Source organism: Bacillus sp. MRMR6, assembly GCF_001940785.1.
GTDB lineage: Bacteria > Bacillota > Bacilli > Bacillales > Cytobacillaceae > Neobacillus.
Genome location: NZ_MSLS01000015.1, coordinates 57,672 through 114,398, shown reverse-complemented (window position 1 = coordinate 114,398; position 56,727 = coordinate 57,672). Strand labels below are relative to the sequence as shown.

At 40.7% G+C, this 56,727-nt stretch carries 55 protein-coding genes, 1 tRNA gene and 1 pseudogene (1 of these 57 cut by a window edge); 10 read left to right on the top strand and 47 right to left on the bottom strand.

Annotated features, from left to right (window positions below; all coding sequences use genetic code 11):
• Positions 1–166, top strand: a pseudogene (locus BTR25_RS27160) (IS5/IS1182 family transposase); the annotation flags it as partial.
• A gap of 712 nt (positions 167–878) precedes the next feature.
• On the opposite strand, the gene BTR25_RS15435 reads toward BTR25_RS27160, so the two are convergent.
• Positions 879–950: transfer RNA gene (locus BTR25_RS15435), tRNA-Arg, on the bottom strand.
• Between the two features lie 197 nt (positions 951–1,147).
• Here BTR25_RS15435 and clpP point away from each other — a divergent pair.
• Positions 1,148–1,753: an ATP-dependent Clp endopeptidase proteolytic subunit ClpP gene (gene clpP, locus BTR25_RS15430; RefSeq protein WP_075688944.1), complete on the top strand. Its 606-nt coding sequence runs from the start codon at positions 1,148–1,150 to the stop codon at positions 1,751–1,753.
• A 236-nt stretch (positions 1,754–1,989) separates the two neighbouring features.
• On the opposite strand, the gene BTR25_RS15425 is transcribed toward clpP, so the two are convergent.
• The 7 genes from BTR25_RS15425 to BTR25_RS15395 all read right to left on the bottom strand — a co-directional run bounded on the left by BTR25_RS15425 (position 1,990) and on the right by BTR25_RS15395 (position 8,512).
• Positions 1,990–2,247, bottom strand: a complete 258-nt coding sequence (locus tag BTR25_RS15425; RefSeq protein ID WP_075688943.1) for an HPr family phosphocarrier protein — start codon at positions 2,245–2,247, stop codon at positions 1,990–1,992.
• 31 nt (positions 2,248–2,278) lie between these two features.
• Positions 2,279–3,229, bottom strand: a complete 951-nt coding sequence (whiA, locus tag BTR25_RS15420; RefSeq protein ID WP_075688942.1) for a DNA-binding protein WhiA — start codon at positions 3,227–3,229, stop codon at positions 2,279–2,281.
• A gap of 146 nt (positions 3,230–3,375) precedes the next feature.
• A complete protein-coding gene (locus BTR25_RS15415) occupies positions 3,376–4,362 on the bottom strand; it encodes a gluconeogenesis factor YvcK family protein (protein WP_075688941.1) in 987 nt (328 codons plus the stop codon).
• Positions 4,359–5,252 carry an RNase adapter RapZ gene (rapZ, locus tag BTR25_RS15410; protein ID WP_075688940.1) on the bottom strand — a complete coding sequence of 298 codons (894 nt, stop codon included), beginning with the start codon at positions 5,250–5,252 and terminating at the stop codon, positions 4,359–4,361. The genes BTR25_RS15415 and rapZ overlap by 4 nt, the downstream gene beginning before the upstream one ends.
• Positions 5,253–5,266: 14 nt before the next feature.
• Positions 5,267–5,725, bottom strand: a complete 459-nt coding sequence (locus BTR25_RS15405; RefSeq protein WP_075688939.1) for an NUDIX hydrolase — start codon at positions 5,723–5,725, stop codon at positions 5,267–5,269.
• A 256-nt stretch (positions 5,726–5,981) separates the two neighbouring features.
• Positions 5,982–6,932, bottom strand: a complete 951-nt coding sequence (gene trxB, locus BTR25_RS15400) for a thioredoxin-disulfide reductase (protein WP_075688938.1) — start codon at positions 6,930–6,932, stop codon at positions 5,982–5,984.
• Positions 6,933–7,012: 80 nt separating this feature from the next.
• Positions 7,013–8,512, bottom strand: a complete 1,500-nt coding sequence (locus tag BTR25_RS15395; RefSeq protein WP_075688937.1) for a tetratricopeptide repeat protein — start codon at positions 8,510–8,512, stop codon at positions 7,013–7,015.
• Between the two features lie 280 nt (positions 8,513–8,792).
• Between BTR25_RS15395 and BTR25_RS15390 the strand changes: the two genes are divergently transcribed.
• Positions 8,793–9,707 (top strand): nuclease-related domain-containing protein, encoded by a 915-nt coding sequence (locus tag BTR25_RS15390; RefSeq protein WP_075688936.1) that lies wholly within the window; start codon positions 8,793–8,795, stop codon positions 9,705–9,707.
• A 1,075-nt stretch (positions 9,708–10,782) separates the two neighbouring features.
• On the opposite strand, the gene hisIE is transcribed toward BTR25_RS15390, so the two are convergent.
• The 13 genes from hisIE to hprK all read right to left on the bottom strand — a co-directional run bounded on the left by hisIE (position 10,783) and on the right by hprK (position 21,470).
• The gene (gene hisIE / locus BTR25_RS15385) at positions 10,783–11,403 is read right to left on the bottom strand and encodes a bifunctional phosphoribosyl-AMP cyclohydrolase/phosphoribosyl-ATP diphosphatase HisIE (RefSeq protein ID WP_075688935.1); all 621 of its coding nucleotides are present in this window, start codon (positions 11,401–11,403) and stop codon (positions 10,783–10,785) included.
• Entirely contained in the window at positions 11,400–12,161 is a 762-nt protein-coding gene (gene hisF, locus BTR25_RS15380) for an imidazole glycerol phosphate synthase subunit HisF (protein WP_075688934.1), read from the bottom strand. Before hisF ends, hisIE begins: the two co-directional genes overlap by 4 nt.
• Positions 12,158–12,883 carry a 1-(5-phosphoribosyl)-5-[(5-phosphoribosylamino)methylideneamino]imidazole-4-carboxamide isomerase gene (gene hisA / locus BTR25_RS15375; protein ID WP_075688933.1) on the bottom strand — a complete coding sequence of 242 codons (726 nt, stop codon included), beginning with the start codon at positions 12,881–12,883 and terminating at the stop codon, positions 12,158–12,160. The genes hisF and hisA overlap by 4 nt, the downstream gene beginning before the upstream one ends.
• On the bottom strand, positions 12,880–13,506 hold the full coding sequence (gene hisH / locus BTR25_RS15370) for an imidazole glycerol phosphate synthase subunit HisH (protein ID WP_075688947.1): 627 nt from the start codon (positions 13,504–13,506) through the stop codon (positions 12,880–12,882). The genes hisA and hisH overlap by 4 nt, the downstream gene beginning before the upstream one ends.
• Before the next feature lie 51 nt (positions 13,507–13,557).
• Positions 13,558–14,148 carry an imidazoleglycerol-phosphate dehydratase HisB gene (gene hisB / locus BTR25_RS15365; RefSeq protein WP_075688932.1) on the bottom strand — a complete coding sequence of 197 codons (591 nt, stop codon included), beginning with the start codon at positions 14,146–14,148 and terminating at the stop codon, positions 13,558–13,560.
• A gap of 14 nt (positions 14,149–14,162) precedes the next feature.
• Complete coding sequence (gene hisD, locus BTR25_RS15360; RefSeq protein ID WP_075688931.1) at positions 14,163–15,434, bottom strand: histidinol dehydrogenase; 1,272 nt, start codon at positions 15,432–15,434, stop codon at positions 14,163–14,165.
• A 3-nt stretch (positions 15,435–15,437) separates the two neighbouring features.
• The gene (gene hisG, locus BTR25_RS15355; RefSeq protein WP_075688946.1) at positions 15,438–16,073 is read right to left on the bottom strand and encodes an ATP phosphoribosyltransferase; all 636 of its coding nucleotides are present in this window, start codon (positions 16,071–16,073) and stop codon (positions 15,438–15,440) included.
• The gene (locus tag BTR25_RS15350) at positions 16,073–17,239 is read right to left on the bottom strand and encodes an ATP phosphoribosyltransferase regulatory subunit (RefSeq protein ID WP_075688930.1); all 1,167 of its coding nucleotides are present in this window, start codon (positions 17,237–17,239) and stop codon (positions 16,073–16,075) included. The genes hisG and BTR25_RS15350 overlap by 1 nt, the downstream gene beginning before the upstream one ends.
• A 301-nt stretch (positions 17,240–17,540) precedes the next feature.
• Positions 17,541–18,080, bottom strand: a complete 540-nt coding sequence (locus BTR25_RS15345) for an acyltransferase (protein ID WP_075688929.1) — start codon at positions 18,078–18,080, stop codon at positions 17,541–17,543.
• A gap of 2 nt (positions 18,081–18,082) precedes the next feature.
• Positions 18,083–18,730 (bottom strand): pyrophosphatase PpaX, encoded by a 648-nt coding sequence (gene ppaX, locus BTR25_RS15340; protein ID WP_075688928.1) that lies wholly within the window; start codon positions 18,728–18,730, stop codon positions 18,083–18,085.
• Positions 18,720–19,667, bottom strand: coding sequence for a nucleoside recognition domain-containing protein (locus BTR25_RS15335; protein ID WP_075688927.1), 948 nt, complete (start codon positions 19,665–19,667; stop codon positions 18,720–18,722). The genes ppaX and BTR25_RS15335 overlap by 11 nt, the downstream gene beginning before the upstream one ends.
• 18 nt (positions 19,668–19,685) lie before the next feature.
• The gene (lgt, locus tag BTR25_RS15330) at positions 19,686–20,516 is read right to left on the bottom strand and encodes a prolipoprotein diacylglyceryl transferase (RefSeq protein WP_075688926.1); all 831 of its coding nucleotides are present in this window, start codon (positions 20,514–20,516) and stop codon (positions 19,686–19,688) included.
• Between the two features lie 18 nt (positions 20,517–20,534).
• Entirely contained in the window at positions 20,535–21,470 is a 936-nt protein-coding gene (hprK, locus tag BTR25_RS15325) for an HPr(Ser) kinase/phosphatase (protein ID WP_075688925.1), read from the bottom strand.
• Positions 21,471–21,750: 280 nt separating this feature from the next.
• On the opposite strand from hprK, the gene nagA reads away from it, so the two are divergent.
• From nagA to BTR25_RS15310, 3 genes are read left to right on the top strand one after another with little or no spacing between them, the layout of a single operon-like run.
• Positions 21,751–22,932, top strand: a complete 1,182-nt coding sequence (gene nagA, locus BTR25_RS15320) for an N-acetylglucosamine-6-phosphate deacetylase (RefSeq protein ID WP_075688924.1) — start codon at positions 21,751–21,753, stop codon at positions 22,930–22,932.
• Position 22,933: 1 nt separating this feature from the next.
• Positions 22,934–23,659: a glucosamine-6-phosphate deaminase gene (nagB, locus tag BTR25_RS15315; protein WP_075688923.1), complete on the top strand. Its 726-nt coding sequence runs from the start codon at positions 22,934–22,936 to the stop codon at positions 23,657–23,659.
• A 23-nt stretch (positions 23,660–23,682) separates the two neighbouring features.
• On the top strand, positions 23,683–24,405 hold the full coding sequence (locus BTR25_RS15310) for a GntR family transcriptional regulator (RefSeq protein WP_075688922.1): 723 nt from the start codon (positions 23,683–23,685) through the stop codon (positions 24,403–24,405).
• A gap of 32 nt (positions 24,406–24,437) precedes the next feature.
• Here the strand turns inward: BTR25_RS15310 and BTR25_RS15305 are convergent, their stop codons facing one another.
• From BTR25_RS15305 to BTR25_RS15270, 8 genes are all read right to left on the bottom strand, one after another.
• On the bottom strand, positions 24,438–24,803 hold the full coding sequence (locus BTR25_RS15305) for a phage holin family protein (RefSeq protein WP_075688921.1): 366 nt from the start codon (positions 24,801–24,803) through the stop codon (positions 24,438–24,440).
• 14 nt (positions 24,804–24,817) lie between these two features.
• On the bottom strand, positions 24,818–25,939 hold the full coding sequence (locus BTR25_RS15300; protein WP_075688920.1) for a DUF4097 family beta strand repeat-containing protein: 1,122 nt from the start codon (positions 25,937–25,939) through the stop codon (positions 24,818–24,820).
• Between the two features lie 34 nt (positions 25,940–25,973).
• Positions 25,974–26,288 carry a magnetosome magnetite crystal formation protein family gene (locus BTR25_RS15295; protein ID WP_075688919.1) on the bottom strand — a complete coding sequence of 105 codons (315 nt, stop codon included), beginning with the start codon at positions 26,286–26,288 and terminating at the stop codon, positions 25,974–25,976.
• Positions 26,289–26,558: 270 nt separating this feature from the next.
• Complete coding sequence (gene uvrA / locus BTR25_RS15290) at positions 26,559–29,435, bottom strand: excinuclease ABC subunit UvrA (protein ID WP_075688918.1); 2,877 nt, start codon at positions 29,433–29,435, stop codon at positions 26,559–26,561.
• A gap of 6 nt (positions 29,436–29,441) precedes the next feature.
• Positions 29,442–31,421, bottom strand: a complete 1,980-nt coding sequence (uvrB, locus tag BTR25_RS15285) for an excinuclease ABC subunit UvrB (protein WP_075688917.1) — start codon at positions 31,419–31,421, stop codon at positions 29,442–29,444.
• A 227-nt stretch (positions 31,422–31,648) separates the two neighbouring features.
• Positions 31,649–31,882 carry a DUF2198 family protein gene (locus BTR25_RS15280; RefSeq protein WP_075688916.1) on the bottom strand — a complete coding sequence of 78 codons (234 nt, stop codon included), beginning with the start codon at positions 31,880–31,882 and terminating at the stop codon, positions 31,649–31,651.
• A 222-nt stretch (positions 31,883–32,104) separates the two neighbouring features.
• Positions 32,105–32,254, bottom strand: a complete 150-nt coding sequence (rpmG, locus tag BTR25_RS15275; protein WP_048011555.1) for a 50S ribosomal protein L33 — start codon at positions 32,252–32,254, stop codon at positions 32,105–32,107.
• A gap of 42 nt (positions 32,255–32,296) precedes the next feature.
• Positions 32,297–33,484 (bottom strand): GTP-binding protein, encoded by a 1,188-nt coding sequence (locus BTR25_RS15270; protein WP_075688915.1) that lies wholly within the window; start codon positions 33,482–33,484, stop codon positions 32,297–32,299.
• A 353-nt stretch (positions 33,485–33,837) separates the two neighbouring features.
• Between BTR25_RS15270 and BTR25_RS15265 the strand changes: the two genes are divergently transcribed.
• The 3 genes from BTR25_RS15265 to BTR25_RS15255 all read left to right on the top strand — a co-directional run bounded on the left by BTR25_RS15265 (position 33,838) and on the right by BTR25_RS15255 (position 36,975).
• Positions 33,838–34,917: a metal ABC transporter solute-binding protein, Zn/Mn family gene (locus BTR25_RS15265; RefSeq protein WP_075688914.1), complete on the top strand. Its 1,080-nt coding sequence runs from the start codon at positions 33,838–33,840 to the stop codon at positions 34,915–34,917.
• 127 nt (positions 34,918–35,044) lie between these two features.
• Positions 35,045–36,043, top strand: coding sequence for a permease (locus BTR25_RS15260; RefSeq protein ID WP_075688913.1), 999 nt, complete (start codon positions 35,045–35,047; stop codon positions 36,041–36,043).
• Between the two features lie 11 nt (positions 36,044–36,054).
• Positions 36,055–36,975, top strand: coding sequence for a TIGR03943 family putative permease subunit (locus BTR25_RS15255; protein ID WP_075688912.1), 921 nt, complete (start codon positions 36,055–36,057; stop codon positions 36,973–36,975).
• Between the two features lie 30 nt (positions 36,976–37,005).
• Here the strand turns inward: BTR25_RS15255 and BTR25_RS15250 are convergent, their stop codons facing one another.
• The 13 genes from BTR25_RS15250 to BTR25_RS15190 all read right to left on the bottom strand — a co-directional run bounded on the left by BTR25_RS15250 (position 37,006) and on the right by BTR25_RS15190 (position 49,687).
• Complete coding sequence (locus tag BTR25_RS15250; protein WP_075688911.1) at positions 37,006–38,346, bottom strand: MATE family efflux transporter; 1,341 nt, start codon at positions 38,344–38,346, stop codon at positions 37,006–37,008.
• A gap of 12 nt (positions 38,347–38,358) precedes the next feature.
• Positions 38,359–39,138 carry an ABC transporter ATP-binding protein gene (locus BTR25_RS15245; protein ID WP_075688910.1) on the bottom strand — a complete coding sequence of 260 codons (780 nt, stop codon included), beginning with the start codon at positions 39,136–39,138 and terminating at the stop codon, positions 38,359–38,361.
• Between the two features lie 22 nt (positions 39,139–39,160).
• Positions 39,161–39,958: an ABC transporter ATP-binding protein gene (locus tag BTR25_RS15240; RefSeq protein ID WP_075688909.1), complete on the bottom strand. Its 798-nt coding sequence runs from the start codon at positions 39,956–39,958 to the stop codon at positions 39,161–39,163.
• Positions 39,958–40,779, bottom strand: coding sequence for a nickel transporter permease (gene nikC / locus BTR25_RS15235; RefSeq protein WP_075688908.1), 822 nt, complete (start codon positions 40,777–40,779; stop codon positions 39,958–39,960). Before nikC ends, BTR25_RS15240 begins: the two co-directional genes overlap by 1 nt.
• On the bottom strand, positions 40,776–41,717 hold the full coding sequence (nikB, locus tag BTR25_RS15230) for a nickel ABC transporter permease (RefSeq protein ID WP_075688907.1): 942 nt from the start codon (positions 41,715–41,717) through the stop codon (positions 40,776–40,778). The genes nikC and nikB overlap by 4 nt, the downstream gene beginning before the upstream one ends.
• Positions 41,714–43,237: a nickel ABC transporter substrate-binding protein gene (gene nikA / locus BTR25_RS15225; protein ID WP_075688906.1), complete on the bottom strand. Its 1,524-nt coding sequence runs from the start codon at positions 43,235–43,237 to the stop codon at positions 41,714–41,716. Before nikA ends, nikB begins: the two co-directional genes overlap by 4 nt.
• Positions 43,238–43,505: 268 nt before the next feature.
• Positions 43,506–44,444, bottom strand: coding sequence for a cation diffusion facilitator family transporter (locus BTR25_RS15220; RefSeq protein WP_075688905.1), 939 nt, complete (start codon positions 44,442–44,444; stop codon positions 43,506–43,508).
• A 31-nt stretch (positions 44,445–44,475) separates the two neighbouring features.
• A complete protein-coding gene (locus BTR25_RS15215; RefSeq protein WP_075688904.1) occupies positions 44,476–45,084 on the bottom strand; it encodes a class I SAM-dependent methyltransferase in 609 nt (202 codons plus the stop codon).
• The gene (locus BTR25_RS15210; protein ID WP_083652407.1) at positions 45,074–47,158 is read right to left on the bottom strand and encodes a heavy metal translocating P-type ATPase; all 2,085 of its coding nucleotides are present in this window, start codon (positions 47,156–47,158) and stop codon (positions 45,074–45,076) included. The genes BTR25_RS15215 and BTR25_RS15210 overlap by 11 nt, the downstream gene beginning before the upstream one ends.
• Entirely contained in the window at positions 47,151–47,519 is a 369-nt protein-coding gene (locus BTR25_RS15205; protein ID WP_075688903.1) for an ArsR/SmtB family transcription factor, read from the bottom strand. Before BTR25_RS15205 ends, BTR25_RS15210 begins: the two co-directional genes overlap by 8 nt.
• Before the next feature lie 126 nt (positions 47,520–47,645).
• On the bottom strand, positions 47,646–48,968 hold the full coding sequence (locus BTR25_RS15200; protein WP_254842725.1) for an MFS transporter: 1,323 nt from the start codon (positions 48,966–48,968) through the stop codon (positions 47,646–47,648).
• 437 nt (positions 48,969–49,405) lie between these two features.
• A complete protein-coding gene (locus BTR25_RS28645; RefSeq protein ID WP_075688901.1) occupies positions 49,406–49,546 on the bottom strand; it encodes a YjcZ family sporulation protein in 141 nt (46 codons plus the stop codon).
• 33 nt (positions 49,547–49,579) lie between these two features.
• Complete coding sequence (locus BTR25_RS15190) at positions 49,580–49,687, bottom strand: YjcZ family sporulation protein (protein WP_075688900.1); 108 nt, start codon at positions 49,685–49,687, stop codon at positions 49,580–49,582.
• A gap of 302 nt (positions 49,688–49,989) precedes the next feature.
• Here BTR25_RS15190 and BTR25_RS15185 point away from each other — a divergent pair, with 302 nt between their 5' ends.
• Entirely contained in the window at positions 49,990–50,559 is a 570-nt protein-coding gene (locus BTR25_RS15185) for a TVP38/TMEM64 family protein (RefSeq protein WP_075688899.1), read from the top strand.
• A gap of 111 nt (positions 50,560–50,670) precedes the next feature.
• Here BTR25_RS15185 and BTR25_RS15180 read toward each other — a convergent pair whose 3' ends face one another.
• From BTR25_RS15180 to ftsX, 5 genes are all read right to left on the bottom strand, one after another.
• On the bottom strand, positions 50,671–51,237 hold the full coding sequence (locus BTR25_RS15180; protein ID WP_075688898.1) for a putative ABC transporter permease: 567 nt from the start codon (positions 51,235–51,237) through the stop codon (positions 50,671–50,673).
• A 107-nt stretch (positions 51,238–51,344) separates the two neighbouring features.
• Positions 51,345–52,538, bottom strand: a complete 1,194-nt coding sequence (locus BTR25_RS15175; protein ID WP_075688897.1) for a PDZ domain-containing protein — start codon at positions 52,536–52,538, stop codon at positions 51,345–51,347.
• 334 nt (positions 52,539–52,872) lie between these two features.
• Positions 52,873–54,324, bottom strand: a complete 1,452-nt coding sequence (locus BTR25_RS15170; RefSeq protein ID WP_075688896.1) for a S41 family peptidase — start codon at positions 54,322–54,324, stop codon at positions 52,873–52,875.
• A 172-nt stretch (positions 54,325–54,496) separates the two neighbouring features.
• On the bottom strand, positions 54,497–55,765 hold the full coding sequence (locus tag BTR25_RS15165) for a murein hydrolase activator EnvC family protein (RefSeq protein WP_075688895.1): 1,269 nt from the start codon (positions 55,763–55,765) through the stop codon (positions 54,497–54,499).
• 97 nt (positions 55,766–55,862) lie between these two features.
• Positions 55,863–56,727, bottom strand: partial view of a permease-like cell division protein FtsX gene (gene ftsX, locus BTR25_RS15160; RefSeq protein WP_075688894.1) — the 3' portion only. 29 nt of this gene lie beyond the right edge of the window; 865 of the gene's 894 nt are visible here — the last part of the coding sequence; its start codon lies off the right edge, out of view; its stop codon occupies positions 55,863–55,865.

The following is a 56,727-nucleotide window of genomic DNA, read 5'->3' as shown; positions in this document are numbered from 1 at the left end:
AAAAAACCGCTATAAAATTGAAGCAAAAAATAGTGAACTCAAGCATGGGCACGGTTTTGAAACAGCCAAATCCTCGGGTTTATTTGGTATGGAAATTCAAGGAGCCACAACCATATTCGCTGTCAATCTCAAACGGATAATAAAACTTCTTAATGAAAAAGAATAGGAAATAGGCAGAGGTATAAGCAACTTCCCTTCGAATTTCGGTAGGAAGTTGCTTTTTTTTGTCTTTTTTCATCCATAATGCCTTTTCCTTATTTATAAAATATAAAAAACGGAAGTTCTTCAGTGCCCTCCGCTTTAGTGCCGAGGAGTCCCCCCGGGCCTCCTGCGGAAAGCGAAGCACCTGGATCCCCGCTCACGGGCAAAACCTCTCGTCGGTTTTTACCTTAGTCCCCTTGAATCTCCGCTCACGGGCAAAACCACTCGTCAGTTTTTACCTTACTCCCCTTGAATCCCCGCTCACGGGCAAAACCACTCGCCAGTTTTTACCTTACTCCCCCTGAATCTCCGCTCACGGGCAAAACCTCTCGTCGGTTTTTACCTTACTCCCCCTGAATCTCCGCTCACGGGCAAAACCACTCGTCAGTTTTTACCTTACTCCCCCTGAATCTCCGCTCACGGGCAAAACCACTCGTCAGTTTTTACCTTACTCCCCTTGAATCCCCGCTCACGGGCAAAACCACTCGCCAGTTTTTACCTTACTCCCCTTGAATCTCCGCTCACGGGCAAAACCTCTCGTCGGTTTTTACCTTACTCCCCCTGAATCTCCGCTCACGGGCAAAACCACTCGTCGGTTTTTACCTTACTCCCCCTGAAACAACACGGCCAGCAAAAATAAAAACCCCCTGTTAACAAGTAACAGGAGGCTTTGATGACGCGCTCGGAGGGAATCGAACCCCCATTTTAAGAACCGGAATCTTACGTGCTATCCGTTGCACCACGAGCGCATAGATAAATAACGACTTTCATATTATATGATATGATTTAAAACATTGCAAGGTTAAATTATGTCAGGAATGGTTATGATGTAAGAGGGAAAGTTGTCGAACAAATTACAGAGCGAATTGTTTGACCTTAATTGACCATCAGTGTATGATTACTATACATATTATAAAAACCTTTCATACCCAAAGGAGGAAGAATAATGAATTTGATTCCTACAGTTATCGAACAAACAAACCGCGGAGAGCGCGCCTATGACATCTACTCACGCCTATTAAAAGATCGCATTATTATGCTGGGCAGTGGTATTGATGATAATGTTGCCAACTCAATTGTAGCACAATTGTTATTCCTTGAAGCCGAAAACCCAGAAAAGGATATATCCATTTATATTAACAGCCCAGGCGGAAGCATCACAGCTGGTATGGCAATCTTTGACACTATGCAATTTATCAAGCCAGATGTACAAACCATCTGTATTGGTATGGCCGCATCAATGGGAGCCTTCTTACTTGCTGCAGGTACGAAGGGTAAACGTTACGCATTGCCAAACGCTGAAGTTATGATCCATCAGCCATTAGGTGGAGCACAAGGGCAGGCAACAGAGATTGAAATTGCCGCTAAGCGTATTTTATTCCTTCGCGAAAAATTAAATGGCATTCTAGCTGAACGTACAGGTCAGCCAATGGAGGTTATTAGCAAAGACACCGACCGTGATAACTTCATGACAGCCGAAAGAGCGAAAGAATATGGATTGGTTGATCACATCATCACCCGTAATTTCTTGGAAGAAAAGAAAAAGAAATAGAAAAGAAAAGAAAAGCGCAATCGCCCCGTTTAGCGGCGTATAACCTGGAGTCTTCTCCTGAGATAAAGGAAACACGAAGAGTGCTTTTTGCGATTCGTTGTTGACTTATCGTAGGGAGAAGAGCGAAGGACACTAGCCGCTGGGCGCTGGAGCTGGACAATTCTCAAAGTAGAAAATGTTATATTTCTTTAATTTTATAAAAAAGGGTTTGGCTGCTTAGCCAAACCCTTTTTATGTTATTGTTCCTTTTGAACAAACTCTTCTAGAGCCACGAGTGCATTTTCCTCATCATCGCCGTCAGCAATAATATTTACCACTACTCCTGAACCTACCGCAAGGCTCATAAGGCCCATAATACTTTTCGCGTTTACTTTTTTTCCGTCTTTTTCTAAAAATACATCCGCAGAAAACCGGTTAGCTTCCTGAACAAACAATGCAGCCGGGCGGGCTTGAAGACCTGTTTTCAATTTTACTTCCACCTGTTTCTCCACCATTGTATAAATCCTCCTCAAGGTTGTTTTTACTCTATTTTTTTGTTGCAATTTCACCCATTCTTAATTTCTCTGCAAACTCGTCTATTTTTCGTAATCGATGATTAATTCCTGATTTACTGATCGTTCCGCCAGACACCATTTCTCCAAGCTCTTTTAATGTTACATCTGTGTATGCTAAGCGCAGTTCGGCAATTTCCCGTAATTTATCAGGTAATAGGTGCAAGCCAACTGTATCATTAATGTAGCGGATATTTTCAACTTGTCTAATAGAGGCTCCAATTGTTTTATTCAAATTGGCCGTTTCACAGTTAACAAGGCGATTTACAGAGTTTCTCATGTCGCGGACAATACGGACGTCCTCAAACCGCAACAGGGCATTAACAGCCCCAACAATATTGAGAAACTCAGTGATTTTCTCTGCTTCTTTAAGGTACGTTATATAACCTTTTTTACGTTCAAGCGTTTTACTATTTAATCCAAAGGTATTCATTAATTCGCATAAAGACTCATTGTGTTCCTTATACAGCGAAGCAATTTCCAAATGATAAGATGACGTTTCTGGATTATTGACTGAACCTCCAGCTAGAAAAGCACCACGCAGATAAGAACGCTTACAACATTTCCTTTTTACCAACTGACTTGAAATATCATGGATAATGGTAAATCCTTCACCGAGGATTTTCATATCTTCCAAAATTTCTTTTGTCCTCTGGGATAAACGCACAATGTAAACATTGTTTTTCTTCAGTCGCATCTTTTTCCTAACCAATAGCTCAACGGGGACATCATAGCTCTTCTTTATGAGTGTGTAAATCCTTCTGGCAATCGCCGCATTCTCGGTTTGAATATCGACGATTAATTTTCGATTGGAAAAGGACAGAGATCCATTCATCCGGACTAGAGCGGAAAGTTCGGCTTGAACACAGCACGTTTTCACTTCCAAGTTTGTTAATTCTTTTTTTGTTTCCGAAGCGAAAGACACTCCGCCACCCCCTTCCCTGTCTAGCTCCAGCGCCTGCCCCTCGAGGTCAAATGCTCATCGGCAATAAAAGTCAAACAGTGGACTTTTTTTCCGATGAGCAGGTCGGGGCTGAACAAGGCGCTTTCGCTTTTCGTACCGGGTATTATTCAATACGCTTCATAGCGCTTTTTGGTTTCAATAATTAGCAAATTATATAATATTTCTGCCACTTTTTTCGGATCGTGTCTGAGTGCGCCCTTTTCCTGGATGGCAATATCCGCATGAACCACTTCAAGACCAAGCTCAAATAACAGCGGAAGATCATACTGGACAGGGTCTGCAAGTTCCTCATTATAGCGAAGCTGGATGTCTGCAGGAACCTCCTCGTTATTTACAAGAATGGTATCAATAAACCCACAAGACATATGATCATAAATTGCTTTTATATGGTCACTCGCCTTATATCCATGCGTTTCTCCAGCCTGGGTCATTAAATTACAGATATATACTTTCTTTGCATGCGAACGGCAAACTTCTTCTCCTAGTTTAGGAACTAGGAGATTAGGCAATATACTCGTATATAAACTACCCGGTCCAATGATAATCAAGTCTGCCTGCCTAATAGCTTGAATCGTTTCAGGCAGCGGCCGGATAACTTTTGGTGTTAAAAACACTTTTTTAATTTTTTTACCCGAGTAAGGGATTTTTGACTCTCCTGAAACAACCGTCCCATCTTCCATTTCTGCATGTAACACGACACTTTGATTTGCAGCAGGAAGAACCTTTCCGCGAACGTTTAAAACTTTACTCATTTCTTGTATTGCATGAACAAAATTACCTGTAATAGAAGTCATCGCTGCTAGGATCAAATTCCCTAGTGAGTGACCTGATAATTCATTTGATGTTTTAAAACGATGCTGGAACATTTCTTCAACCAGCGGTTCAACATCAGATAGGGCCGCTAGTACATTTCGTATATCGCCTGGCGGTGGAATGTGCAAGTCATCCCGCAATCTTCCAGAGCTACCGCCATCATCCGCAACGGTCACAATGGCAGTTATGTCAACAGGATATTGTTTTAATCCTCTTAACAAAACCGGTAACCCAGTTCCACCGCCAATAATGACGATTCTTGGCTGTGCTAACTCTATCATGTTGTTTTTTCCTTTCTCCTCTCAATGTCACGGTGTGATACACAGGTCTTGTAGTCACTCTCAAAGAATTTCCCAATGTATTCTGCCAGCGCCACAGAACGATGCTGTCCACCTGTACATCCAATCGCAATCACAAGCTGTGCTTTTCCTTCCCGTTTATAATGTGGAAGCATAAACCCGAGTAAGTCCGTTACCTTTTCCAGGAACTTTTGTGTTTCATTCCACTTTAGAACATAGGAGGAGACCTCTAGCTCTAATCCGGTTTTAGGACGCATATGTTCGATATAATGAGGGTTAGGCAGGAAACGCACATCAAAAACTAAATCAGCATCGATTGGAATTCCATGTTTAAATCCAAATGACATGACATTGACGGTAAAGATAGATTTTTTATTCAAGGTAAACTCAGATAATATTTTTTCACGTAATTCACGAGGCTTCATTTCAGACGTATTATAAATAAGTTGGGCTCTTCCCTTCATCTCTTCTAGAAGTTCCCTCTCAAGTTTAATCCCTTCTAGTGGTGAACTAGCCTGGGCCAGTGGGTGTGAACGTCTCGTTTCTTTATATCTTCTTACTAAAGTAGCGTCATCTGCATCTAAGAAAAGAATTTTTGGTGTCACCCATGATGTTTCAGCAAGGTCGTCAAGGGCTTTAAATAAGTGGTCAAAAAACTCCCTTCCTCTTAGATCCATAACTAATGCTACTTTATTCATTTTATTCCCGGATTCTTTCATAAGTTCAAGAAATTTAGGTAATAGCGTAGGAGGCAGATTATCTACACAGAAAAAACCCAAATCCTCCAGACTTTGAATAGCTACTGTTTTTCCCGCTCCTGACATCCCCGTTATAATGACCATTTGTGTCTCATTCACTGTACCGGTACTCATAATCGTTCCCCCTCTTAACTTGGATCTAATCGATAACTGATTAGTTGAAAATCATGTGTGTAAGTAAATGTGCCATAAATAATCCCATTCCCATGAACCATGTAATCAATAATATGATAATCACCAGCTGCCATTGGCAGGTCTTTCAGCTGGTCCAATTTATGCCATCCCAGTTTTCCTTCATCTGATTCTTCAAAACGAATTCCATCAGATTCGGTAGCGACAAACGTAAACATCATCCATTCAGAAGTAACTTGATCATTTTCCTTCATTACAATGGTAAAAATGCCCTTTAATTGGGGGTTCTTTAAATAAATACCTGTTTCTTCACGGAATTCACGGATACAGGAATCTCTAACAGATTCCCCTTGCTCCATTTTGCCTCCAGGTGCTACCCACCAGCCTCGTCGTGGTTTTTTTAATAATAGTATTTGGTCATCTCTTATTAATACACAATTGGTGACTCGCTGCACAACATTCACCCTCTATATAAAGTTAACGCAAATTAATCAATCGTAATAGGTATTCTTTTTATTATACTATTTTTGAGATAGGGTCACAATGAAATCAGATTCCTATGTAAAAATTTCAAAAAAATAGCACAGGCTTTTAAAGCCTGTGCACCAAAATATATTGTTAAAGGGGGTCAATTCCTAAATTCATTGTACCTTATTATTATTTCATCACTGTTACAGTTGAATTACTTTTTGGTAAATCTTGCACAGAGATTTAATTTTTAGCTTTCAGTTCCTCTTGCAGTTCCTCCACATAGTGCTGAGCACTTTGAGCAGCAATACTGCCGTCCCCTGTTGCTGTTACAATTTGACGAAGTGTTTTCTCACGGATATCACCTGCAGCAAAAATTCCTTTTACCTTTGTTTCCATCCGTTCGTTCGTTTCGATATATCCCGCCTCATTGGTGATACCTAAGCTTTCAAAAGGCTTTGATAATGGTACCATACCAACATAAATGAACACTCCATCTGCCGGAAGCTCACGTTCCTCACCATTTTCAGTTGAAACAATTGTGACGCTCCCAACCTTGCCGTCTTTTCCATTGATGGATTTCACTGTATGACTCCAGATAAAGTCTACCTTCTCGTTAGCAAACGCTCTATCCTGTAAAATCTTCTGCGCACGGAGCTGGTCCCTGCGGTGAACAATGGTCACCTTAGTCGCAAAGCGTGTTAAATATACACCCTCTTCAACAGCAGAGTCTCCACCGCCAATTACATATAATTCCTTACCTTTAAAGAAAGCCCCGTCGCAAACTGCACAATAGGAAACACCACGGCCACCAAGTTCTTTTTCACCAGGAACGCCAAGTTTTTTATATTCAGCACCTGTAGAAATGATAATGGAGTATGCCTTGTATTTTTTTGATCCTGCGACAACTTCTTTATAATCACCATGATCAATGATTTCCTTTATGTCACCATATGCATATTCAGCACCGAATTTTTTAGCGTGCTCGAACATTTTTGTAGATAAATCAGGCCCTAGGATCGTTTCAAATCCAGGATAGTTTTCAACATCTTCCGTGTTAGCCATTTGACCGCCAGGCATACCGCGCTCAAGCATTAAGGTAGAAAGGTTTGCACGAGAAGTATAAACAGCTGCTGTCATCCCAGCAGGACCAGCACCAGCAATAATGACATCATAAATTTTTTCTTCAGACATTATCTTTTCACTCCTAAAAAAATACGATTAAGTGTAGTATTCCCTACCTAATCGTATAAAACAATCGTAATATAGTCCATTTATCTGCTTAAATGCAGGTAGTTGTTCACGATTTTTACATATTTGCCGATTGTGGCTGAAGATAATCCGTAGCGATTGGCAACTTCTTGTTGTGACACCTTTTCATTACTCGTTTTGTACCATACGTATTCCATCGCACCGGCCCAAGCCTGTTTATTATTTAAGCGAATACTCGACTTTGACATTTCAACAAAGACTGCAAACCACATTAAATATAAACCAGACTCTATAGTACCAATCGGGTGGTGCTTCTGATAAAGCATTTCAGCAATTTCCTGAGCATCCTTAAGTGAAGATGGCATTCCTGATTTTAATAAAGAAACATACTCCTTCTCCATCTTTGTCAACTTCTGATTCTGATAAAAGCGCTTCGAAGTGGAAATTTCATCAATTTTCCCTGAAACAGATGCTAGGAAGATGGCGAATAAACGCTCTTCAATATAGTCACTTTCCAACTTTTGAAAAATTGATCCTGAATGGTCTTCAAAACCGTTAGCCTGCGGCTGGTCTACATTCCAAGGTTCATAACCTTCCTTGTCAGGACTGATCTCCAATACCGTTTTCCAAATCGTTTTAGCAAAATTCTCATACCCGGTATAATACGCTGAATGAGAAAGCCAATAATAAAAAGGACCGTCGCCTTCAAAACCATTTTTATACAGCTTCTTTAACCAGAAATAAGCAAGCTCATACTCTCCAACTAATGCAAAGGTCGCACCAAGCTTAAATTGATGGTCAGTGATAATTGGCTGGATTTTTTTCAACGTCTCTTTCATACTTTTTATGTTCCGACTTTTCCCTTGATAATGGGCAAAAACCAATTTGTTACAGAGAGCATGAAGATTCCCTGGATTACGTTCAAGAACATCATTTAAAATGCCGTCTGCCTTTTTAGCTTTTCCAAGGTAAAAATAAGCCAAAGCTAAGTTATTGTAGGCTGACCAATATTCAGGGTATTCCTCCACCACATCATTTAACAATTCAATGGCTTTTGGAAAATAGCCTGATTCTAATAAATCACGCGCCTGCTCTTGTTTAACAATCAAATCATCCTGTCCGTAAAGTTCTTCCTCAATATCCGACTCGAATGTTAAAAGATCAAGCAGATCCATGGTATCCTCAAAGAAATCACCATTCGGATCTATCTCTATATAAATTTTTGCATGATGATACGCATCTTTAAAAAACCCCATATGGGCATAGTTGTTTGCTAAAAAGTAGTGACATTCAACCATTTCTTCATCAAGATCTTCAAGGATTAAATGCAAGAGCCGATTGGAGTAGTCAAACTCGCCAAGTTCAGTTAACACGATTGCCAGCTGACAAGTAATCATTGGTTCACCTGGTTCCAGCTGCATCGCCCGCTCAATATATTTTTTAGCTTTTTTAAAATCACGGCGATGGTATGCCTTTATACCCTTCGTGAAATAATATTCCCCCGTAGGAATAAACGACAGTATTTTTCCCGTATTAAGTCTTGCTTTCGCGTCTTTAACCATGAAGTCCTCCATCTTTCTTAAAGTGAAACTTCGATTAGTGAAAGTTTTATTAAATCCACTAATTTTAGTTGATTACTCAACCAACTTATGTAGTATACCATATTCTTGGGCTGTACGAGAAGGGAAGGACATGGCAATTGCAATTTATTGTTCGACTATTGCGGGTTGGCGGTATTTCATGGCGGATAGCTGAATGTTCAATAAATAATCATTTGTATATCTTGTTTACTTTTCATAAAATTAAGATGTGCTTTTGAAATAATTGAATAGGATGTGGGATATGCTTATTAGACCTCGGCCAGAACCTTTAGTATTAGTTCTCTTAAAATTTTTAAATGCTCGAATGGTAATACCGATAGACCATGTTAAAAAGTTAAAGACACTCCAAAAAGGTTATGAGGGTGAGCAGCGGAGTGATACTTGGTTAAAAGATAATCTTACCGACAATTGGCTGGTTATTCATGACTTATTACTGGAATATCAAAACTCCAAGTTTCAAATTGATACATTAATCATTGCTTATGAGAAAATTTATCTTTTAGATATTAAAAACTTCGAAGGTGACTATCATATGGATGGTGATAAATGGCACACCGATACAAATCCAAATATAAATAATCCTTTGCATCAGTTGAGTAGATGTGAGACTCTCCTTCTCAAATTACTTCACGAACTGAGGTACGAACACCCTGTTGAACCTCACCTTATTTTTAACAACCCCGAATTCCATTTATACACAACTTCCAAACACCTTGCTATCGTTTTCCCAACACAATTAAACCGGTTTATGAGAAAATTAAATGCAAGACCCGTTAAACTGAATAATAGGTACTTTCAATTAGTCGAAGAATTAATATCCCGGCATATCGTAGAATCACCTTATCCTAATTTACCTTCTTACACATATGATCAGCTGAAGAAAGGGATAGTGTGTCCTGATTGCTATTCTTTTTTAACCTATTTTAATAAGGAAACCCTCTGCTGTGAGAAGTGCGGCTGCAAGGAGGGGGTAGATGCATCCGTTTTAAGGAGTGTTAAGGAACTCAAGTTGCTCTTTCCGGACAAGATCATAACAACTGAGATTGTATTTGATTGGTGTAGTATTATTAAATCAAGGAAGACTATCAGGCGAGTACTTTCTAGGCATTTTAAAAAAATGGGGACTACCTGTGCATCCCATTACGAAGTCTATTAGTAATAAACATAGAGGCGTAAAGTACCGGGACATAACTCCTTAGACTTTGTTCCCGGTAATGCCCTGTTTTCCGGTAGTTTCTATTCGGTTTTTACCTTACTCCCCTTGAATCTCCGCTCACGGGCAAAACCTCTCGTCGGTTTTTACCTTACTCCCCTTGAATCTCCGCTCACGGGCAAAACCACTCGTCGGTTTTTACCTTGCTCCCCCTGAATCTCCACTCACGGGCAAAACCACTCGTCAGTTTTTACCTTACTCCCCCTGGATCCCCGCTCACGGGCAAAACCTCTCGCCGTTTTTTACCTTACTCCCCTTGAATCTCCGCTCACGGGCAAAACCTCTCGTCGGTTTTTACCTTACTCCCCTTGAATCTCCGCTTACGGGCAAAACCACTCGTCAGTTTTTACCTTACTCCCCTTGAATCTCCGCTCACGGGCAAAACCACTCGTCAGTTTTTACCTTGCTTCCCTTAGATCCCCGCTCACGGGCAAAACCTCTCGTCGGTTTTTACCTTACTCCCCTTGAATCTCCGCTCACGGGCAAAACCTCTCGCCAGGTTTTACCTTACTCCCCCTGAATCTCCGCTCACGGGCAAAACCTCTCGTCGGTTTTTACCTTACTCCCCCTGAATCTCCGCTCACGGGCAAAACCTCTCGTCGGTTTTTACCTTACTCCCCCTGGATCCCCGCTCACGGGCAAAACCTCTCGTCGGTTTTTACCTTACTCCCTCTGAATCTCCGCTCACGGGCAAAACCTCTCGTCGGTTTTTACCTTACTCCCCCTGAATCTCCGCTCACGGGCAAAACCTCTCGCCGGTTTTTACCTTACTCCCCTTGAATCTCCGCTCACGGGCAAAACCTCTCGTCGGTTTTTACCTTACTCCCCTTGAATCTCCGCTCACGGGCAAAACCACTCGTCAGTTTTTACCTTACTCCCCCTGAATCTCCGCTCACGGGCAAAACCACTCGTCGGTTTTTACCTTACTCCCCTTGAATCTCCGCTCACGGGCAAAACTTCCTTTAATCTTTACGTATTCTCTACTTTACACCTTCAAAACCACAAAAAAGACCAGCATCTACTGCTGGCCCTGATGTCTTTCTTCCAACGTTTTAAGAATAACGCTAAATGGCAGGCCTTGTTCGACCAGCAAGACTTGAAGGTGATAAAGAAGGTCGGCCGCTTCCCATCTTAACTCTTCTGTATCGCGATTTTTAGCCGCAATGATCACTTCTGCTGCTTCTTCTCCGACCTTTTTCAAGATTTTGTCGACGCCTTTTTCAAACAAGTACGTCGTATAAGCACCCTCAGGACGCTCGACCTCACGTTGCAAAATCACTTGTTCTAACGTTTGCAAAATCTGATAATCTGCGAGTGTCCCCGCCCGGCGTTCCACCACTTCTTGCGAAAAACAGCTGACAGCACCGGTATGGCAAGCTGGGCCCTTTGGCTCAACAAGAACAAGGATGGCATCTTGATCACAGTCATATTTCATACTAACAACAGACTGAGTATTACCACTAGTTGCTCCTTTATGCCATAACTCCTGGCGAGAACGGCTATAAAACCAGGTCTCGCCTGTTTCAAGCGTTTTTTCTAACGATTCTTCGTTCATATAGGCTAGGGTTAAAACTTCCTTTGTTTCGGCATCCTGAATGATTGCAGGTACAAGCCCTTTTTCATCGAATCGGACATTCATCGGACCGTCACTCCTTTTTCTTGCAGATAGCTTTTTACTTCATTTACAGACGTTTCTTTATAATGGAAAATCGATGCAGCAAGGGCGGCATCTGCCTTTCCCTGAAGAAATGCATCTTCAAAATGCTCAGCATTTCCAGCACCACCGGAGGCAATGACAGGAATTGTAACTGCTTCACTAACCGCTCGGGTCAGATCCAGATCAAATCCACTTTTCTCGCCGTCACTATCCATACTCGTTAATAAAATCTCTCCAGCACCTAACTGAGCAGCTTTCTTCGCCCACTCGATTACCTTCCACTCTGTCGAAGTCCGGCCCCCGTGGGTATAAACGCGCCAAGTCCCAATGGTATCATCGTATTTGGCATCAATGGCTACAACAATACATTGGGAACCAAAATAACTCGCTCCCTCTGCAATTAAGTCTGGATTCAAAACGGCAGCAGTGTTTAAAGACACTTTATCAGCACCCGCACGAAGAATTCTCTTCATATCCTCAAGCGCATTAATTCCTCCACCCACGGTAAATGGAATCGCAAGCTCTGAAGCAACGGCTTTAACCACCTCAACCATTGTCTTCCGTCCTTCTATAGAGGCCGAGATATCAAGAAATACCAACTCATCTGCGCCCTGCTCGTCATAAAATCGTGCCAATTCGACCGGATCGCCTGCATCACGAAGCTGGACGAACTGGATCCCTTTAACCACTCGGCCATCCTTAACGTCTAGACAAGGTATAATTCTTTTCGTTAATGTCATTTTCTCACCTCATCCAGCGCTTCCTTCAAAGTGAAACGATTTTCATAAAGGGCTTTACCGACAATTGCACCCTCTACACTAGTTCTATTCAACGCCGCTAAATCAATAAGACTACTAACACCACCAGAAGCAATGACACTTTTTCCGGTTATTTCAGCTAGTTCAATCGTCGCTGCAATATTTGGACCTGCGAGTGTACCATCTGTGGCAATGTCCGTAAAAATAAAGGTTTCAGCTCCTGCATCAGCAAATTGCTTACCCAGATCAACCGCCTTAACCTCTGAGGTATCCAGCCACCCATGTGTCGCAACATAGCCATTTTTCGCGTCAATCCCTACCGCAATCTGACCGCCATACTTCCGAATCATAGAAATCGCAAACTCCGGGTTGGAGACCGCAATACTTCCAATAATTACACGACTAATCCCATTTTCTAAATAATGAACGATATCCTCCTCAGAACGGATTCCACCGCCAATTTGAATCCGAACATCTTCTAGCTCTCTAGCAGCTTCAATGACAAAACGGTCATTCACCCGCTTGCCGTCCTTTGCTCCATCAAGATCGACCATGTGAATCCATGCTGCTCCATCCGCTGCAAAGCGTCTTGCCATATCAAAAGGGGAATCCCCGTAAATGGTTTCCTGATTATAATCACCTTGTAAGAGACGGACGCAATTACCGCCGCGCATATCAATCGCTGGATAAATTGTAATACTCATCGTACCAAGTTCCTTTCGTCCACCATTTGTAAAAAGTTCTTTAGCAGAGCCATTCCAAGCTTACTGCTTTTTTCAGGATGAAATTGCATGCCATAGATATTTCCCAGTCCAACAACTGCTGAAACATTCTCGTGATAGTCAGCTTGTGCCAACAGAACATCAGAGTTTTCTGCGTTTACAAAGTAAGAATGCACAAAGTATACATAATCTTCTTCTAAACCCTTCAAAAGTGGAGAGGATTGGACAAATTCAAGTCGATTCCAGCCCATATGCGGAACCTTGTATAGCTCGCCTTCTGCCGTCTCTCCAGAAAAGCGTCTAACACTTCCTGGTAGCAAGCCTAACCCTTTTGTATAGCCATTTTCATTACTGTCTTCAAACAATAACTGCATTCCCAGGCAAATACCAAGAAGCGGTTTACCTGAAGCAGCAAATTCTTTTATCGTGTCTACCTGCAGACGCTCCATTGCATCACGGAAGGAACCGACTCCCGGAAGAATTAAGGCATCTGCTTGAAGAAGCTCTTCCTTTTCGCCTGATAAAAAATAGTCGGCACCTAATCGCTCAAGAGCCTTGCTCACGCTAAACAGATTGCCCATTCCATAGTCTACAATCCCGATCATAGAAACAGTCCTTTCCTTGATGATGTCCATTTATATCTCGTGCAAATGTTCCTAGAGCATCCCCTTGGTTGAAGGAAGCACACCTTTCATACGTGGATCAATGGTGGTTGCTTCATCAAGTGCACGTGCTAATGCTTTAAAAATCGCCTCAATCATATGGTGTGTATTTTTTCCATAGTGAACAATTACATGCAGGTTCATTCGTGCCTCAAGCGCTAGCTTCCATAAAAACTCATGAACGAGCTCGGTATCAAAGTTACCCACCTTTTGGCTTGGAAAATCAGCTCTAATTTCTAGATGCGGACGATTACTTAAATCAATCACTACCTGAGCTAATGTTTCATCCATTGGGACAAACGCATTGCCGTAGCGCTTAATCCCTCTTTTGTCTCCAAGCGCTTCTCGAAGTGCCTGGCCTAAGCAGATCCCAATATCCTCTGTTGTATGATGGTCGTCTATTTCAATATCACCTTTAGCATCGATAGTGAGGTTAAATTGTCCATGCTTTGCAAATAAATCAAGCATATGATTTAGAAAAGGCACCCCTGTTTCAAGCTCAGCTCGCCCTTGACCATCAACATCTAATGATAGCTTAATTTGTGTTTCATTTGTATTTCGTTCTATTCTTGCAAATCTCTCCATAACCTAAGGGCCTCCTATTGATTCTTCAGTCTGTATTCAACTGCCCTTGCATGTGCTTCAAGTCCTTCCATGCGGGCAAACTTAGCAATTTTTTCACCATTGTCCTTTAACGCTTTTTCACTATAGATAATCACACTAGATTTCTTCTGAAAGTCATCTACATTTAATGGACTAGAAAATCTCGCTGTCCCATTTGTCGGCAGCACATGGTTGGGACCGGCAAAGTAATCTCCTACAGGCTCCGTGCTATAACGGCCGATGAAAATGGCACCAGCATGACGAATTTTTCCGAGGAGCTCAATTGCATTTTCTGTAATAATTTCTAAATGCTCAGGTGCTAAATGGTTAACGGTCTCCACCGCTTCCTCAATTGAAGCTGTTACGTAGATGACTCCGTAATCCTCTATTGAACGAGCAGCAATTTCTTTCCGCGGCAATTGCTCTAGCTGTTTTTCCACTTCGGCCGAAACAGCTTCTGCTAGTACCATGGATGGTGTAACTAAGACGCTGCAGGCACGCGGGTCGTGCTCAGCTTGGGACAACAAGTCTGCTGCCACTTCATCTGCTCTCGCTGAATCGTCAGCAATGATAGCAATCTCGCTCGGACCAGCAATCATATCAATATCGACATCACCGAAGACCTCGCGTTTGGCTAATGCCACATAGATATTTCCTGGACCTGTAATCTTATCAACAGAAGCAATTGTTTCTGTTCCATAGGCTAAGGCAGCAATCGCTTGTGCCCCGCCGATTTTATAAATTTCTTTCACTCCCGCTTCCTTTGCTGCAACCAAGACAGCATCAGGAAGGCTGCCAGATTGATCTGGCGGGGATACCATCACGATTCTTTCTACACCAGCCACTTTCGCAGGAATGACATTCATAAGAACTGATGACGGATAGGCCGCCGTTCCACCTGGAACATATACTCCAACCGAATCAAGTGGAGTCATCTTTTGTCCTAAGATCGTCCCGTTCTCTTCCGTTGTCATCCATGATGGACGGAGTTGTTTTTCATGAAAGCTCCGGATATTTTCTGCTGCTTCTCGAACGATTCCAACAAATTCTGGGTCCATCCGGTCGTATGCACGGTCAATTTCCTCTTCCGTTACCTTAAAGGATTCCAAGCTAACTCGATCAAATTTCTCTGTATACTCTCTTAATGCTAAATCACCGCGCGAGCGAAGATCAGCAATGATTGCTTTGACAGTGGCAGTCTGTTCTGAAGTCCCAGATTCGACTGAGCGTTTAATTGATCGTTGGTCACTCACATGTAAAATTTTCATCTATTAACCCTCCAACTGTACCACTTCACTCAATCTTTTGACGAGTTCATTGATACGGGAATCTTTTATCCGATAGCTAACAGGGTTCACAATCAATCGTGATGTCACATCTGTTATTCTTTCAAACTCAACGAGACCATTTTCCACTAATGTTCTTCCCGTGGAAACGATATCGACAATACGGTCGGATAAGCCAATCAATGGGGCAAGTTCAATTGACCCATTTAGCTTAATGATTTCTACCTGCTCTCCTTGCTGTCGGAAATAGGCTGCAGCCACATTGGGGTATTTCGTCGCTACCTTAGGTGCAACATCGTTCATTTTTGTGCCTGGCAAACCAGCAACCGCTAAGTAGCATTCGCTGATTTTTAAATCAAGAAGTTCATATACATTGCGTTCTTCCTCGAGTAAAACATCTTTTCCCGCGATTCCGACATCTGCAACACCGTGCTCAACATATGTAGCAACATCCATTGGTTTTGCCAGAATAAAACGAAGATTCTCTGCTTCAACATCGATGATTAATTTACGGTTTTCATCAAATTCTGGAGGCAGTTTGTACTCTGCTTTTCGTAACAATTCTGCTGCTTCTTCAAATATTCTTCCCTTCGGCATCGCAATGGTTAACTTGTCATTCATCATTGTGCCCCTCCGATCAGAAAGGTCGTATTGGCAAACTTTTTCGTATAAGTGTCAAGGTTTTTCACACCGTTAATATCTTGTAAGATTGTTTTCTTCCCGTCATTTTTCATTTTTTCAGCTAATTGAAAGGCTTCCTTTCGTCTTTCTTGGCTGAAAAAAATACACTCGACTTCATCTTTTGTACCAATATCCCCTAGTGCTTCTAATAATTTGTCAAGCCTAACGGCAAACCCAGTGGCGCTTGCTTGTTTACCGAACTTTTCCATTAACCCATAGCGGCCGCCATTCCCAATTGGAAAGCCGACATTTCCTGCATAGACCTCGAATAAAATACCTGAATAATAGCTCATGTGACTAACAATCGTAAAATCAAATTTGACAAAATCCTTCACTCCGTAGTCGTTAATGACCTCAGATAATTCTTTTAGCTGTAGGAGTGCCTGCCTGCCTTTTCCATCCTCGATGATATCAAGTGCCTTTCCAATCACTTCTTCACCGCCTCTAAGTTCAAGCAACTGAAGAAGTCTTTGTTTATCAATCGACGAAAGGGAATATGAATTTACCTGTTCACGATAACCCACAAAATTCTTTTCATATAAAAAACGTCTTAACGCATTCGCACGTCCATTTGTACCTAGAATTTGCATAAACAATTCCTGTGCAAAGCCTATATGACCTACTGATATTTGAAATTTACTTAGTCCCGCTTTTTTTAAAGAAGAGACTAACAGAGCGATTGCCTCACCATCACTCGTGACCGTGTCATCATTCATATACTCCACACCAATTTGCTCAAACTCTGCCGGTCTCCCACCTTCACGCTGCTGGGCTCGGTACACGTTTCCAGAATAGGCGAGACGAAGAGGTGAATCCTCTTCAAGTAGTTTGGAGGCTGCAACTCTGGCAATCGGCGCTGTCATATCCGGTCTAAGCACAAGTGTGTGTCCATCTTTATCAAGTAGTTTAAATAGCTCCTGATCAAGAATCGCTGATGCTGCTCCAACGGTATCATAATATTCTAAAGTCGGTGTCTCGATAAATTGATAACCCCAAGCTTTAATCGCATCTTCCATTAATGAACGAACACGATGCTTTTTTTCATATAACTCTGGAAGTGTATCTCGCATGCCTAATGGCTTTTCAAACATAAACAAACGGCTCATTCAAACCACCCTTATTTTCAGAATCATTTAAAATCCTTTAGTTCGCTAATATGCTAATAAATTAAAGTTTACTAGTTTGGGAAAATTTCGTCAACCGTATCTGTTTGTTTAGTGTTGATTTTTTCGAAATCTGCTCCCTTTCCGCGGGCTCACTGATGAGCCTCCTCGGTCGTTCCGACCTGTGGGGTCTCATCTGGCTCGTTGTTCCCGCTGGAGTCTCGCAGATTTCGAAAAAATCAATTCAAAGATTAAACTTTCCTTTAACATATAGGCAAAAAGCCTGGTTCGAGGCCAGGCTTTTTTATTTACTATTTGTTTTTCCGTATATCGGGTCGTTTGCCCAGCGTTGTTCCATTTCTTCTTTTGTATAGATCACTCTCATTGGATTACCTCCAACAAAGGAACCCGCCGGAACATCTTTATGAACAAGGGTGCCGGCAGACACAATGGCTCCGTCGCCAATCGTTACGCCTGGGAGTACGGTAGAATTAGCACCTATCATCACTTCACTGCCAATTTCAATCGGTCCTAGCCGATATTCTTTAATCAAATATTCGTGAGCTAGCAGTGTAGTGTTATAGCCAATTACCGTATTACGACCGACGCTGATTTTCTCTGGAAACATCACATCAAGCATCACCATTAAAGCAAAGCTCGTATGTTCGCCCACCTTTACACCCAAGAATGTCCGGTAAAGCCAGTTCTTGATTCCGAGAAACGGTGTGTAACGTGCTAACTGTATGACAATAAAGTTTTTTACTACCTTCCAAAATGGTACGGTTTTATAGACATGCCATAAGGAGTTTGCCCCTTCAACAGGAAAGCGGGTCGTGTTTCTCATTTTTATTCCTCTCCAAGAACCTTTAAAAGGTCAGGCATTGTCTCAAGGATGTAGTCAGGTTCATATTTTGCAATATATTCTCTTCCCTTAATACTCCAAGCCACTCCCACTGTTTTCGTTCCTGCATTTTTTCCTGCCAGAATATCATGAAAGTTATCCCCAACCATCATCGCTTCTTCAGGTTTAGCGTTTAGCTGTTCAAGTGCCAGCATAATCGGCTCTGGATCTGGCTTTACTTTTTTCACATGGTCATAGGCAACGACCACATCAAAAAATGGATCAAGCTTCATCAGACGCATGCCTTTTAATGCAACATCCTCGCGCTTTGTGGTGACAATCGCCAGTTTATAGCCTTTCTTTTTCAAAATCTCAACCGTTTCGATTACACCTGCAAACTCTTTCACAAGTGCATCATGATTTGCCAGATTGAAGGTGCGGTATTCAACCACCATTTCCTCCACTTTTTCAGGATCCATGTTTCCAAAAACCTCATGAAGCGTTGGTCCTAAGAAAGGCAGAACATCTTCCCTGCCATATTGCCCTGGGAAGTACTTGTCAAGAGTATGCAAATAGGTGGAGATAATTAATTCATTCGTATCAATTAAAGTTCCGTCTAGATCAAATAATATAGTATTGATGTTATTGTTCATAGGTCGTTTCCTTTCTGCTAATAAACCCAGACCGTTTCCAGATGAATCCAACAATCATCGTCAACACAATGGCTACACCGACTCGAATGAGTAATAGCGGCCAGACTGGAATTCCAAGAGGTATAAAAATCAGTGTATCCTCTACTACGGCATGACAGGCTACTAAAAAAATAAATGCCAGTGTTAAATCCTTTTTGCTGACACCATCTTCTTTCACGGCTTGGATCATAACACCTGCCCCGTACGCAAGACCAAATAATAATCCAGCAGCCATCGTTGTTGATGTGTTTTCATGCATTCCAAGGGATCTCGTAATTGGCGACATCCCCACTGAAAACTTTTTCAGCCATTGAAGGTCTTTTAAAAATTGAATCACAATCATGAGGGGAATGACAATGAGTGCAAGCTGAAATATTCCAAGTCCCGCCTTTTCAATTGCAGCTATAAGAATCGCGCCAAGTCCAGTGACTTGTTCATCCGGGGCCGAAATGAATCCATATTTCGCTGTTTCACTGCCGCCCTTCCAAACAAGATGAATGACAATAGCAGAGACAAAAGCAAGCCCCAATCTTGTTAAAAGAATGATCCATAGCTTGACTCCGACCTTCAAAGCAACAGTCGATTCAATAATCAAATTATGTGAAAATGATAGCATGACAGCTAAAATAAATACTTCTTTCACTGTAAATTCAAGTGTCAGAATGGCACCAATTGCTGCATAAAGGTTGAGGAAAGTCCCCAACACAAGCGGAATCGCAGCATCACCAGATAACCCCAGCAGTTTCATCAGCGGTGTAATCAGATCAATTAACCAAGGTAAAACTGGTGTGTATTGCAGCAAAGCGACAATAAGTGTAACTGGAAAAATGATTTTCCCCAATGTCCATGTTGTTTTCAAGCCAACCTGTAAACCCTTTTTCATCGAGTTAAGTAGCATTTCTCCAATCTCCTTTTTTTAATGCGTTAAAGCTTGATTACTTTTATCTTGGTAGCGATCTTCCGCAAGCCGCATCTTCCGGCGGTAAAGCAGGAGTCCGACGGCACCGATAATCAGTGCGATTGAAATCGATTGTGCCATACGAAGGCTTCCTAACATTAAGCTATCCGTTCTCATGCCTTCGACGAAGAACCTGCCAATCGAATACCAGATCACATAGCTAAGGAAAAGCTCACCACGACGGAGGTTCACACGACGTAGCGCAATCAAAATGGCAAATCCAGCAAAATTCCAAATCGACTCATATAAAAACGTTGGGTGATAGTAGGTCCCATTTATATACATCTGATCAATGATAAACTCAGGCAAATACAAATTTTCGAGAAATGCTCTCGTAACTTCCCCGCCATGTGCCTCTTGGTTCATAAAGTTTCCCCAACGGCCAATGGCTTGGCCTAAAATAATACTAGGTGCGGCAATATCCGCAATCTTCCAAAAAGAAATCCCGCGTTTTTTCGCAAAAATATAGGCTGTAGCAACAGAACCTATCAGGGCTCCATGAATGGCGATCCCACCGTTCCAAATCTGGAGGATTTGTCCTGGGTGGCTAGCATAGTACTCCCATTCAAAAATGACGTAATAGAGTCGGGCAGAGAGAATGGCAATTGGAATCGCCCAAAGCATTAAATCTGCAAAGGTATCCTTAGGAAGTCCCCTTTTATCTCCTTCCCTTATCGCAAGAAAAAGAGCAAGTGCAAGACCTGAGCCGATGATAAGCCCATACCAGTGAACTTGAATCGGTCCAAGTGCAAAGGCAATCGGATCTAATGGCTGTATCGTTTCGTTCATATTAAAATCTCCTTAATCTTAATTGTCGTCATGCTCACCGTCTTCGATGACATCTGAAAGACGCTCAGTAAATTGCTGTGCGGCGTTTACACCCATTCTCTTTAGACGATAATTCATGGCAGCTACTTCAATAATTACGGCTAAATTTCGTCCAGGACGTACCGGGATCGTGATTTTTGTAATCTCTGTATCGATGATTTTCATTTTTTCTTCGTCTAAACCGAGGCGGTCATATTGTTTTTGTGCATCCCATAGCTCTAAGTTCATTACAAGGGTAATCCGCTTATTACTGCGAACGGCTCCTGCTCCAAATAAAGTCATGACATTGATAATACCCAGCCCGCGTATTTCTAATAAATGTTCAATTAAATCTGGTGAAGTTCCTACCAATGTATCTTGATCCTCTTGGCGAATCTCAACACAATCATCCGCCACTAAACGATGTCCGCGCTTTACTAGCTCCAGCGCGGTTTCGCTTTTACCAACGCCACTCTTTCCAGTGATCAGGACACCGATGCCATAAATATCAACTAAAACACCGTGAACAGCAGTTGTCGGTGCAAGCTTACTTTCTAGAAAATTAGTTAGGCGGCTAGAGAACCGAGTTGTCTTCATACTCGAGCGAAGAACAGGTACTGACTCACGTTCTGAAGCCTCTATTAATTCTGGAGGAACATCCAACCCTCTTGTGATGATAATGGCTGGTGTAATGTCGGTACACAATCTTTCCATTCTCAATTGTCGTTCGTTTGCAGATAATTCATTAAAAAAGGATAGCTCTGTTTTGCCCAATAGCTGGATTCGCTCAGCTGGATAAAATTCAAAATATCCTGCCAGTTCAATTCCCGGCCTAGAAATATCACTCATCGTAATCGGGCGGTCGATACCCTCTTCACCGCTAACTAGCTCTAAATTAAATTTCTCATAAATATCCTTGGTGCGTACTTTTGGCAAGGGGGTTCCTCCTTTACTGGTTAAGCGAAAGTAAATTGACTTTAGATAAAAGCCTGCAAGCTGACACTAAACAGTAATAAAGTTTTTTATGTGTATTTTCCATTCCTCTTATTTTAGCATTATTTAATTTTCATCACAAAACTATAGTTGTTCATTTTTGTACAAACTTATAATTAAGGAAAAATAAACTAGATTAGAATAGGTAGGTGGTATAGACAACTATTCCACTTACGACTATAATAACATTAGATAAAGAACAACCGAAACGGAGTTGAAGGATATGAGCCTGCTATTATTGGTTCATGGAAAGGCAGTTTTAGAAACAGAAACCGCAGAATCTATTTATATTTTTATCAAGGAAGGCAAAATTCACACCTTTGGTCCTTTAGAAAGCATTCCTTCACACCTTAAATCAATCAATACAATTGAACTACAGCCGGATCAAATCCTCGTGCCAGGATTTATTGATGTTCATATTCATGGAGCAGCAGGTGCCGATACAATGGATGCTACCATTGAGGCACTGGAGACGATGGCGAAAGCCTTGCCGGCAGAAGGCACAACCAGCTTTTTAGCCACAACCATTACCCAAAAGCATGAAAACATTGAAAGTGCCTTAGAAAATGCAGCCGATTATCAAAGCCACTCTAATGGTCCTGGAAAAGCCGAGGTACTCGGGGTTCACTTAGAAGGACCCTTTATCAATGGCAAACGGGCCGGAGCACAGCCGAAGGAATACATTATCGACCCGGATATAAATCTATTTAAAGAATGGCAGACTAAGGCTAACGGAACGATTAAATTAGTTACCGTTGCACCTGAAATGGAAAACGGTACAGCCTTTATTCGATACCTGGATGATACAGGTGTCATTGCCTCCATTGGCCATTCTGATGCTATCTACGAAGAGATGGATCAGGCTGTACAAGCAGGTGCAAAACAGGTTACTCATTTATTTAATGGAATGAGAGGTCTTCACCATCGTGAGCCGGGGGTTGCTGGTTCTGCTCTACTTTTTAAAGAATTAATGGTCGAGCTTATCGCGGATAACATCCATGTCCGTCCTGAAGTCATGAAACTAGTCATTCAAGCAAAAGGGACTGAAGGCATGATCTTAATAACAGATGCTATGCGTGCAAAATGCTTAAAGAATGGGATTTACGATTTAGGCGGACAAGACGTTTCGGTGGCCGATGGCAAGGCACTATTAGCGGATGGAACCTTAGCGGGAAGTATTCTAAAAATGAATGATTCCATAGAAAACATTATCAAAGCAGCAGATGTGACCTTACAAGACGCCATCCAGATGTCTTGTGTCAATCCTGCTAAACAATTACATGTTTACGACCGCAAAGGCAGTATTACAAAAGGCAAGGACGCGGATTTAACTGTGTTATCAAATGATTACCAAGTGGAATTAACTCTGTGCCGCGGAGAAATTGCTTTTAAAAGGAGGGAATAGGATGAGAATTATTCGTGTTGAAAATTATGCAGACATGAGTTTACAGGCTGGAAAGCTATTGGCAGAAAAAATCCGCTCGAATCCTTCCATTACTCTTGGTTTAGCAACTGGCAGTACTCCAAAAGGGGTTTACGAATATTTAATTGATGATTACCGAAATAACCAAACCTCTTATCAACAGGTAAAATCGGTTAATTTAGATGAGTATATCGGTCTCCCGCCTAATGATCATAATAGTTATCACGCATTTATGCGCAAAAATTTCTTCGATCACATTAATATTGATCAAAGAAACACCTACCTGCCAAATGGAACAGCGAAAGATTTACTTTTGGAATGTCAGCGGTACGAGGAGCTAATCATGGATATTGGCGGGGTTGACCTACAGTTATTAGGGATTGGCAGAAATGGACATATCGGCTTTAATGAACCTGGTACATCCTTTCAGAGCCGTACACATATCGTGAGTCTTGCCCAAAATACTCGGGAAGCGAATGCTCGTTTTTTTAATTCAATCGAGGAAGTACCAAAGCAGGCGATTACGATGGGGATTGCGTCTATTCTTGATAGTAGAGAAATCTATCTCCTTGCATCAGGCGAAGCGAAAGCCGATGCCATATATAAGTTAATCAATGAAGAGATCCATGAGGACTTTCCTGCATCAGCATTGAAACAACACAAAAATGTTACGATTATCGCTGATAAGGAAGCTTTAAAAAGAATATAGAGTTTTCGTAAGGAGAGCGGAAGATGATTAATAAACATTCACCTGTTCCCATCTACTATCAGCTTGAGGAATATCTAAAACAACAAATAGAAACGGGAGTATTCAAAGAAGATGACAGCATTCCTTCCGAGCGAGAAATCGCAGAAAGGTATCAAATCAGTCGAATGACGGTTCGACAAGCAATCAATAATCTGGTAATGGAAGGCTATTTAGTACGTCAAAAAGGCCGGGGGACATTTGTCAATAAGAAAAAGGTGGAACAGGAACTCCAAGGAATGACCAGCTTTACCGAAGATATGCTAGCAAGAGGATTGAAACCAAGCAGCAAACTACTCTCCTTTGAGGTCATTCAAGCAGATCATAAAACTGCCCATGAATTAAACATTGGTGTAGATGATAATATTTATAAAATCAAGCGAATTCGTTTAGCAAATGGCGAACCGATGGCCCTTGAGACAGCTTATATTCCAGTTGTTCTCGTACCTGGACTCTCAGAGGAAAATAGCAATCAATCACTTTACCAATACATTGAAGATAACCTCTCCCTTTCCATTAGTGAAGCAACACAAGAAATTGAAGCCTCGATTGCAACCAGCAGAGAATCACTCCCGCTTGCCATTGAGGAGGGTGACCCAATTCTATTAATCAACCGGGTATCCTATTTACAGGATGGAACTCCTTTTGAACTCGTAAAATCAACCTTCCGGGCAGACCGTTACCGCTTTACACACACCATGAAAAGGTAAAAAGCAACTGGAAAGATCCAGTTGCTTTTGATTTAACCTGTTTTTTTCTTTGATGGCTCAAGAATGGTTTTTTGAATAATCAAGTTTATAAACGCCATAAGTACCGCTACAAATAACGCCATTCCAAAGCTGGAAATTTCAAAAGAGCTGCCCATTAAATAATCTGTCAGCTCAAGAGTGATAGCGTTGATCACAAATAGAAACAATCCAAGTGTAAAGATCGTTGCCGGCAGCGTAAACAGGATAAGGATGGGGCGCACCAAAACATTTAAGATAGACAGTAAGAAACTCGCACCCAGTGCTGCACCAAATCCTGTCAAATGAAAGCTTTCCGAGAAATATCCAGCTATCGCCATGAATAAAACTGCATTAATCAAAATACCTACTAGCCATCTCATTTTATTTTAATCTCCTATTTTGTAGTGCTCTCTTGATCAAGTTTATGGAGGGTGATCGAGCCAGTCTTCGTATCTGCAAAAACCTTTAACATCCGCTCAGGATGTTTGACAGATTGGAACCGAAGCATCTTTTGAATCATCTCACTCTTTTCCTCGAGGATTTGGATACCATCCAGCTTAATATTGAACCCACCAAGGTTCGTCTTTAATTCACCGCTGGCAGCAATATCATCTGAGATAAATAAGTCGATTCCTCCTGTTGTCGCCTTTGCAGCAATCATTTCACACCGATTTCCCGTCAGGTTACAGGTAGTGTTCCCATTAAGTGTCTGAGTTTCAACCTTTCTAAAATCGCCATCAAGCTTGATTGCACCGTTTATTGTTTCTGCTTCAATATCATCAATTTCACTAGTCTTAATCGTAATATGACCATTGGCAGCTTCTATTTCAGCCTTTTTCCCGTTTAAACGGGTAAATTCGATTTTCCCATTAGCTGTTTTAACACGTAAATCCCTTATTGTTAATTCTTCACCTGAAATAGGGCCGTTAAACATTCTGACGCGAACTCGTTCATACTCTGCCTGTGGAATATAAACAAGAGCATCCACTTTCATCCACTTTTGCTGCGTCATAAACCTTAGCTTCTGCCCCTCAATCGCAAACAAAACATCCTTCAAGAAGTTTTGTCTTGCCTGTTCATTGTTTTCCACTCGGTATACTTTCGCCAGACATTCAATCCGCACATCATTTTGGTCCCATGGGATTAATTTCAACGAGCCGTTGGCTAAATCAATATCCATATCCTTCAGATACACATCACCATGTTGGAAGATATGTGATATTTCCACGGACTTTCCAAAGTTCAAATCAAGGTCAAGATCTTTGACTTTCTTCAAAGCGGTATCGACAAATTCGAAAATCTTATCCTTTGTCGATTGAACCTTGCTATTCATGCTGTCTTCTTTTTTTGCTTCTTCGAACTTAAAAGCTGTCGACAATTCCTGAGCAATCTTTTCCTGTTTTTGATCCATGGTTTGCTCTGCTTTTTCAAGCTCTTCTAGTAAGGTTAAGGCCTCATCTACCGTTAACTTTCCTTCTTCCACCATCTTCAAAATACGTTTACGCTCTTCTTTCATCTTTTTCCACCTCATAAGTTTATTCTTTAATATTTTACTCTGCCACTAATACCTTTACGCCTTTTATCACATTCCAGATGGTAACCCCTAAACTAACCAAGACAATTGTTGCAGCTGAGATGATCGTAAATACCGGTATTTCGCCTTGAATGGTTGATACATCATAAAATAAAGCCAAAAATATGAACGGAATGAGGATTAGCGGGATTAAGTGGGAGAGAAATGCCTTTTTCGCATGCATCTTCGTGATACCATCACCAGAAGCAAAATACACAACCAATGGAAAAATAAACCCTGCAAAAAAGATACTAAAGTAACATAAGCCTGACAGAACCTTTCGAGTTTCCATATTCGTTTCAACTCCTTCTACCTTAATACGAAATGGGAAAATGAAAGTTTCAAATTTCCACCTATAACGATTGTATTTTTTTAGGGACAGTATCGCGTGTCAAAGGTGAAATAAGTCAGGTACTGATAGAAAAAAATCGTGTTGTCGTAACTCTAGCAGCTTTCCTTTTCGTTTCTCATCCGGTAGTCAAAAACACCATTAGGAACCTCTTCTTTCGGACAAATCAAAATAATGTTACACAATACAATAAAAAAGCTAAAACACGAGGTTTTAGCTTTTTGTGATCATTTCTTTTTCTTCTATTTGTTGTTTCATTCTTATCCGATCGCGTTCGAGGATTGGTTTTAGGTATTTTCCTGTATACGATTCTGGTACTTCTGCTACCTTTTCAGGTGTCCCTGATGCAATGATCGTACCGCCTTTGTCGCCACCTTCAGGTCCGAGATCAACAATATAGTCGACGGCTTTTATAACATCAAGATTATGTTCAATGACTAGGACGGTGTCTCCGTTTTCTACTAAACGCTGTAATACCACCAGTAATCGAGAAATATCATCAACATGAAGACCAGTAGTCGGCTCATCCAAAATGTAGAAGGTTTTTCCATTGGAACGACGGTGCAGTTCAGATGCTAGTTTTATACGCTGTGCTTCTCCTCCAGACAGCGTTGTTGCCGGTTGACCTAATGTCATATAGCCAAGACCCACATCATAGATGGTCTGCACCTTTCGGGTAATTTTTGGAATGTTTTCGAAAAATTCTACCGCTGCCTCTACTGTCATATCTAAAATGTCTGAAATACTTTTCCCCTTATACTTCACTTCCAACGTCTCACGATTGTAGCGCTTGCCATGGCAAACCTCACATGGGACGTACACATCCGGAAGGAAATGCATTTCGATTTTGATAATTCCATCACCACGGCAGGCCTCACAGCGTCCGCCCTTTACATTGAAGCTAAAGCGCCCCTTTTTATAACCTCTAACTTTTGCTTCGTTCGTTGACGCAAATAAATCGCGAATATCATCAAATACACCAGTATAGGTTGCCGGATTAGAACGCGGTGTTCTTCCAATTGGAGATTGGTCAATATCGATGACCTTTTCTAAGTAGTCAATCCCCTTAATCGTCTTATGCTCTCCAGGCTTCGCTTTTGCACGATTGAGCTTTTGAGCTAAAGATTTATGAAGAATCTCATTAATGAGTGTACTTTTACCTGAACCGGATACTCCTGTAACAGCTAAAAATACACCAAGGGGAAGCTTTACATTTACATTCTGCAGGTTGTTTTCTGTTGCACCTTTTATTTCGATAAAGCGGCCATCTGGCTTCCGTCGTTCAATTGGCAGAGGGATAAACTTTTTACCCGCTAAATACTGCCCTGTTAACGAATTGCTATCGGCCATAACTTCTGCTGGTGTTCCAGAAGAGATGATCTCTCCGCCGTGCACACCTGCTCCAGGACCAATATCAATTAAATAGTCAGCAGCCAACATCGTGTCCTCATCATGTTCGACGACAATTAGCGTATTGCCGATATCACGCATGTTTCTCAATGTTCCAATAAGCCGGTCATTATCTCGTTGATGGAGACCGATGGATGGCTCATCTAGAATATAAAGAACGCCAGTCAGCCTAGAGCCAATTTGTGTCGCCAAACGAATCCTTTGTGCCTCACCGCCCGATAGTGTTCCTGCAGCACGGCTCATACTGAGATAGTCAAGACCAACATTAATCAGAAAACCAAGTCGCTCCCTAATTTCTTGGAAAATCAATTTTGCAATTTGCATTTCTTTATCAGTCAATCTTAAGCCATCAAAAAATGCTTGAGCCTCTGCAATTGAAAGATTTGTGACTTGAGATATATGTTGACCGGAAATAAGAACCGCTAATGTTTCTTTTTTCAAACGGTACCCTTTACAAGCAGGACAGGGCTGCTCGGCCATATATTTTTCCATTTGCTCACGAATATAATCAGAGCTCGTTTCCTTAAAACGGCGTTCCACATTGCGAATGACACCCTCAAATTCAATATAGCCATCGCGGATTTGACCAAAATCATTTTCATAACGAAAATAGATTTTGTCACCTTCCGATCCATATAAAATTTTCTCTAGAAGATGGTTTGGGATATCTTGAAATGGTATATCCATATCAATGCCATAGTGATTGCAGACCGCCTCCAGAAGTTGGGGATAATATTGGGAGCTTGTCGGTTCCCATGGTGCAATGGCATGTTGTTTTAACGATAATTCTTTGTTCGGGATGACAAGATCGATATCGACCTCTTGTTTTGAACCTAGTCCATCACATTCCGGGCAGGCACCGAACGGACTGTTAAAGGAAAACATCCTTGGCTCTAATTCACCAATTGAGAAGCCGCAGTGCGGGCAGGCATGATTTTCGCTGAATAGGAGTTCCTCCTGGCCTATTACATCAACAATCACCTTGCCCTCGCCAAGACCTAATGCAGATTCAATGGAATCAGCAAGCCTTGCAGAAATCCCTTCCTTCACGACAATCCGATCTATGACCACTTCAATCGAGTGCTTTTTATTTTTCTCAAGTTCTATTTCATCACTTAAATCAAGGATTTCTCCATCTACCCGGACCCTGACAAAACCCTTCTTTTTAATATCTTCAAGGACCTTAACGTGTGTTCCTTTTCGCCCTGATACAACAGGAGCAAGGATTTGCATTTTCGTTCGCTCTGGAAACTCTAATACCCGGTCGACCATCTGCTCAATAGTCTGCGAGGAGATTTCAATATTATGAATGGGACAAGTCGGCCGGCCAACACGCGCAAAAAGCAAGCGCAAATAATCATATATTTCGGTGACCGTTCCCACAGTTGACCGCGGATTTCGGCTGGTTGTTTTTTGATCAATACTAATGGCAGGTGATAACCCTTCAATCATATCAACGTCTGGCTTATCCATTTGCCCTAAAAATTGTCTGGCATAGGCCGAAAGCGATTCAACATAGCGGCGCTGACCTTCAGCATAAATCGTATCGAAAGCAAGTGAACTCTTTCCAGAACCTGAAAGGCCGGTTATCACCACAAGCTTATCTCTAGGAATCGTGACATCTATATTTTTTAAATTATGTGCTCTAGCACCTTTTACAATCAATTTATCCATTGCCATGTTTTGTTATCCTTCCGCTTTCAATTCCAAAATTAAATCACGAAGCTCGGCAGCACGTTCAAAATTAAGCGCTTTTGCCTCGGCCTTCATTTCGTTCTCCATAGTGGCAAGCAGTTTCTCTTTTTCCTTTTTTGACATCTTGCCGAATGATGCTGATGGCTTGTAATCTTCCTGTTCCTCGGCCGCATGCGTAGCACGAATCACGTCACGGATCGCCTTCTGTATTGTGGTTGGTGTAATTCCATGCTTTTGATTATATTCTTCTTGTATAGCGCGGCGGCGCTTCGTTTCACTAATCGCTAATTCCATTGAGTTCGTGATCCGATCGGCATACATAATAACATGTCCGTTCGCATTACGAGCAGCACGCCCAATGGTTTGAATGAGTGAACGTTCTGAACGAAGGAAGCCTTCTTTATCGGCATCTAGAATCGTAATCAGTGAGACTTCAGGGATATCAAGTCCTTCTCTCAAGAGGTTAATCCCGATTAGGACATCATACTTTCCAAGCCTCAACTCACGAATAATTTCAATCCGGTCCAGCGTTTTCACTTCAGAATGCAAATATTGAACCTTGATTCCGATTTCCTTCAAATAGTCGGTTAAGTCCTCTGACATCTTCTTCGTCAATGTTGTTATGAGCACCCGTTCATTCATCTTCACTCTTTCCTGAATTTCACCAATTAAATCATCTATTTGACCTTCAATTGGTCGGACCTCAATCGTTGGATCCAATAAGCCGGTAGGACGAATAATTTGTTCAATCATTTCAGGAGTATGCTCCAACTCGTACGGTCCCGGCGTAGCCGATACAAAAATTGCGTTGTGTACATGCTTTTCAAACTCATCAAAAGTGAGCGGTCTATTGTCTAGTGCTGATGGGAGACGGAAACCATGGTCTACTAGCACTTGTTTCCGTGCTTTATCTCCGTTGAACATCCCGCGAATTTGCGGTAAGGTCACATGCGATTCGTCAACGACTAATAGAAAATCCTCTGGAAAATAATCTATCAGGGTATAGGGTGTTGAGCCTGCTGGTCTTAGCGTAAGATGACGAGAATAATTTTCGATACCTGAGCAGAAGCCCATCTCTCTCATCATTTCAAGATCATAGCGTGTCCGCTGCTCAATTCGCTGGGCTTCAAGTAATTTATCTTCGGAGCGCAGTTCTTCAAGTCGTTCTTCTAATTCTTTTTCAATATTCTCAATCGCAATGCGCAGCTTTTCCTCTCTTGTTACGAAGTGGGAAGCTGGGAAAATGGCGACATGCTCCCGCTCGCCAATGATTTCACCAGTAAGAGCATCGACTTCTCGAATCCGATCAATTTCATCACCGAAAAACTCAACCCGTAAACAGTGCTCGTCACGCGATACAGGAAAAATCTCTACCACATCACCGCGAACACGGAAAGTTCCACGCTTAAAGTCAATATCATTTCGTTCATATTGAATATCAACTAGACGGTGCAGTAATTGATTTCGTTCAATTTCCATTCCTGTTCTTAATGATAAGACCATTTCTCGATATTCTTCCGGAGAACCGAGGCCGTAAATGCAGGATACACTGGCAATGATAATCACATCTTTTCGTTCAAAAAGCGAAGATGTGGCCGAGTGGCGCAGCTTATCGATTTCATCGTTGATGCTGGCATCTTTTTCAATGAAGGTATCTGTTTGAGGTACATATGCTTCAGGCTGATAATAGTCGTAGTAGCTGACAAAATACTCTACTGCGTTGTCCGGGAAAAAATCCTTGAACTCACTGTAGAGTTGGCCAGCTAGTGTTTTATTGTGCGCAATAACTAATGTTGGTTTATTTACCTCTTTAATCACATTAGACACGGTAAATGTTTTACCTGTTCCGGTTGCACCTAATAGCGTCTGATAACGCTTATTATTATTTATGCCTTCAACCAGCTGGCGGATGGCGGATGGCTGGTCGCCCTGAGGCGTATATTTTGAAACTAATTCAAATTGGTCCTTCACACATGACCCTCCCTGGAAAGAATATCGGTCTGGCATTTCTCATCTATTGTTTAGTCGGATGAAAGGGCGTGAAATATGCCTCCAAATTTTCATATTAACATTCTATCACAAATTACCAAAAACTAACCAGTAATATGCGAACGGATATTCGTTTTTTGTATAACCTTTCATCATTTTATACAAAAAAGCCTGCGCAAATTTAGGCAGGCTTACTAGATGTGTGGATTTTAACTATTCTTCACTGCTCTTTGCTTCAGTTTTAACGCTAACCAGAATCCAGCCGTGAGCGAAAAGGCATCCATCACAATCAGGGTATATGTATCTGTATAGCCTTTATAAACTGAAGCTGCAATTAACCCGACGGTTAACGCAAGTCCGATGTATCGATTATAAGTGACCCGTGTAAAGAGCAAAACGAGTAAGCCTGGCAAAATTAGCGCAGATACATATTCAATCGGCATGGGTCCACCTCATTCATTCGTTTCTGAATATATTCTAGAAATATATTCAAGAAATTGCAACAAAAAGATATCGATAAAAACAAGACTCCCAAAAAGAGAGTCCTGCCGATACCGCGCTATTTGATCCATACACCGCTTGCTCCGAGCTTGTAGCCGCCAATTTTTGTATTATAAGCCATAGCTCCGCTGCTATAGAATTAATACCAGACTTTCCCTAGTTACTTACTTTGTTTCTCGGTGCAAGGTACGCTTTTTTAAACGTGGCGAGTATTTCATTAACTCAATACGATCTGGATTGTTTCGCTTATTTTTTGTGGTAATATAATTTCGATCTCCTGTTTCCGTACATGCTAATGTGATATTTACTCTCATTTTATTCCTCCTAGTTTTAATAAACTATATTTATAAAAAATCTCACTCCGAAACAGTAAATGCTGGAAGCGGATCGTAAAATCCCTTCCAATCCATTGTCATTTCCTCTCCTGATAATAAACATTGGTCAAGTGAAGCCTCAATTTCTTCGCGATTCATTTCAACGCCGATAAAAACAAGCTCTGTCATCCTATCTCCAAATTCTTCGTCCCACGTCTCAAGGAGTTCAGGTTCTTCGATTAAGATCTGCTTTTGTTCCTGCTCAGGATAGGCAGCAAGCCATTCACCTGCTCCTTGAAGCACAATAGAGGGTCCTGCTTGTGATAACAAACCAGTCATATCATTTCGTGATGCCAACCAAAAGAAGCCTTTTGCTCGAACAACATCTACCGGCCAATCCTCTAACCATTGCATGAATCTGTCAGGATGAAATGGCTTCTTCCTACGATAAACAAATGAAGAAATTCCGTACTCTTCTGTTTCTGGAGTATGCTCCTCCAATAACTCCTTTATCCAGCCTGCACCCTGACTTGCCTCTTCAAAATCAAATAAATTAGTATCCAGAATTTCATTTAAGTCAACTTTAGAGTAAGCACTTTTAATGATTTTGGCACCTGGATTCAACTTTTGCAGAACTGCATATAGTTCCTGTTGACTTTCTATATCCACTAAATCAGTTTTGTTTAAAACAAGAACATTTGCAAATTCAATTTGATCAATTAATAAGTCGACCACTTCACGAGTATCAGACTCATCTGTTCCTTGCTTTCGATCGAGCAGGCTTTCTCCAGATGCAAAATCATGCCAAAATCTGTTCCCATCTACTACTGTGACCATTGTGTCTAGCTTGCAATACTCCGTTAAGTTGATTCCAAGGGTTTCATCTACATATGTAAAGGTCTGGGCAACAGGAATGGGTTCCGATATTCCTGATGATTCGATTAAGATATAGTCAATATCTCCTGCCTTAACAAGCCTTTCGACTTCAAACATTAGGTCCTCTCTTAAAGTACAGCATATACATCCATTTTGAAGCTCTACTAATTTCTCATCGGTTCGCGAAAAACCACCTTGCTTAATCAACGATGCGTCAATATTAACTTCACTCATATCATTTACAATAACCGCAATCTTTTTATTCTCGCGATTTGTCAAAACATGATTTAATAAAGTTGTTTTTCCAGCACCTAAATATCCGCTTAACACTGTTACAGGTATTTTTTTTTCCATGTTATCACCTCGAATTAAATCAAATTCATTACGATTTAAAAGCTTTAGTACTTTTCTTACTTTCTTTATTTAACTTTGTGCAGGTAGCAAGGCCGGCTGCTATCCCTCAAGTGCAACAAGTAGGATACAAAATATAAATCGTAATCATTACGATTAACATCGTATAAGAATTTTATTAATATTGCAAGCTTTTTATAAATAAAATTGCTTCCACCCATTAGTGAGCAACTTTTAAAGAGAAATCTTCTAAACCAAAAGAATCATATTTTCATTTACAATAACATAGATATATTTTAGAATATAAAACGTAATCGTTACGATTTATTCTAATAAAAATAGATTGGAGTTTAAAAATGAAGATAAATAAGTTCGTTTACACTGCTTTTCTCTCTCTAGGTCTTGTTTTAACAGGTTGTGGAAATATGGAAACAGTAAATAAAAGTGTAGAAGATAAAGAAACCATAACGATATATACCACCATTTATCCTCTTGAAGATTTCACCCGAAAAATCGGAGGGGATTTTGTAGAAGTTATAAGTATTTACCCGCCCAATGTAGATGCCCATTCCTACGAGCCTTCTACTAAAGACATGATTGCGATTTCCGAAGCTGATTTTTTTATTTATACAGGAGTAGGAGTGGAGGGTTTTGCAGCAAAAGCGACTGAAGCTTTAAAAAATGAAGATGTTCAAATGGTGAAAGCTGCTGAAGGGATCAATCTTATTGTATCTAGTAATTCAGACAAGCACCAGCATGAAGACGAAGATGGACATGCTGATCATGGACAACATAAGGGTGAAGAGGGTCATTCTGATAGTGAACACCATGAGAATGAAAGCGAACATGCTGAGGAACATGAGCGTGAACATGTTGAATCAGAAGACCATAACGATGAACATTCACATGGAGACTTAGATCCGCATGTATGGTTAGACCCTGTGCTTTCCATTGAGTTAGCTAATAATATAAAAAATGCACTAATTAATAAAATGCCATCACAACAAGATTTGTTTGAAACCAATTTCAATCACCTAAAAAGTGAATTAGAAAAGCTTGATCAAGAATTCAAAACGACTATTGAAAACTCAAAAAAGAAGAGTTTATTAGTCTCCCATGCTGCCTATGGATATTGGGAAAAGCGTTATGGAATTAAAACTATCGCCATTTCAGGCTTATCGCCTACACAAGAACCCACTCAAAAACAATTGCAGGCAATCATCATAGAATCTACAGAACATAACATTAATTATGTTATATTTGAACAGAATCTATCAATGAAAGTAGCAAATATGATTCAAAACGAACTCGGAGCAAAATCTCTTACACTTCATAATCTAGAGGCGGTTACAGAACAGGACATTAAAGAAAACAATGATTATTTCTCCATCATGCAAAAAAATTTAGAAACTATAAAAACTGCTTTAAACGACTAGCAAATCGATAATATACATTTCTTCTTCCCTGTCCTTCTGTTTAGAGCAGGGATTATCTTGATTTATAAATCATACTCTAGTATATCTGTCTGAAAATTTAACCAGAAAACTATTTTAGGAGGCTATAATGTATCGCATTGTTCGCAATAATATATTGGAAATTACTGGTATAACCATGCTTTGTCTAGCGTTTCTGCTGATTTCTTTTAGTACAAGCTTTACTCTTCCCTTTACTTTACCTTCCTCTGTATTAAATCTTAATACAATATTTTTAAGTATTCTAATCGAGGCGCTCCCTTTTGTTTTAATCGGAGTTCTCATTGCAGGAATGATCCAAATTTTTGTTACCGAAAAGCACATACAGCGATTAATCCCCCAAAATAAGGTTTTGGCTGTCATCGTGAGCTGTATTGTCGGAGCACTTTTCCCTGCTTGTGAGTGTGGAATTGTCCCGATTGTCCGCAGACTCATTGGGAAAGGTGTCCCTATTCATGCTGCAATTGGGTTCATGCTGACGGGTCCGTTGATTAATCCTATTGTAATTGCCTCTACTTTTATGGCTTTTGGTAATGATATGAAAATTGCCGGACTACGAATGGGATTAGGATTTTTCATAGCGGTGGTGGTTGCCTTTATCATCAGTTGGATTTTTAAGGGTAATCAATTCAAATCTTCATTACAAGTAACTGCCACTCATTCACACGCTAAAAACGAAGGATTTTTGAATCGATTCTGGTCCATGCTGACCCATTCGGTTGATGAATTCTTTGATATGGGGAAATATCTTATCCTAGGTGCTTTTCTTGCCGCAGTTGTCCAAACCTACATGCCTGCAAAAGCACTTTTAGAAGCAGCAAATGGCACCGCTTCTGCCACAGCTATTATGATGGGCTTGGCATTTGTATTATCACTATGTTCAGAAGCAGATGCCTTTATCGGGGCTTCCTTTAGCAGTATTTTCCCAACCTCGGCTATTCTAGGCTTTTTAGTGTTCGGCCCAATGATGGACTTAAAAAATACGCTTATGATGCTGAGTGTATTCCGAGCGAAATTTGTTCTGATTCTGCTGGCATTGATTACATCCGTTGTTTTCATTTCCATTATGATTACACATAGCTTTTTATAAGGGGGGATTAGATGAAGTTTCATGTTCAGCAGGCTGTTAGAGCGTTTATTTTATTAGCCTTCTCCGCCCTGCTCTTTAAAATGCATTATCTAGGTGAGATGACAAAATTTATTAACCCAAAATATGAACTTTTAAGTCAGATTGCTTCCATACTATTTTTAATTTTGTTTTTTATCCAATCTACAAGAATTTGGACCCTTAAACAGCATCAGGATCTTTCCCATTGTCACCACGATGACCATGACCATCATTGTAGTCACGACCATGGAGATTCTCATTTGAACAGCAGAAAGTTCATATCATACCTAATCATTATTTTACCGCTGGTTACAGGATTCCTGCTTCCAGCCAAAGTTCTTGATGCTTCGATTGCAGACAAAAAAGGTGGTATGGCGGTAATAACCAATCGATCTTTTGAAAAGAAACAAGGTTCAAATATAAGTGACCAAGAGGGACCAGTATTAACCGTTGATCCATCAGACCCCTCACTTTTAAAAGATAGAAAAGTATATACAAAAGATGAATACAATCACCTTATCCAAAAATTAGAGCAAAGCACATCGATTGGAATGACTGAAGAGGTTTTCTCAAGTTATTATGAAGAGATCCATATGGATGTTGAAAAGTTTAAAGGAAGAGAAATTAAGTTAACAGGATTTGTTTATAAAGGGGAAGGTCTTCAACCAAACCAGCTTGTCCTATCGAGATTTTTGATTACTCACTGTGTTGCGGATGCCAGCATTATCGGATTTATTTCAGAGCTGCCAGAGGCTTCATTACTTGAAGAAGATACATGGGTTGAAGCAACAGGGATATTGGTGATAACCACCTATGATGGATTAGAACTACCGATGATAAAAGTTACCGAATGGAAAGTAGTCACTGAACCTAAAGAGCCGTATCTCTATCCAATCAATGTTAAAGTCATGTAGCAAAGGAGCAGATTTTTTCTGCTCCTTTTTTTAATAAACTGTATAGTGTTTTTCACTATTGACAAGATTTTTCGGAAAAAGCTTTCTTGTTAAAAGCGGAACAAACAGTGCTAGGAATATTGACCTTCCTGCACTAAAGAGTATAAAGGACAACCATAACCCATGATTTCCTGCAGTTGGTACGATTAAATAGTGCCCTGCTAAATAGACAGATAGACTTAGAAGCATAGAATTCCGAATAGGGGCTGCTTCGGTCGCACCAGTAAAAACCCCATACAGAACAATTCCAAAACATATTGCAAAAGGAAACACGATGATCCAAATTTCATATTGATGTGCGATCTCAATAATTTCAGGCATTTTTGTAAATAATCGGAGGATATGATCATTAAAAAGAAAATAAATACTGGCTATTACAAATGAGGAATACAACGCCCATTGGCAGGACAGCCTAAGCGTTTGCTGATATAAGCCCCTATCCTTTGCCCCAATGGCCCTTCCCGTTAGTATACTAGATGCATTAGCAAAGCCATCAAAAAAATAGGCCATAATATAATGGATTTGTATCAAAATGGCATTAGCAGCAAGGGTTTCCGTCCCAAAAGAGGCCCCCTTTGCTGTAAATAAATTAAAAACCGTCAGTAAACAAAGAGTCCGTATGAACAAATCCTTATTTACATTCATCATTCTTTTTAAAGACGAGGTATCAATTATTTTGCTAAAGGATAGCTGCCCTGTGTGAAGCGGCAATTTTCTCCACACTAATACCATACCGACAAAGAATGCGAGAATTTCGGAAAGTAAAGTAGCAGCTGCTACACCGGAAACTCCCCAAGAAAATCCAAACACAAATAATAAATCTAGGACTATATTCAAGCAATTCATGAATATTTGCAATAGCAATGACACCTTGATCATCGACATTCCCATCAACCAGCCGAGAAGGACATAATTTAACAGTGCAAACGGTGCACCCCAAAACCGTATTTGTACATACTCCGATGCAAGTGATTGGACCTGGGCATCAGGACTTAACAATGGCATGAACAAATGGCTGATTGGCCACTGAAGAGCGATCAAACAGATTCCTATTATAATAGCCATTAGTAAGGGGCGGGTAATCGCCAAAGTTTCCCCTTCCTTATCCATTGCACCATGTGCTTGAGCTGCAAAACCGGAGGTGCTTACACGCAAGAACCCAAACAGCCAGTACATGGTATTAAAAATAATCGTTCCAACCGCAACTGCAGCTATGTAGGATGAATCAGGCATATGGCCTACGACTGCTGTATCAACCGCCCCTAATAAAGGCGTTGTAATCGTTGAAAAAATTAACGGTAGAGCCAAAGCCAAATAGGTTTTATGATTCATGATTCCCCCCCCCTATCCATCAAAGACATGCAGCAACTCCTTTGAATAAGGATGCCTATCATCTGAGTATAAATCATGTTTATCACACTCGTCGACCACTTGTCCCTGTTTCATTACCATGATTCGGTCACTCATATAATGAACTGCCGCCAAATCATGTGAAATGAATAAATAAGAGATTCCTAAATTTTGCTGAAGGTCTTTTAATAAATTTAATATTTTTGCCTGTATGGTCACATCCAGGCTCGCTGTCGGCTCGTCAAGAATGATTAACGAAGGCTGTATACTTATCGCTCTTGAGATGGTAACTCTCTGCTTTTGTCCACCGCTTAATTCATGTGGATAATAATATAAATACTTCGCTGGAAGGTTAACCAGTTCAAACAAGTATTCGGCAGTCTTTTCTCGCTGATGCCGTATCCCTTTTAAAAAAGAGGGCTCAATATTTGGCTGAAAATCAAGAGGTTCCATTAAGGAATCAATAATTTTCAGTTTTGGATTTAAGGCAGCTGCCGGATTCTGGAATACAACTTGCAATTCGCTTCTGATTGAACGAAGCTCTTCCTTTTTGGTCTTATGCAGTGACTTTCCTTTTAACCAAATTTCTCCCTGATCCACTTTTTCTAGTCCCAAGATACATTTTGCCAATGTGCTTTTTCCGCTGCCGCTTTCCCCAACAATCCCCAGACATTCCTTACCTTTTAATTCAAAAGAAACTTGATCAACTGCTTTATGTCCGCATGAAAACTGTTTTGATAGATTTTTGACGACGAGTATCTCTTGTGTAACCAATCAATTGTTCCTCCTAATTCTGCTATTGAATCGATAATAATCTCTCAGGTGACGTTCTTAGAGAAGGTATTGCCGCCACTAATGATTTGGTGTAGATATGCCTTGGCTGTTGAAGAATGGTATTTTTTGAACCCGATTCGACTATTTCTCCCTCTAGCATGACAGCCATCTTGTTGGCATATTTTCGAGCATGCCGTAAATCATGTGTAATAAACAAAACAGCACAGTTTGTTTCCCGTTTCAGTTCGGCAATTAGCTGCAGAACATTCGCAGCCGTGATGCTATCAAGTGCTGTTGTTGGTTCATCGGCAATCAGCAATTTTGGTTTAAGAATCATCGCCATGGCGATCGCAGCTCTTTGCAGCTGCCCTCCGCTAAGCTGAAAAGGATAACTCTTATATACTCGCTCTTCGGGCAGATTTACTATTTTTAAAGATTCCAAGGCTTTAGCTTTTCTCTGTTTTTTTGCATCTTTCGAATGTGTTTTTAACATCTCATCAAATTGGGCCCCAATCGTCATAAACGGTGTGAACGCACCTTGATAATCCTGAAAAACATAAGAAATAACTCTCCCGCGATAGTTTCGCCACTCTTTTCCCTTCATGTTTGAAAGCTCCACCTCACCCAAGCGGATACTTCCTGAAGAGATCAACTCACGCGGCAGCAGCCCTCCGATTGAAGATGCAGTTATACTTTTCCCGCTGCCACTTTCTCCAACAAGGGCCAGCCAATCTCCCTCGTTTATAGAAAGATTTAAATTTTTCACAATCGAGGACTTTTTATGTTTAATCGTTAAATTTGAAATCGTTAAAACAGCCATCAATTTCCCCCATTCTGATTTTTCACATCATAACGGTCACGCAAATAATCTCCAATTACATTTAAGATTAGAACAACCAACATAATCGCTAGACCGGGAATCAACATTAATTGCGGTGCATTATAGAAGAATGCTTTTGACTCATTCAGCATCGCCCCCCACTCTGGAGTTGGCGGCTGAGCACCTAAACCGATATAGGAAAGAGCCGCGATCATCAGAATAATCTTTCCTGCATCAAGGGTCGCCAGTACCATCACATTCCCAATAACATGGGGAATCAGATGCCTTCGCAAGATATTAATAGAGCCGACCCCGTTCAGTTTGGCGATTAAAATATAATCTTTTTGTTTTTCAGTCAGGACCGTGCTTCTAGCCAGCCTTGCATAGCCAACCCACTTGACCATCACAATCGCAAAAATTAAATTAACCATGCCTGGTCCCAACAAGCCGCTTAAAATAATTGCCACGATATAATCAGGGAATGCCATAAAGGCATCCACTACCCGCATGAGAACACGGTCTAGTTTCCCTCCCACGTAACCGGAAATTAAACCAATTGGAACACCTAAAAGCAGTGAAATAGCTAAAATAAAAAAACTCGTTCCTACCGTGGTTTGGGCTCCTGTTAGAATTCTTGAAAACACGTCCCGTCCTAAATGATCTGTCCCAAGAAAATGCTCCGTGCTCATTGGTTTTAACCGTTCCGTCATGTTTACCTGTAAGGGGTCGTATGGTGCTAGATATGGTGCAACGAACAAGGTAAGTACAAAAACACCGAGGAGAATGGTGAGTGATTTTGTTGAATCTAGACGAGCGTTCATCCTCGGTCGGCCCCCTTTAAGCGAATTTCCGGATTGAGATAGCGATAAGCAAGGTCAACTAATAGATTAATAGTAACCACAAACAGACCCATGAATAGAATGTATCCTTGGATAACCGGGTAATCTCTTCTGATAATGGCTTCTACTACAAGCTTACCAACACCCGGATAGGCAAAAAGAACTTCGATTATGACGGTTCCGCCAAGCAAACTTCCTAAGCTGACTCCAAAGATCGTGATAACTGGAATAAGGCTGTGTCTAAAGGCATGATAAAAGAAAATCCTGCTTGAACTTAACCCGCGTGCCTTTGCTGAGCGAATAAAGTCCTGTCCAAGGCTCTCTAGCAAACTTGACCTCAGCAGTCTCACGTATACCGCTGCCATTGCAAGGCCCAACGTGATGGAGGGCAGCACTAAATGTAGCATAGTTCCTTTGCCCATGGATGGAAGAATCCCCATTTTCACAGAAAAGAACTGCATCAAGATGAGCCCTAGCCAGAAGCTCGGAACCGATGCAGCTAATAAAGAAAATCCTCTGCTAAGGTGATCAATCCATTTATTTTTATATAAAGCGGCAAGGGTTCCAAACGGCACTGCAATCATCATCATGACCAGCACCGATGAGAAAGTTAAGGCAAGCGTATCTGGAATCTTGCTCGCAAGCTCTTTTGTAACCGGCTGCTTAGTCATGTATGACTCGCCTAAATCAAACTGAAAGAACCGAACGAGCCATTTCCAATATTGAACATATATAGGTTGATTAAATCCCAGCTCTTCTCTTAACTCTTCGATTTGTTCATTTGATATTGAAACATCGTCAATGTTCAGCATGTACCTTACCGGGTCGCCCGGTGCTGCTTTCATGAACACGAAGCTGACGAAGGACAATAAAAACAAAAACAATACAAGCTCCAGCAGTCTTTTTCCTATCTGTTTCATTTAATTCTCACATCGATATCTTTCGTCAGGGTGTAATATTCACTCTTACTTGTCTCCCAATTAAGAACATAATCTTTGTAAGCAACAAAGTTGTTTGGATGGACAATAAAGGAATGAAGAATCTGTTCATCAATGATTTGGATGGCTTGTTTTGAAAGCTCATTCCGTTGATCATGATCAAACGTTTGGTTTAACTCTTTAATAAGCTCTGTAACCTGATCATTTCTAATTTGTCCAGGGTTAATCGCTCCCCCTGCCATATACGCGGAGTTTAAGAAGTAGCTCGCATCGCCTCTTGGTGCTGTTATTAAGCTGTATGTCGCCATATCCCAGTCCGATTTTTCTGCTAAATACTCATCAATATTTTCAACCTGTTGAATTTCAAGTGTAATTCCAAGTTCTTTTGCATTGAATTGCAGCAGTTGAGAAATTAACGGCAACTCCGGACGATAAGAATAGGTCATAAGTTTAAGCGTAAGGGGTTTTCCATCTTTTACGGCCTTTCCGTCTTTTATCTCATAGCCTGCTTCTGCTAAATATTTTCTTGCCTGATCAAGGCTGAATTCTTTTTCGGTATAAACCGGCGAGAATGGCGATTCAGCATGGAAAGGTCCCTCTGCTGCTGTTGCTTGGCCTGCCATGATGTCAGCTGCAATTACTTCACGGTCAATCAGGACATCAAAAGCTTTTCTTAATGCAGGGTCTTTAAATACGTCTTTTCCGGAGTTATACATGAGCAGATGTGTCCGGAGACTTGAAACGACATCCATCTTGATTGACTTGTCATTTTTAAGAGTTTCAATACTTTCAATCGCCGGACGGTACACGATGTCGGCATCTCCTGATTGCAGTGCCGTTGTCCGTGCATTCGCATCCTCATTAAAGATCATCGTGGCACGGTCAAGTTTAACCTCACCATCCCAGTAGCTGCTATACTTCTCAAGCTCCAACTTGCTGTTTGGATCAAAGGAAACGACTTTAAATGGCCCCGTTCCAATTGGCTGCTGCTCAATGCCTCCTGCACTGACATCTACGATCGCACTGTTCGGATGGACAAGCTCCGAAGGAAAATGGGGTAAGGGCTGTTCGGTTGTGATGGTTAAATGTTGTCCGTCTGCTTCCATGGCCTCAATTTTTAATGCATTTTTCATGGCTTCACTTACTTGTATGATGCGTTCTAAAGAAGCTTTAACGGCTTCAGCATCAACATGATTTCCATTCTGAAATGTGATGTTTTCTCTAATTTTAAAAATCCAGGTTTTCCCCCCGTCACTTGTGTCCCAGCTTTCGGAAAGCCACGGCTCAAGCTCCTGGTCCTGATTAACTTTTACTAGCGTTTCTGTTATTCCTGCCCTAACTGCCGTGTAGTTTAGGTGTGGATCAAGTGTTTCACTAGGGAAATTAGAGAGAAATGTGATTTCCTTACTTTTTTTCATTTCCTCTGAGACATCAGTTCCCTGTGATGAACATCCTGCTATCAATAATAAAATGAAACAGATTAATATGAACACTTTTTTCATACTAGTAATACCCCCATAAATTGAAATCGTTACGATTTAGATGTTAAAAAAATTTTCTACTCATTACTAAACTATTAATATCGGTTGGTGCAATTAGATCCTTCTCTCCCTTATGTAATGCTCTCTCTTATTATATTTACAAAGCGAAATAATTACGATTTACAAAGTGTATCTTAGCATCTCTTTATAAAACTAGTCAACTAGAAAATCAAAAAAAATTAAAAGCCCTTTCATTTAAAAAGGCTCTCGCTAAGAATTTACGTATTCACTAATTACACGTTCCATGCGGACTCGGGCAGCCGTTTGCTGCTTTTTCAACTTGGATGGTGCTATGCTCAATATGGAAATCATCGTGTAAAATCTTTTGTGATTGATGGAGGATCTCATCATGGTCCGCTTCGTCCGTAATGGTAAGATGACAGCTTAAAACAGGATAACCGGAAGTAATCGTCCAAATATGCAAGTCATGGACTTCCTTTACGGATGGAATTCCACTTAAAGCTACCTTAACCTGCTCCATATCCATTTGTGTAGGTGCACCCTCCATCAAGATATGGAAAGACTCTTTTGTTACGCGAAAACCACTGATAATGATTAAAACCGCAACAATCACACTTGCAATTGGGTCTGCTAGTGTCCAGCCAAAGAACATGATCAGCAGTGCTGCTACAATCGCGCCGACCGAGCCGAGCATATCACCAAGCACATGTAAAAATGCACTGCGAACATTGAGATTGTCTTTATCACCACTCATTAAAATCCAGGCCGCGATGATGTTCACCACTAATCCTGTGATTGCGATCACCAGCATTCCTGTACTCTGTACCTCTGGCGGTGCAAAGAAACGCTGAAAGGCTTCATAAAAGATATATAAGGAAATTAAGATCAGCGTAAGTCCGTTTAAAGCCGCGGCGATGATCTCAAATCGCTTGTATCCGTATGTTTTTTCTTGTGAAACTTGTCTCTCACCAAGCTTGATGGCGAAAAAACTTAATCCTAGTGCTGCCGCATCACTCAACATATGCCCTGCATCAGACAACAGAGCCAAGCTGTTTGTTAGTATCCCGCCTATCACTTCTACAATCATAAATGTAGCAATTAAGATAAAAGATATAAACAACGCTTTTTTATTACTTGTATGTGAATGACCATGTCCATGACCATGTGAATGGCCGTGGGAGTGTCCATGATGATGGTGATGTCCCATAAAATCCTCCCCCAACAATGTTGGTCTATTTTTAGTTTTTTCTAATCAGTATTTTCCGATACATTCCTCGAAACAACACATCCTGATTCTCAACAATCTCAAGTTCAGTAAGCTGTTTTTTTATAGTATTTTCAAAAGAAAGTCCGATATCCGTGCCAAGAATCCGGATAACCGGCCGTATTGTTTTTATTAGTAATGATGGCTTTTTAGAAAACTTATCAAAGATGACGATTTGACCGCCGGGTCTTAAAACGCGAATCATTTCTGCAAAGACCTTCTCACTGTCCGGTACAACCGATAGAATTAAGCTGGCCATGACATAATCGAAGGATGAGTCTGGGTACTGTAAATTTTGTGCATCCATCTGTTGAAAGCTAATCGGGGAGGATGGGAACTTCTCTTTTGCCCGCTCTAGCATTTCAGCCGAGTAATCAATGGCTATGATATTCAAAAGCTGTTCTGGCATGAGTTCAATGTCTGCACCTGTACCCACACCAACGAACAAGATCTTATCATCCTTTTGAAAAGGAAGGGATTTGAATACCTCTTTTCTCGCTCGTAAGAACGGACCTTTGTTAAAAAAAGTATCGTAAACAGGCGACCATAAACGGTAAATCAAACGGTTCCATTTATTGTTCATTTTCATCCTTCACTCTCAATAGTCTCAACGCATTTAATGTGACCAGCAATGTTACACCCATATCCGCAAAAATGGCGATCCATAGAGTAAGCCAGCCTGGTACGACCAGAAGGAGTGCGAATAGCTTTACCCCAATTGATAAAGCAATATTTTGTTTAATGATTTGTAGGGTTTTACGACTTAATTGGATCGTGAATGGAAGTTTGGTTAAGTCATCGTTCATTAACGCAATATCCGCTGTTTCAAGTGCCGTATCCGTGCCCGCTCCCCCCATTGCAATCCCGACTGTTGCTGCTGCAAGGGCTGGGGCATCGTTAACACCATCACCAACCATAGCTACTCTGCCATGTTCAGCCTTTAGTTTCTTGATAAAGTCTAGTTTATCCTGGGGCAATAGTTCAGCTTCAAAATTTGATACACCTGTTTGTTGGCCAATTGCTGCAGCCGTTGCCTGGTTATCACCTGTTAGGAGAATGGTTTGTTTGATGCCAAGCTCGTGGAGGCGTTTAATGACATTTTTGCTACTCGCACGGACCTCATCCGCTACTGCAATTAAGGCAATGATCTCTTCTTCTGCACCGGCAATCATCACGGTCTTTCCTTGTTTTTGCAGTAAAGAAATTTGCTCCTGTATGGTGACAGGTATGATTGTAAATAACTTATCATTTCCAACTTTGTATTCAATTCCATTTATCTTGCCTTTAATGCCCTTACCCATCATTGACGTAAATTCATCCACAACAATTTCTTGATAGCCCTTAGCTTTTTTTATAATCGCTGCGGCAAGAGGGTGCTGCGATTTACTTTCAAGAGCCGCAATCATCGCCAGCAGTTCATTGTCATGAGCTGTTTTACTTACGTTCACAAAATCCGTGACAGTCGGGACTCCTTTTGTTAATGTCCCTGTTTTATCAAAGGCGATTGCTTTCAGTGCTCCGGCTTCCTCTAAGAAGCTTCCGCCCTTTATTAAGACCCCGTTTCTTGCGCTATTTCCAATTGCGGTTACGATGGAAACAGGTGTAGAGATGACAAGTGCACATGGACAGCCAACCACTAATACAGCAAGACCTTGGTAAATCCACTGACTCCAGTCGGCACCGAAGAAGAATGGTGGAACGACAGCTACCAACGCAGCAATCGCAATAATTAACGGTGTATAGTACTTCGCAAACTTATCAACAAATCGTTGCGAAGGGGCTCTTTCCCCTTGAGCCTCTTCGACCAAGTGAATGATCTTGGCGATCGTCGTATCATCAGAAAGCTTTGTAACCCTTACTTTTAAATATCCCTCTTCATTTAATGTCCCAGCGAATACCTCATCAGCAACAGCTTTTTCAACAGGTACAGATTCACCCGTGATCGCAGCCTGATTGATACTACTGTACCCCTCAACAATAACCCCATCCATGGCAATTCTTTGCCCCGGTTTGACGATCATTTTGTCGCCAACTTCAATATCCTCTGCTTTTAAAAGCAGCTCTTTTCCATTTCGAATGACAAGCGCTTCGGCAGGAGCTAATTCCATCAAGGAACGAATCGAAGCCCGGGCTTTATCCATTGAATATCTCTCTAGCACTTCACTAATGGCAAACAGAATAACAACAACGGCACCCTCGCCCCATTCACCAATAATTGCTGCACCGATAATCGCAATGGTCATCAATGTTTTCATATCAAAATCAAGCCGAACTAAATTTTTTAAGCCTGTTTTAAAAAGCGGATATCCCCCGACTATAATAGAAGCGGCGAATAGCATATTTTCAGAAAAGATATATCCTGCTAGTAGTAACAACAAAGAAAGTACGAGTCCCCCATACTGCTTCCAAACTGGTTCTTTTACTGCAGGCTGAAATTTTTCTTTTTCGGGTGTAAGAGTAATCTTATCAAATGCCCCTGCTTCATGTAATTCATCAAGGGATGCTTTTCCATAGACTGTTAGTTTAGCAGCACCAAAATTAACCTTTGCGTCAACAACACCATCCAGGTGTTGTACGTTCTTTTCGAACTTTGCGGCACAGCTACTTCAGGAAAAGCCTTGGATACGATAAACCTGTTTTTCAGCAGCTTCACTCACGGCCAGCCACCTCCTCTTGGTGTTCGAAAGCAATGTGAATTAATTGCTTTACATGGTTATCATCAAGGGAATAGTAAGCTAGCTTCCCCTCTTTCCGATATTTTGCTAGACCTAAGCTTTTTAAATGGCGTAAATGATGTGAAGCCGTAGCGGTAGTTGCCCCGACGATATTGGCGACATCGCAAACACAAAGCTCATCTTCAAGTGTTAGTGCATAGGCAATTTTCATTCGTGTTTCATCAGATAATGCTTTAAAGATCTTGGTTACTTCAACTATATTTCCCTTTTCAACTAAGGGCTGAACACGGGTTGTTTTATCTTGATCCACACAGGTAATTTCGCAAACATCACGTTCCTTCATTATTTCACTTCCTTAACATTCAAATGTTCGTTTGATTATATGATATTCAAATGGGCGTTTGAATGTCAATCTTCTAAATAAATATTTTTTATAAAAGTGAAAAAAGAGGATCCTGATGGTCCTCTTTTACTCTGTGCGTGTTCTTTTTCTTCCTATTACCTCTGGTACCCATTCATTGAATGGATGTGATTGATGTTCGGTTGGACCAAGTGGAACTTTTGGTCCTTCCTTGGGCTTATCTTCTTTTTTAGCGGCCGTTTCCAAGGAAGTAGCAAGCGGTTTCCACCTTTTCAGCATTCGTACAACAAAGAAGAGAATCACGCCCATGATGACATATATAATCCACGGCAAGAGCTCAATGTCATTTCCCATTTCATATAGCTTACTGCCTGCAAATTTACCACCTGCCTCTCCCAGTCCAGAGATCACATTTGCAAGGGCAAAAAAGAGTCCAATCATTTCTGCTGTAGATAATTGCGAAATCGTACTATCAATCGTTGGCAGTAACAGCATTTCTCCCATTACGAATATAGCTCCACTTATGACAAAATGAAAAAATGAACTAGAAAAATATAAGGAACCAATACCAATACCGACAATTAATATACCAAATGCCAAGGAGTTCAGAGGATGAATCTTATTGATTATGCGTTTGGTTATCATCCCTTGTAAACTAATGACAATAAAGCTATTAATCGTCCAGATTAATGCGACGTTTTTCGGATCTGGTAAAATTTCAATCGCTCTTAACGGCAGGACTAAAGCTAACTGGGCGTATAATACCCAGATAAAAATACTAACCACACCAAAGACGATGAAGGGCTTATTCTTAAAAGCAAGGCGATAGGCTTGTGAAGGAACAGGCGGACAGGGAATATCTCCACATTTTTTTGGGAGTAACGTCCATGAGATAAGGGCAAGGGCAATATAGATGAATCCAGCAATCCAAAAGATGATTTTAGAAGAACCTGTAATCAGAAAAAATACAATCAAGCCAGCGGAGGCTGTCCCGATATTGGCAGCTATTCCACGCATGGAAAACGCGGTTGTTCGATTCCCCATCGATGCCAAGGCAGCAATTGCTGCCTTGGTGGAGGGTGCATATAAGCCATTCCCTATGCCAGTTATGATGGCTGTCACCACCAGCAGGTAAAAATGATTAAACACACCAAAACCAATTAGACCACCTGCTGTGATTAAGGCACCCAGTCCTATGATAAACCTTCTCCCGGTTCGGTCAGCTAATGTGCCGCCAACAATACTCCCAAACTGAAAGGAAATCGACATACCAGCAAGTATTGCACCAATCTGAACAAGTGTTAATCCCGCATCTATTTTTAACATGATCGGAAGCATTGGAGTGACCATTAGTGATCCTAAATGAGAGAGTAAAACACCCAATAATAGTACAATCATGGGTCGTCCCATTTGCATGGTATCTTTAAACATTATTTCCCCTCTCTTTCATCCATTTCATACTTCGGTTTATTGTTCCCAACTTTTCAGAATTACTTGCGAAACTAGCCTTACATATTAAAAAGCCTGTGCAGAATAACAATCTACACAGGCTTTTAATATGTTAAATCAACCTAATTTTGAGGTAACTATAAATTAGACTCTATGACTCATAGGCAATGAGAATAGATAAATATTCGCAATGGCTAGTGCAAACATGAGTACATAACATAAAACATTCCACTATTTCCGAGAAGAGTGTCAAACACTTTCCTTTTGACAAACTTATGTAAAAGTTCACGTTTTTTCCCTTAAGCTGACTTTGTCAGGAGTGAGCTCAAATTTGCAGACAGTGTACAGGGGAATGCCGTAAAATGGTTGGATAAGCAAAAAGCAGACAGGGCTTCTCCTGTCTGCTTTCCTCATTTAAATTAACACCATGCTGCCCCTACTATGATTAGCAGGATGAACAATACAACAATTAAAGTAAACCCGGTTCTATAACCCACTCCAGCTACTTGTGGTGCATATCCACATCCATAACCATATCCGTAACCAGTTCCATATGCCATGTTTATCCCCTCCCTTTCACAGTTTTTGTGATTTTAATATCCGTATCCAATATAAGAGGCTCCTACAATAATCAGTAGGATAAATAATACAACGATTAAAGCAAAACCTCCACCGTAACCTACACCTGCAACATCACTCATAAATAAAACCTCCTTTAAGAAGATATACTGTATTGTATGCAAATGAACATTTAAAGTTAATCGAACACAACTTAATGGGCCATTTTCCTAGATATAGAAGGTAATAAGACTACCGCCTTGACCAGCTATCAGGCTAAATATCTAATTAATAAAATYATTGCTAGGACAAAAAAGCCGATGATGATAAAAGACAAGCCAACCCATAAAATTTAAATGTTATTACTTTGCGATTAGGTATAAAAATATTTATGATAAGGTATAGGACTTTTAATTATGAAAAAACGATAAGGAAGTATTATGTAATGGACACCTTTCTACCCCAATGGATCCCTTTAAATATACCAGTTGCCTTGTTCATCAGTATAATTCTTAACATCATCATTGCAATTTCTGGAGTTATTCCAAGTGCTTTTCTAACCGCCTGGAATATTTCTTATTTCGGTTTCACAAACGGATTGGTGGTTTCCATCATCGGGGAAGCGGCCGGGGCGATTGTCAGCTTCCTTCTGTATCGGAAGGGACTAAGTAAACTAACTGAAAAACATCATCCAAAAAATAGATTTATAGATAAGCTTAAAACAACAGGGAATCTAGAAGGGATATTTTTGGTTATCGTACTTAGAGTTCTACCTTTTGTTCCTTCGGGTGCGGTAACATTGGCCGCTGCGTTTAGCAAAATGGGATTAATCTCATTTTCCATCGCTAGTACAGCGGGCAAAATCCCATCTCTATTCATCGAAGCTTACTCTGTTAACAAAGTCCTTCAATTCGAAACAGAATGGCAAATCGGAATACTTATAATGCTATTCCTTTTCTATATTCTTTATCGATTTTTAAAGAAAAAGAAAGGAACCCCGTCTACGGGCTGTTGAAAACTATGATTGTCAACCGCCCCATCCTATAACTCTTACGGGCATTTCTTTTTATTTAGTAGTAGTTATCATCAAGGAAAAAAAAGAACCCAAACGGGTCCTTAATATGGTTTATTGGTGTTCTGCTGCTATTTCAGTGATGGAATGTCTTCTGACTGCTAATGCTAGTTCTGCAAGAAAATAAAGCCCAACTGCTGGCCAGACCCAAGTCCAAACAGGCTCGATTACATCAAGAAAAGAGACAATTTGTGGGTGCAGCCATTGTATGCAGAGATAGGACAAAACAATCCAGCAGATCGAAAAAGGAAAACAAATATGGCCGTGGAACTGCAGTGGCAAATCTCGATAATCCCACCACCGTTGCTGAAATAGCTTATACAGCAGAACACCAGTTAAGTACTCAATGGCGGTTGGGATGAAAAAGCACAGTAAGATTACCTTCATCCAATTGGAGTCCGGGCTGATTAAATAAACTAATATTATTGGGGCAAAGCCGTACATAGGTTTAAAAGGGCCGAGGAAGAAGTTCGGCTTGAAAAAGCTTCGACCGGTAAACTTGCTATAACTGTTCTCGAGCAACCAGCCAAAAAGCGAGTAAACCATAAAATAAAAAATGATCGCCGATGCAACTTCCAGATTTAAATGGGCAGGATTGTAAAAATCTAAAAAGCTAAGCATATAGGCTAAACCACCTTCCGATTAATAAATTCCCTCATTTAGCTTTAACTGACTAGCTGATAAATATACAAAAGAGCCCCTGGATTAAATCCCTGGACTCCTTTCTATTAACCGATTTTCTTATCAAATTTTCGTTCATCCTGAACAAAAAGTATGCCAAGCTCGTGATGATCGCCTTCATACAGTGCACGTTGCACGAACCGAACTTCACCGTTTGTATCAAGGACCTCAAGCTTACAATGTGCTCGATTTTTTTGGAGCGCTTCATAGAATACTTGTTCATCGCGAACAACTACTCCGTTTGACTTGGCAATTAATTCTCCAACCTGAAGCCCCATTTTATCTGCCGGTGACTCAGGAATAACACCGATAATCAACAATCCATTATTTCTTTTAGAAAAATAGAACGGCAAACTATCGTCCTTCATTCGTTGCATTAAGGAAATCATTTCACGTCCAATAATTGCAAGTGCGGCCACAACTATGCTAGTAAGTGGATACCAATAACCTGCTGCCGATAAAAGGGTTATAACGATCCCCAGGACGACGACTCTTTGTCCATAAAGCCTAATTGCAGCTTTAGGTAGTCTGCCTTGTATCTGTTGTTGTATTCCGACTGCAAATGGCACTAACATAAGCGAATAGGATTCTGATCCTAAGTGAAATAGCGGCCACCACTCAAAAGGTATTTGAAGTGCTTCACCTGGTATTAGCAGAAAAACAGGCAGCATCCACAATCGTTTTACTTCATGGGTACCAACACTCTGTCCCCGTCTGCTTTTTATCAGTTTAGGCGATGTTCCTTTACTGCCATTTTTTAAAATCAGCACACCCTCTGCAATGATAAGGAATCCTAAAAGGAGTACAACGGATGGATAAATAATTTCACCGTTCGTTTCAATCACATTAGAAATTAGCGGTATGCTCCAGTTATTTTCCGTAAAGATGATAATCGCAAAAAAAGCAGCACCGACTGTGTATACAGGAGACATCAGCCTGACATTTGTAGTTAAACTCCAAATAAACGTAAAGGCAGCGATAAGGAGAATTGCAACTAAAGGTATTGCTAATCCTGTCATCAAAACAATGAACGAGAGCACCAACCCCGTGATAATCCCCGGTGGAAACAACTGCCTAAGCTCAAAATAGGCATCAAAAGCCCTTATATGGAAATTCTTCCTCTCCCGCTTCACTCTCATTACGCCTAAAATTCCTGAAAGAAAAACTAGATAGTAAAAAACAGGGTGAAGAAATAATTTTCCAATCCCTTTTAATAGCTCTATAAGCCATTCTAGCGCCAATTCCTGCCACCTGCCTCTATTAAACTTCTTCTACTATTTTATCTCTTAAAGCTTATTTTACCAAAAGGTTGGAATAAAACATATTGCTAGTTTCTTGAAAAAATAAAAAATATGTCGAAAAAACATCTGTGATAATAGGATAACAGCAGTACTCACAGTATATACGGCTTTAATCAGCTCTTTTTCAGCATACTTCAACACTATTTCCGTGGAAATTCTCTAAATTTCCGCAACATGTTAACCAGGTCTATTTGTGAAAATTGTTGAACGAATTTTCTTACGGGAAATTAAATTGAAATGACACTCATGCTTCCATGAGTGCCATACTCTTGATTTATTGTGTAAGCAGCCTTAACGCCGTTTGTAACTGAATGTCATTTTTCTCCTTTTTCATATCCTTTATCGCTTCTTCCTCAAGAGCTGCCGCTGTATTTGCATCGATTTTTCCAGTCGGCTGCAATCCATTATGCTGTTGGAAGCCTTTAACAGCAACTTCTGTTTGTGAGCTAAAATACCCGTCCGTACGCCCTGGTGCAAACCCTAATCCTGTTAAGATTTCTTGCGCATTTTTGACTTGCTCATTGTTCATGTCTTTTTCAAGTGCCTTTTCAATCTGAACTGGGTGTGTGTTAAAAATAGCTGGCTGTTCAACCCTTACATCAGGTTCGATTCCTTTTTTATGAATCCAGTTTCCATCGGGTGTTAGCCATTTGAAAAGTGTTAATTTTATATTACTGCCATCTCCCATTGATAGTGCCTGCTGAACGGTGCCTTTCCCAAAAGTGGTTTCACCTACTAATTGGTATCCCACTGCTTCTTTCAATGAACCCGCTAGTATTTCCGAAGCCGAGGCACTTCCCTTGTTAATCAATACTGCTACTGGATAATCCTTTTTCTTAGTGATATTGGAAAAGTATCGTCTTTTTTCACCGTCTCGCATCTCAATTTGCACATATGGCTTATCCTTTGGTACAAATTCTTTCAATATATCTTCCACACTTACTAACAAGCCACCAGGATTACCACGAACATCAATGATTAATCCTTCAATATCTTGTTTCTCTAATGAACTTAACTCTTTTTTGAAATCTGCTGCCGTATTCTCTGAGAAGCTTGTGATTTCGATATAGCCGATTCTTTCTCCATCCTGTTTCTTAATCGAAGCATGTATGGTCTCAAGCGGTATTTCATCACGAGTAACGGAAATGGACAATGGTTCCTTTAATCCTTGGCGGGCAATTTCCAAAGTGACCTTCGTACCTTTTTTCCCACGGATCTGCAGTGTTACTTTATTTAGGTCGAGCCCCTCCACACTTTTGCCATCCACTTTTAATATTTCATCATTTGGCTTTAGTCCTGCCTTTTCAGCCGGTGAATTTTTAAAGGGGGAAACAATCACAATCTTCCCGTCGACCATGCCGACTTCTGCACCAATTCCTTCAAATGATGATTCTAAAGTTTGAGTAAATTGCTGAGCTGTTTCCTTATCCATATAAACGGAATATGGATCTTCAAGTACACCAAGCATTCCTTGAATGGCTCCTTCGACCAGTTTATCACCATCAACCTTCTCAACATAACGGCTAACTATGATCTCATAGGCCTGGTTAACCTTTTCTAGCCCTTCTGGGTCTGCTTGTTCGGAAAGAACCTTTTCTTTATTCGATACGGAATGCTCAAGGCTGCTGCTATCTGCATACCCTAGCCAGTTCATACCTGCGTATGTTCCACCCGCTCCTGTAAGAAGTGCTCCAATCAAAAGCAAGGCAATCCATTTTTTATTCATGTCTAACCCCCTCATGTTTAGCAGAAAACCAATACTATTAAATTAAATATAAGGCTCCATTTTCCTGCTGGATTATTAACTTATATGTCTGTATTGGACAGGTTATGAATAGAAAAGGATATCCATCACCATGAAAAAAGGAAGAAGCTCGGCTTCTTCCTTTTTGTTCATATTATGGTAACGGTACAATGCCTCTTGGATCAATAGCATTTGCCCTACTTGGCAGCCATTCACCTCTATGAAGCTCAAAATGCAAATGTGGACCAGTCGAATCACCGGTACTACCCAATATACCAATTTGCTGCCCAGCCTTAACAACTGCTCCGTCTTGAACAAAGCGTGTTTCCAAGTGGGCATATACAGTTGTATAGGTTTGCCCATTTATAGAATGGGCAATAAAGATTGCATTTCCATAACTAGAAGAATAATATGACCTGATGACAATTCCATCAGCAGCTGCCCAAATTGGTACTCCCGGTGCACGATTAGCAATATCGACACCATAATGAAACTCTCCTGGACGAAAACTAGGTCGTGTACCAAACCCAGATGTAAAAATACCGTTTGCCGGCTGAGCCCAACTTCCTCCTACTGCAGGTGATGTTGAGGTATTACCACTGCCCGGCGATTGATTTCCTGCTGCTGCGGCGGCGGCGGCTGCCTCTGCTTGACGTTTTTGTTCTTGCTTAATTGCTTGTTGAAGAACTGCTGCTTGAGCTGCTAAGAGCATAGCCTCCTCCTGCAATTCCATCTTATGATGATGAAGTTCTTCTTCCTGCTCTTCCAGTGATGCCAATAATCTGTCTTTTTCCGCTCGCTGTGAATTTAATTGCTGATTCATTGTTTCTAATTCAGCAAGTAGGGTTTGAAGACTATCAAGGTCCTTCTCGACTTGAGCCTGATAGGTTTCAAGATTTTTCTTATCTTCTTCATGCTGCTTTATAATGTCTTGATCTGCCTGCATGATGGTTGCAACGGCATTTGCGCGGTCAATAAAATCACTAAAACTCTTTGATCCCATTAAAACATCAATATAGCTGACCATCCCGCCCGTCACCTGATAATTCCTAGCGCGTTCCTTTAGAAGCTCATTACGCTTCTCAATTCGCTCCTTTGTAATTCTTATTTCTTCCTGGAGCTCAGCAATTTCAGTTTTTTTACTTTCGATTTCAGATGTCTTTTCGCTTATCTTTTTATGAGTTTCGTTGATTACTAGATCAATCTCTTGCATTTCTGTTTTCACAGCTGACTGCTCTTCTTGTAAGCTATTAATCTTTACATCTGCATCTTCAATCGTTGAATTAACTTCAGACCGGTCGTTCTGAATCTTGCTTTGCTGTTCTTTTAAACTTTCAATTGAATTTGCATTAACCGAAACGTTAAAGATACTGCTAAAACCCACTGTAACAACCACAGTAAGAATCACAAAATATTTCTTCAATGTCGAATTCTCCTTTCCTATGTACAGTTGTCCCATTTCTCTATTTATAAGTGTTTTTCTGGAGAGACACCTAACATGTCCCTCCAGAAGCTTTTAATTAAACCTTTAAGAATTTCCTTACAGACATCAAACTGCCCCAAACACCTATTACGGTACCCATCAAAATCAGAACAGTTGAAATCTGGTAGACAAACGGATTAAATGGCAGTATCTGAATAAAATTACCAACTAACTTTGGTGCTAAATAGTCATAAGCGTGGTAGTATGCAATTGAAATGAGGATAATAGGTAACACTGCACCTAGAACACCAAGAATTAAGCCTTCGATAAAGAAAGGCCAACGGATAAAGTTATTGGTTGCACCTACTAATCTCATAATCTGAATCTCTCTTCGTCTTGCTACAATGGTAATTTTTATCGTATTAGAGATTAAAAATACAGCGGTAAAGAATAATCCCGCAATTAAAACAATCCCCACATTTCGGCTGGCATCAATAAATTTAAATAACTTCTCAATTGTGCCTTTACCATAGACCGCCTTGCTGACATACTCTAGTTTTCCGATTTTGTCAGCCGCAGCCATTGTTTCTTGTGGATTTTTTGTTTTTACAATAAATACATCGTTTAGTGGGTTATCTTGTTCAAATAATTTAAAGGCTTGTCCGTCCTCACCCATACTCTTAATCAGGTCTTGAAGCTCCCTCTCTTTTGATGAAAAGACGACATTTTTTACTTCGGACATGTTCTCAATCTTATTTTTCAACTTTTCTTGATCTTTTTCATTTGCTGCAACATCGATGTGAACACGAATTTGCACGTCCTCTTCAATGGTTTGTGCAACTTTATTAAGGTTCATCATAATAACAAAAAACACACCAACCAAAATAAGTGTAACGGTTACCGCACTAACGGATGCGAAGGTCATCCACCCATTTCTGCCAATACTCTTTAAACTTTCACGG

Coding starts and splice junctions, on each gene's coding strand:
- clpP (WP_075688944.1), top strand. CDS start 1,148: ATGAATTTGATTCCTACAGTTATCGAACAAACAAACCGCGGAGAGCGC.
- BTR25_RS15425 (WP_075688943.1), bottom strand. CDS start 2,247: ATGGTGGAGAAACAGGTGGAAGTAAAATTGAAAACAGGTCTTCAAGCC.
- BTR25_RS15415 (WP_075688941.1), bottom strand. CDS start 4,362: ATGATAGAGTTAGCACAGCCAAGAATCGTCATTATTGGCGGTGGAACT.
- rapZ (WP_075688940.1), bottom strand. CDS start 5,252: ATGAGTACCGGTACAGTGAATGAGACACAAATGGTCATTATAACGGGG.
- trxB (WP_075688938.1), bottom strand. CDS start 6,932: ATGTCTGAAGAAAAAATTTATGATGTCATTATTGCTGGTGCTGGTCCT.
- BTR25_RS15395 (WP_075688937.1), bottom strand. CDS start 8,512: ATGGTTAAAGACGCGAAAGCAAGACTTAATACGGGAAAAATACTGTCG.
- BTR25_RS15390 (WP_075688936.1), top strand. CDS start 8,793: ATGCTTATTAGACCTCGGCCAGAACCTTTAGTATTAGTTCTCTTAAAA.
- hisIE (WP_075688935.1), bottom strand. CDS start 11,403: ATGAATGTCCGATTCGATGAAAAAGGGCTTGTACCTGCAATCATTCAG.
- hisF (WP_075688934.1), bottom strand. CDS start 12,161: ATGACATTAACGAAAAGAATTATACCTTGTCTAGACGTTAAGGATGGC.
- hisA (WP_075688933.1), bottom strand. CDS start 12,883: ATGAGTATTACAATTTATCCAGCGATTGATATGCGCGGCGGTAATTGC.
- hisH (WP_075688947.1), bottom strand. CDS start 13,506: ATGATCGGGATTGTAGACTATGGAATGGGCAATCTGTTTAGCGTGAGC.
- hisB (WP_075688932.1), bottom strand. CDS start 14,148: ATGGAGAGATTTGCAAGAATAGAACGAAATACAAATGAAACACAAATT.
- hisD (WP_075688931.1), bottom strand. CDS start 15,434: ATGAAAATTTTACATGTGAGTGACCAACGATCAATTAAACGCTCAGTC.
- hisG (WP_075688946.1), bottom strand. CDS start 16,073: ATGAATGACAAGTTAACCATTGCGATGCCGAAGGGAAGAATATTTGAA.
- BTR25_RS15350 (WP_075688930.1), bottom strand. CDS start 17,239: ATGAGCCGTTTGTTTATGTTTGAAAAGCCATTAGGCATGCGAGATACA.
- BTR25_RS15345 (WP_075688929.1), bottom strand. CDS start 18,080: ATGAGAAACACGACCCGCTTTCCTGTTGAAGGGGCAAACTCCTTATGG.
- ppaX (WP_075688928.1), bottom strand. CDS start 18,730: ATGAACAATAACATCAATACTATATTATTTGATCTAGACGGAACTTTA.
- BTR25_RS15335 (WP_075688927.1), bottom strand. CDS start 19,667: ATGCTACTTAACTCGATGAAAAAGGGTTTACAGGTTGGCTTGAAAACA.
- lgt (WP_075688926.1), bottom strand. CDS start 20,516: ATGAACGAAACGATACAGCCATTAGATCCGATTGCCTTTGCACTTGGA.
- nagA (WP_075688924.1), top strand. CDS start 21,751: ATGAGCCTGCTATTATTGGTTCATGGAAAGGCAGTTTTAGAAACAGAA.
- nagB (WP_075688923.1), top strand. CDS start 22,934: ATGAGAATTATTCGTGTTGAAAATTATGCAGACATGAGTTTACAGGCT.
- BTR25_RS15310 (WP_075688922.1), top strand. CDS start 23,683: ATGATTAATAAACATTCACCTGTTCCCATCTACTATCAGCTTGAGGAA.
- BTR25_RS15305 (WP_075688921.1), bottom strand. CDS start 24,803: ATGAGATGGCTAGTAGGTATTTTGATTAATGCAGTTTTATTCATGGCG.
- BTR25_RS15300 (WP_075688920.1), bottom strand. CDS start 25,939: ATGAAAGAAGAGCGTAAACGTATTTTGAAGATGGTGGAAGAAGGAAAG.
- BTR25_RS15295 (WP_075688919.1), bottom strand. CDS start 26,288: ATGGAAACTCGAAAGGTTCTGTCAGGCTTATGTTACTTTAGTATCTTT.
- uvrA (WP_075688918.1), bottom strand. CDS start 29,435: ATGGCAATGGATAAATTGATTGTAAAAGGTGCTAGAGCACATAATTTA.
- BTR25_RS15280 (WP_075688916.1), bottom strand. CDS start 31,882: ATGCCGATTGAATATGTATCTGCGCTAATTTTGCCAGGCTTACTCGTT.
- rpmG (WP_048011555.1), bottom strand. CDS start 32,254: ATGAGAGTAAATATCACATTAGCATGTACGGAAACAGGAGATCGAAAT.
- BTR25_RS15270 (WP_075688915.1), bottom strand. CDS start 33,484: ATGGAAAAAAAAATACCTGTAACAGTGTTAAGCGGATATTTAGGTGCT.
- BTR25_RS15265 (WP_075688914.1), top strand. CDS start 33,838: ATGAAGATAAATAAGTTCGTTTACACTGCTTTTCTCTCTCTAGGTCTT.
- BTR25_RS15260 (WP_075688913.1), top strand. CDS start 35,045: ATGTATCGCATTGTTCGCAATAATATATTGGAAATTACTGGTATAACC.
- BTR25_RS15255 (WP_075688912.1), top strand. CDS start 36,055: ATGAAGTTTCATGTTCAGCAGGCTGTTAGAGCGTTTATTTTATTAGCC.
- BTR25_RS15250 (WP_075688911.1), bottom strand. CDS start 38,346: ATGAATCATAAAACCTATTTGGCTTTGGCTCTACCGTTAATTTTTTCA.
- BTR25_RS15240 (WP_075688909.1), bottom strand. CDS start 39,958: ATGGCTGTTTTAACGATTTCAAATTTAACGATTAAACATAAAAAGTCC.
- nikC (WP_075688908.1), bottom strand. CDS start 40,779: ATGAACGCTCGTCTAGATTCAACAAAATCACTCACCATTCTCCTCGGT.
- nikB (WP_075688907.1), bottom strand. CDS start 41,717: ATGAAACAGATAGGAAAAAGACTGCTGGAGCTTGTATTGTTTTTGTTT.
- nikA (WP_075688906.1), bottom strand. CDS start 43,237: ATGAAAAAAGTGTTCATATTAATCTGTTTCATTTTATTATTGATAGCA.
- BTR25_RS15220 (WP_075688905.1), bottom strand. CDS start 44,444: ATGGGACATCACCATCATCATGGACACTCCCACGGCCATTCACATGGT.
- BTR25_RS15215 (WP_075688904.1), bottom strand. CDS start 45,084: ATGAACAATAAATGGAACCGTTTGATTTACCGTTTATGGTCGCCTGTT.
- BTR25_RS15205 (WP_075688903.1), bottom strand. CDS start 47,519: ATGAAGGAACGTGATGTTTGCGAAATTACCTGTGTGGATCAAGATAAA.
- BTR25_RS15200 (WP_254842725.1), bottom strand. CDS start 48,968: ATGTTTAAAGATACCATGCAAATGGGACGACCCATGATTGTACTATTA.
- BTR25_RS28645 (WP_075688901.1), bottom strand. CDS start 49,546: ATGGCATATGGAACTGGTTACGGATATGGTTATGGATGTGGATATGCA.
- BTR25_RS15190 (WP_075688900.1), bottom strand. CDS start 49,687: ATGAGTGATGTTGCAGGTGTAGGTTACGGTGGAGGTTTTGCTTTAATC.
- BTR25_RS15185 (WP_075688899.1), top strand. CDS start 49,990: ATGGACACCTTTCTACCCCAATGGATCCCTTTAAATATACCAGTTGCC.
- BTR25_RS15180 (WP_075688898.1), bottom strand. CDS start 51,237: ATGCTTAGCTTTTTAGATTTTTACAATCCTGCCCATTTAAATCTGGAA.
- BTR25_RS15170 (WP_075688896.1), bottom strand. CDS start 54,324: ATGAATAAAAAATGGATTGCCTTGCTTTTGATTGGAGCACTTCTTACA.